The sequence below is a fragment of the Veronia nyctiphanis genome (assembly GCF_004116385.1).
Classification (GTDB): Bacteria; Pseudomonadota; Gammaproteobacteria; order Enterobacterales; family Vibrionaceae; genus Veronia; species Veronia nyctiphanis.
On record NZ_PEIB01000030.1, the window covers coordinates 1 to 57,671 of the forward strand.

The 57,671-nt window shown below is 45.2% G+C and carries 47 protein-coding genes and 9 pseudogenes (1 of these 56 running past the window's edge); 36 read left to right on the forward strand and 20 right to left on the reverse strand.

What is annotated here, in order from left to right; translation table 11 throughout:
- Window positions 1–466: 466 nt before the first annotated feature.
- From CS022_RS18870 to choV, 27 genes and pseudogenes are all read left to right on the forward strand, one after another.
- Window positions 467–916: a GNAT family N-acetyltransferase gene (locus CS022_RS18870; RefSeq protein WP_129123564.1), complete on the forward strand. Its 450-nt coding sequence runs from the start codon at window positions 467–469 to the stop codon at window positions 914–916.
- 117 nt (window positions 917–1,033) lie between these two features.
- Window positions 1,034–1,690, forward strand: a complete 657-nt coding sequence (locus CS022_RS18875; protein WP_129123565.1) for a YdcF family protein — start codon at window positions 1,034–1,036, stop codon at window positions 1,688–1,690.
- Window positions 1,691–2,084: 394 nt separating this feature from the next.
- Entirely contained in the window at window positions 2,085–2,576 is a 492-nt protein-coding gene (locus CS022_RS18880) for a GNAT family N-acetyltransferase (protein WP_129123566.1), read from the forward strand.
- A 135-nt stretch (window positions 2,577–2,711) separates the two neighbouring features.
- Complete coding sequence (locus tag CS022_RS18885) at window positions 2,712–3,239, forward strand: P-loop NTPase family protein (RefSeq protein WP_129123567.1); 528 nt, start codon at window positions 2,712–2,714, stop codon at window positions 3,237–3,239.
- Between the two features lie 350 nt (window positions 3,240–3,589).
- Window positions 3,590–3,682: a hypothetical protein gene (locus CS022_RS28225; RefSeq protein ID WP_408057267.1), complete on the forward strand. Its 93-nt coding sequence runs from the start codon at window positions 3,590–3,592 to the stop codon at window positions 3,680–3,682.
- 643 nt (window positions 3,683–4,325) lie between these two features.
- The gene (locus tag CS022_RS18890) at window positions 4,326–4,952 is read left to right on the forward strand and encodes a class I SAM-dependent DNA methyltransferase (protein ID WP_129123568.1); all 627 of its coding nucleotides are present in this window, start codon (window positions 4,326–4,328) and stop codon (window positions 4,950–4,952) included.
- Between the two features lie 310 nt (window positions 4,953–5,262).
- Window positions 5,263–5,820, forward strand: a complete 558-nt coding sequence (locus CS022_RS18895; protein WP_129123569.1) for a tetratricopeptide repeat protein — start codon at window positions 5,263–5,265, stop codon at window positions 5,818–5,820.
- 283 nt (window positions 5,821–6,103) lie between these two features.
- Window positions 6,104–6,583: an SAM-dependent methyltransferase gene (locus CS022_RS18900; RefSeq protein WP_129123570.1), complete on the forward strand. Its 480-nt coding sequence runs from the start codon at window positions 6,104–6,106 to the stop codon at window positions 6,581–6,583.
- Between the two features lie 126 nt (window positions 6,584–6,709).
- Complete coding sequence (locus tag CS022_RS18905) at window positions 6,710–7,141, forward strand: GFA family protein (RefSeq protein WP_129123571.1); 432 nt, start codon at window positions 6,710–6,712, stop codon at window positions 7,139–7,141.
- An 836-nt stretch (window positions 7,142–7,977) separates the two neighbouring features.
- Window positions 7,978–8,451: a hypothetical protein gene (locus tag CS022_RS18910; RefSeq protein ID WP_129123572.1), complete on the forward strand. Its 474-nt coding sequence runs from the start codon at window positions 7,978–7,980 to the stop codon at window positions 8,449–8,451.
- 657 nt (window positions 8,452–9,108) lie between these two features.
- Window positions 9,109–9,672: a pyridoxamine 5'-phosphate oxidase family protein gene (locus CS022_RS18915; protein WP_129123573.1), complete on the forward strand. Its 564-nt coding sequence runs from the start codon at window positions 9,109–9,111 to the stop codon at window positions 9,670–9,672.
- A gap of 492 nt (window positions 9,673–10,164) precedes the next feature.
- On the forward strand, window positions 10,165–10,305 hold the full coding sequence (locus CS022_RS24940) for a hypothetical protein (protein WP_161569676.1): 141 nt from the start codon (window positions 10,165–10,167) through the stop codon (window positions 10,303–10,305).
- Between the two features lie 243 nt (window positions 10,306–10,548).
- Entirely contained in the window at window positions 10,549–10,824 is a 276-nt protein-coding gene (locus CS022_RS18920; RefSeq protein ID WP_129123574.1) for a hypothetical protein, read from the forward strand.
- A 181-nt stretch (window positions 10,825–11,005) separates the two neighbouring features.
- Window positions 11,006–11,176: a hypothetical protein gene (locus CS022_RS25500; RefSeq protein WP_201746324.1), complete on the forward strand. Its 171-nt coding sequence runs from the start codon at window positions 11,006–11,008 to the stop codon at window positions 11,174–11,176.
- 591 nt (window positions 11,177–11,767) lie between these two features.
- The gene (locus tag CS022_RS18925; RefSeq protein WP_129123575.1) at window positions 11,768–12,133 is read left to right on the forward strand and encodes a cupin domain-containing protein; all 366 of its coding nucleotides are present in this window, start codon (window positions 11,768–11,770) and stop codon (window positions 12,131–12,133) included.
- 72 nt (window positions 12,134–12,205) lie between these two features.
- Window positions 12,206–12,400, forward strand: a complete 195-nt coding sequence (locus tag CS022_RS26670; protein ID WP_235869685.1) for a hypothetical protein — start codon at window positions 12,206–12,208, stop codon at window positions 12,398–12,400.
- Between the two features lie 11 nt (window positions 12,401–12,411).
- Window positions 12,412–12,660, forward strand: coding sequence for a GNAT family N-acetyltransferase (locus tag CS022_RS26675; protein ID WP_235869693.1), 249 nt, complete (start codon window positions 12,412–12,414; stop codon window positions 12,658–12,660).
- Between the two features lie 41 nt (window positions 12,661–12,701).
- On the forward strand, window positions 12,702–13,055 hold the full coding sequence (locus CS022_RS18935; protein WP_129123576.1) for a hypothetical protein: 354 nt from the start codon (window positions 12,702–12,704) through the stop codon (window positions 13,053–13,055).
- 248 nt (window positions 13,056–13,303) lie between these two features.
- Window positions 13,304–13,624 carry a heavy metal-binding domain-containing protein gene (locus CS022_RS18940; protein ID WP_129123577.1) on the forward strand — a complete coding sequence of 107 codons (321 nt, stop codon included), beginning with the start codon at window positions 13,304–13,306 and terminating at the stop codon, window positions 13,622–13,624.
- Between the two features lie 15 nt (window positions 13,625–13,639).
- Window positions 13,640–14,341: a histidine phosphatase family protein gene (locus CS022_RS18945; protein ID WP_129123578.1), complete on the forward strand. Its 702-nt coding sequence runs from the start codon at window positions 13,640–13,642 to the stop codon at window positions 14,339–14,341.
- Window positions 14,342–14,532: 191 nt separating this feature from the next.
- Window positions 14,533–15,549: a tryptophan--tRNA ligase gene (gene trpS, locus CS022_RS18950; protein WP_129123579.1), complete on the forward strand. Its 1,017-nt coding sequence runs from the start codon at window positions 14,533–14,535 to the stop codon at window positions 15,547–15,549.
- Between the two features lie 297 nt (window positions 15,550–15,846).
- On the forward strand, window positions 15,847–16,446 hold the full coding sequence (gene betI, locus CS022_RS18955; protein ID WP_129123580.1) for a transcriptional regulator BetI: 600 nt from the start codon (window positions 15,847–15,849) through the stop codon (window positions 16,444–16,446).
- 14 nt (window positions 16,447–16,460) lie between these two features.
- Window positions 16,461–17,914, forward strand: a pseudogene (gene betB / locus CS022_RS18960) (betaine-aldehyde dehydrogenase).
- A 16-nt stretch (window positions 17,915–17,930) separates the two neighbouring features.
- Window positions 17,931–19,620, forward strand: a pseudogene (betA, locus tag CS022_RS18965) (choline dehydrogenase).
- Between the two features lie 86 nt (window positions 19,621–19,706).
- Window positions 19,707–20,605, forward strand: a pseudogene (locus CS022_RS18970) (choline ABC transporter substrate-binding protein).
- Window positions 20,606–20,653: 48 nt separating this feature from the next.
- A complete protein-coding gene (choW, locus tag CS022_RS18975; protein WP_129123581.1) occupies window positions 20,654–21,499 on the forward strand; it encodes a choline ABC transporter permease subunit in 846 nt (281 codons plus the stop codon).
- Window positions 21,499–22,710: a choline ABC transporter ATP-binding protein gene (choV, locus tag CS022_RS18980; protein WP_129123582.1), complete on the forward strand. Its 1,212-nt coding sequence runs from the start codon at window positions 21,499–21,501 to the stop codon at window positions 22,708–22,710. Before choW ends, choV begins: the two co-directional genes overlap by 1 nt.
- A gap of 63 nt (window positions 22,711–22,773) precedes the next feature.
- On the opposite strand, the gene CS022_RS27425 is transcribed toward choV, so the two are convergent.
- From CS022_RS27425 to CS022_RS27440, 11 genes and pseudogenes are all read right to left on the reverse strand, one after another.
- Entirely contained in the window at window positions 22,774–23,148 is a 375-nt protein-coding gene (locus CS022_RS27425) for a methyl-accepting chemotaxis protein (RefSeq protein ID WP_408057268.1), read from the reverse strand.
- Window positions 23,149–23,200: 52 nt separating this feature from the next.
- Window positions 23,201–25,183: a PAS domain S-box protein gene (locus CS022_RS18985; protein ID WP_328590412.1), complete on the reverse strand. Its 1,983-nt coding sequence runs from the start codon at window positions 25,181–25,183 to the stop codon at window positions 23,201–23,203.
- A gap of 231 nt (window positions 25,184–25,414) precedes the next feature.
- Window positions 25,415–26,305, reverse strand: a complete 891-nt coding sequence (locus CS022_RS18990) for a 2OG-Fe(II) oxygenase family protein (protein ID WP_129123583.1) — start codon at window positions 26,303–26,305, stop codon at window positions 25,415–25,417.
- Window positions 26,306–26,417: 112 nt separating this feature from the next.
- Window positions 26,418–26,828 carry an alpha/beta fold hydrolase gene (locus tag CS022_RS18995; protein WP_129123584.1) on the reverse strand — a complete coding sequence of 137 codons (411 nt, stop codon included), beginning with the start codon at window positions 26,826–26,828 and terminating at the stop codon, window positions 26,418–26,420.
- A gap of 87 nt (window positions 26,829–26,915) precedes the next feature.
- Window positions 26,916–27,140 (reverse strand): annotated as a pseudogene (locus CS022_RS28235) (alpha/beta fold hydrolase); the annotation flags it as partial.
- Between the two features lie 183 nt (window positions 27,141–27,323).
- Window positions 27,324–27,884 carry a GNAT family N-acetyltransferase gene (locus tag CS022_RS19005; RefSeq protein ID WP_129123585.1) on the reverse strand — a complete coding sequence of 187 codons (561 nt, stop codon included), beginning with the start codon at window positions 27,882–27,884 and terminating at the stop codon, window positions 27,324–27,326.
- A gap of 170 nt (window positions 27,885–28,054) precedes the next feature.
- Window positions 28,055–30,516: pseudogene (torA, locus tag CS022_RS19010) on the reverse strand (trimethylamine-N-oxide reductase TorA).
- A 17-nt stretch (window positions 30,517–30,533) separates the two neighbouring features.
- Window positions 30,534–31,714, reverse strand: a pseudogene (torC, locus tag CS022_RS19015) (pentaheme c-type cytochrome TorC).
- A 56-nt stretch (window positions 31,715–31,770) separates the two neighbouring features.
- Window positions 31,771–31,950, reverse strand: coding sequence for a trimethylamine N-oxide reductase system protein TorE (gene torE / locus CS022_RS19020; RefSeq protein ID WP_129123586.1), 180 nt, complete (start codon window positions 31,948–31,950; stop codon window positions 31,771–31,773).
- A 276-nt stretch (window positions 31,951–32,226) separates the two neighbouring features.
- A complete protein-coding gene (locus tag CS022_RS27815; RefSeq protein ID WP_129123587.1) occupies window positions 32,227–33,963 on the reverse strand; it encodes a PAS domain S-box protein in 1,737 nt (578 codons plus the stop codon).
- Window positions 33,964–34,132: 169 nt separating this feature from the next.
- A pseudogene (locus CS022_RS27440) lies at window positions 34,133–35,040 on the reverse strand (DMT family transporter).
- 221 nt (window positions 35,041–35,261) lie between these two features.
- On the opposite strand from CS022_RS27440, the gene CS022_RS19035 reads away from it, so the two are divergent.
- Window positions 35,262–35,990: an AraC family transcriptional regulator gene (locus CS022_RS19035; protein ID WP_129123588.1), complete on the forward strand. Its 729-nt coding sequence runs from the start codon at window positions 35,262–35,264 to the stop codon at window positions 35,988–35,990.
- A gap of 13 nt (window positions 35,991–36,003) precedes the next feature.
- On the opposite strand, the gene CS022_RS19040 is transcribed toward CS022_RS19035, so the two are convergent.
- A complete protein-coding gene (locus CS022_RS19040) occupies window positions 36,004–37,980 on the reverse strand; it encodes a replication initiator protein RctB domain-containing protein (protein WP_129123589.1) in 1,977 nt (658 codons plus the stop codon).
- Window positions 37,981–39,294: 1,314 nt separating this feature from the next.
- On the opposite strand from CS022_RS19040, the gene CS022_RS19045 reads away from it, so the two are divergent.
- The 3 genes from CS022_RS19045 (at window position 39,295) to CS022_RS19055 (ending at window position 43,332) form a co-directional block, all read left to right on the forward strand.
- Window positions 39,295–40,506: a ParA family protein gene (locus tag CS022_RS19045; RefSeq protein ID WP_129123590.1), complete on the forward strand. Its 1,212-nt coding sequence runs from the start codon at window positions 39,295–39,297 to the stop codon at window positions 40,504–40,506.
- Window positions 40,506–41,474 (forward strand): ParB/RepB/Spo0J family partition protein, encoded by a 969-nt coding sequence (locus CS022_RS19050; protein WP_129123591.1) that lies wholly within the window; start codon window positions 40,506–40,508, stop codon window positions 41,472–41,474. Before CS022_RS19045 ends, CS022_RS19050 begins: the two co-directional genes overlap by 1 nt.
- Before the next feature lie 100 nt (window positions 41,475–41,574).
- Entirely contained in the window at window positions 41,575–43,332 is a 1,758-nt protein-coding gene (locus CS022_RS19055) for a GNAT family N-acetyltransferase (RefSeq protein ID WP_145964528.1), read from the forward strand.
- 498 nt (window positions 43,333–43,830) lie between these two features.
- Here the strand turns inward: CS022_RS19055 and CS022_RS26690 are convergent, their stop codons facing one another.
- From CS022_RS26690 to CS022_RS19065, 3 genes are read right to left on the reverse strand one after another with little or no spacing between them, the layout of a single operon-like run.
- Window positions 43,831–45,438, reverse strand: a complete 1,608-nt coding sequence (locus tag CS022_RS26690; RefSeq protein WP_268967911.1) for a bifunctional diguanylate cyclase/phosphodiesterase — start codon at window positions 45,436–45,438, stop codon at window positions 43,831–43,833.
- Window positions 45,423–45,752 carry a LapD/MoxY N-terminal periplasmic domain-containing protein gene (locus CS022_RS27445; RefSeq protein ID WP_268967912.1) on the reverse strand — a complete coding sequence of 110 codons (330 nt, stop codon included), beginning with the start codon at window positions 45,750–45,752 and terminating at the stop codon, window positions 45,423–45,425. Before CS022_RS27445 ends, CS022_RS26690 begins: the two co-directional genes overlap by 16 nt.
- Window positions 45,753–45,758: 6 nt before the next feature.
- Entirely contained in the window at window positions 45,759–46,427 is a 669-nt protein-coding gene (locus CS022_RS19065) for a transglutaminase-like cysteine peptidase (RefSeq protein WP_129123593.1), read from the reverse strand.
- Window positions 46,428–46,875: 448 nt separating this feature from the next.
- Here CS022_RS19065 and pdxH point away from each other — a divergent pair.
- Window positions 46,876–47,513 (forward strand): annotated as a pseudogene (pdxH, locus tag CS022_RS19070) (pyridoxamine 5'-phosphate oxidase).
- 104 nt (window positions 47,514–47,617) lie between these two features.
- Here pdxH and CS022_RS19075 read toward each other — a convergent pair.
- From CS022_RS19075 to CS022_RS19095, 5 genes are all read right to left on the reverse strand, one after another.
- Window positions 47,618–48,166, reverse strand: coding sequence for a TRAP transporter large permease subunit (locus CS022_RS19075; protein ID WP_235869722.1), 549 nt, complete (start codon window positions 48,164–48,166; stop codon window positions 47,618–47,620).
- The gene (locus CS022_RS19080) at window positions 48,139–48,414 is read right to left on the reverse strand and encodes a hypothetical protein (RefSeq protein ID WP_129123595.1); all 276 of its coding nucleotides are present in this window, start codon (window positions 48,412–48,414) and stop codon (window positions 48,139–48,141) included. Before CS022_RS19080 ends, CS022_RS19075 begins: the two co-directional genes overlap by 28 nt.
- 362 nt (window positions 48,415–48,776) lie before the next feature.
- Window positions 48,777–49,088 (reverse strand): type 2 periplasmic-binding domain-containing protein, encoded by a 312-nt coding sequence (locus CS022_RS25505; RefSeq protein WP_201746325.1) that lies wholly within the window; start codon window positions 49,086–49,088, stop codon window positions 48,777–48,779.
- A gap of 178 nt (window positions 49,089–49,266) precedes the next feature.
- Window positions 49,267–49,476, reverse strand: coding sequence for a hypothetical protein (locus CS022_RS19090; RefSeq protein ID WP_129123596.1), 210 nt, complete (start codon window positions 49,474–49,476; stop codon window positions 49,267–49,269).
- A gap of 617 nt (window positions 49,477–50,093) precedes the next feature.
- Entirely contained in the window at window positions 50,094–51,932 is a 1,839-nt protein-coding gene (locus tag CS022_RS19095; protein WP_129123597.1) for an SUMF1/EgtB/PvdO family nonheme iron enzyme, read from the reverse strand.
- A 622-nt stretch (window positions 51,933–52,554) separates the two neighbouring features.
- Between CS022_RS19095 and CS022_RS19100 the strand changes: the two genes are divergently transcribed.
- The 4 genes and pseudogenes from CS022_RS19100 to putP all read left to right on the forward strand — a co-directional run.
- Window positions 52,555–53,331: a helix-turn-helix domain-containing protein gene (locus CS022_RS19100; protein ID WP_129123598.1), complete on the forward strand. Its 777-nt coding sequence runs from the start codon at window positions 52,555–52,557 to the stop codon at window positions 53,329–53,331.
- A 280-nt stretch (window positions 53,332–53,611) separates the two neighbouring features.
- Complete coding sequence (putA, locus tag CS022_RS19105) at window positions 53,612–56,719, forward strand: bifunctional proline dehydrogenase/L-glutamate gamma-semialdehyde dehydrogenase PutA (protein ID WP_129123599.1); 3,108 nt, start codon at window positions 53,612–53,614, stop codon at window positions 56,717–56,719.
- A complete protein-coding gene (locus tag CS022_RS19110) occupies window positions 56,716–57,441 on the forward strand; it encodes an aldehyde dehydrogenase family protein (RefSeq protein ID WP_129123600.1) in 726 nt (241 codons plus the stop codon). The genes putA and CS022_RS19110 overlap by 4 nt, the downstream gene beginning before the upstream one ends.
- 63 nt (window positions 57,442–57,504) lie before the next feature.
- Window positions 57,505–57,671: pseudogene (gene putP / locus CS022_RS19115) on the forward strand (sodium/proline symporter PutP); it runs 1,329 nt beyond the window's last position.

A 57,671-nucleotide genomic window follows, 5' to 3' on the forward strand; every position in this document is an offset into this window, starting at 1 on the left:
CTGCGAAGGCTGAAAATCGGCCTAATTTACTGTCCGGAATGAGTTGACCACTACAAACATCATCCAACCGCTTACCACCATCATAAGGCCGGTCTAATCCGGCCTTCATCAGCTTTCTCCCAGCAGTTCAACATCTATCTCTACATCAGTCAGTAGCCGGAGGTATTTGCCCCGCTCGATATTCGTCGGCCTGATTACCTCCGCACTCCGCAGCAAGGCAACGGTAAACTACTTCGCCTCCCTCGCCTTTTGCCCTTCATATTCGCACTCCCCAAGAATCTCAGTCGCATCCCCCCCGTTCACCCGAATAGAAACACGCTTGCCCAAAGGCTTGATGATTAAAGGCGTATAGAGGGTCGCAAATTTCATCCTTGAATTACATTGGAGAAATCGTAGGAATTATATTGGACACTTTGGTGCTTATTGCTCTGTTAAGCATTCATCGTGTCACCTAAGGAAGTAGCCGTTGGAAATTAACTTACAAGATATTACGAAAGACAATTGGGTCGATATGATTGACCTTGAAATAACAAAGGAACAAGAAAAGTTTGTTGCTCTCCCAGCCGAAGCAATCGCGGCATCTAAGTTTTATGATTATTATGTTAATCGCGGCATTTACCTTGGTGATAAACCAGTCGGCTTTATTCAATACTACCCAAATTATGATAATGAAAAGCCAAATGAAATATTCATAGACCAGTTGTTAGTTGATGTTAGCTTGCAAGGTAAGGGATATGGCTCAGAAGCAGTGAAGCTAGTGCTTGAAGAAATCAAGCAATTGAAAGATTTTAATTCAGTATCTATCTGCTACGTAGAAGGCCACGACATCATGAAAAAGTTCTTTGAACAATTCAGCTTTAAAGTTGTAGAGCAAGATGAATTCGATGAAACAATCATGGAGTTACATTTTTCCTAACAAGTTAATGAATAAGTACAAAAAATAATTTGCTGTTTACGTTCCTCAATATTTTAGTAAATAAGTTTTTGCCAATTATTAGGGCGTCACGCTCTAAGAAATGATCGAGTACCAATAATGATTTTAAGCGAACTGTCTAAAGAAGATATCAATGAAATCACATGCCTTGTGTTTGGAGACGACCAGACACAAAAGGAGCAGGCCGACCTGATTTTTGTTTTCGGGGGAACTAATCCAGGTATATGGGAAGCGGCGTATCAGGCGTACAGCGATGGTATCGCTGAACGTATCTTAATAGCTGGCGGGTTAAGTCCTAATGGAAGAAAACACTTTGCTTGGGATCTTGGTGACATCCCCGAATCCGTCGGCATCAAGCATAAACTCGTTGAACTCGGCGTCCCAGCTGATAATATTTTGTGTGAGGTAAACTCTTCAAACAGTTATGAAAACGTCGTGTTTTCGGAGGCAGCGTATGACCTCAGTAATATGAGAAACATTGCGGTTGTGTGTAGAAGCTATTCTGCTGGAAGACAGTGTAGAACAATAGATAAACAACTGGGTGGCAGTGTTCGTATCACGCCTTTTACTTTTGAAGCCAAGCAGCACCCGGATGAAGCTCCGATTAGCCGACATAATTGGCTTAAGAGTGAACTCAGTTATAAGCTCGTAATTGGCGAGTTTTTGAAAATACTAAAATACGGAAGTTACGGGCACTTGACCGAAGCGAGTATTAATAGTGGAAGGCTCATTGATTACGCTAAGTTGCAGGTGTAAACATTTAACAAAACTATTCAACAGCTGCCCCACATAAGGCCGGGTTAATCCGGCCTCAATCAGTTTTCTGCCGGCCGTTCGCCACTTATCTCGATACTGGCCAGCACCGGAAGTATTTGCCCCGCTCGATATTCACCAGCCTGATCACCTCCGCACCCCGCAAGCAACGCAACCATAAACTGCTTCGCCTTCCTCGCCTTCTGCTTTTCAGACTCACACTTTCCACGAATCTCAGGCTCATCCCCCTTTCAACCGAACAGGGATGTGCCTGGCAACAGCGCAGAAAATTCACCGCGTGTAGAGGGTCGCAAATTTAACCCGTTTAGTATATTGGGCAAGGCGTAGCTTTTATATTGGATACTTTGGCTTTTATTACACTGTTCTGTGAGTAAATATGGTTGACGAATTAATAGAATTGCGTGAAGTGGCGGAATCTGATCTTCCCACATTCTTCGAATTCGAGTCCGATCCTGAAGCCGTTCATATGGCAGCGTTTACATCTGAGAACCCATCTGATCGCGATATGTTTCTGGCACACTGGGAGAAGATTTTGGCAAATCCAAACGTGATCACTCGAAGTATAGTACGAGGCAAAGCTGTACTTGGGAGCGTGCTTAGTTATGAGGAATCAGGCAGACCAGAGGTTACATACTGGATTGGCAGGCAATACTGGGGTCAAGGAGTTGCCACTGATGCTCTGACCTTATTTCTTAAGACTGTCGATACCCACCGCCCGATGCGAGCTCGCACAGCCAAAGATAATCTGGCATCCATTCGAGTTCTTGAGAAATGTGGTTTTGGGATTACCGAGGAGACTCGAGGTTTTGCCAACGCCCGTGGCAAAGAGATCGAGGAACTCGAATTTGAATTCTCCGGCGACAAGTAATTACAAAGCAAAGGCACTCAGCCGACGCCTTGAGATCGAAAGAGGAATATAACCCGATTTCGGGTTCAGGTATCGGCGCTAGGTTCTCTACGGAAGTCTCGCCTTATTCTAAACGTTATTCTCGATAAGGATATTATGAAGATTCATGTAACAGGAAATGCAGGTTCAGGAAAAACAACCTTGGCAGCGGAAATTGGAAGCATGCTTGATTTGCCTGTGTTCGGTTTAGACTCAATTGTTTGGAAAGAAGGTTGGGAAATAACACCTAAAGACGAACGTGCAGCGAAAGAAAAGGAATTAGCCCAAAAGGACGCCTGGGTTATTGAAGGCGTATCTTCCATTATTCGAGAGGAAGCGGATTTTATTGTGTTTCTCGATGTTCCTCGAAGCAAATGCTTAATTCGGTGTTTGAAGCGAAACGCGCCATACTTGTTTAAGTCCAGACCTGGCTTACCTGATAGTTGTCCTGAGATAAAAATATTACCTACGCTGCTTAAAATTATCTGGAACTTTCCCAAGTTGGCAAACCCTGCTATTGAAAAAAGTGTTCAGTCTGGAGATGGTGTTGTTATAAAAAGTAAAAGTGAATTGGAAAGGTTTCTTAGCGAGTTAAAGCATACAAAAGCCATACAAACGACTTCCCCCATTGCACGGCTGGACTAATCCGGCCTTAATCAATATTTCTGCCAGCTGCCGGAAGTATCTATCCCGTTCGATATTTACCAGCCTAATTACCTCCTCTCCCTGCACAAGCGTAACCGTAAGCTGCTTCATCTCACTCGCCTTCTGCTTTTCAGATTCAATCATCCCAAAAACTAAAAAACATCAGCCCGTTTCATCCGAACAGCAGCGAGCTTGCTTGAAGGCCAAAGAACTAGTGGCGTGTAGAGGGTCGCAAATTTAGTCCATTAAGTATATTGGGCAGAACGTAAGTTTTATATTGGATGCTATATGGTTTATTCAGCTGTTATTTTTAAAAGGATTTGAGGATGAGTTTAACTGTTGTTAAATACATGCTGCTAGCAAGCGATATGGAAAGAGCGATCAAATTCTATTCGGACCTCGGGTTTGATGTATTAAATCAAAGCCTTATTGGTCTGAGCTAAGTTTCAATAATTCAACTATTGCCCTACACGGTGGGCATGATGGCTCAAATAACCCAACGGGTTTATCACTTCAATTTACTGATGTTCACGAAGCTTTTAACAAAGCAATTAAAAATGGTGGAAAACCCATACAATCACCAGAACAACGTGAAGGTGAGCCAATTATTCTTTCGCAGTTAGCAGATGCAGAAGGGAATGTAATAATGCTAACTCAATATACAGGTTAGATTTCTACACGACCCATCTCACAGAACTAGGCGTTTCAATATTCCCATATGAGTTAGCGATTGGTAGGCCTCTGGACTTGGGTGTTAGGTCTCAAACATGGATATCAGTAGGCTTTAATACCCCTTTGCTGGAAGGACATAATGTGGTTCCAGCCAACATCAAAAGCGTTTGCAATTCTAATGACCTAGCATTTGTCGTCGACAATGTGCATATAGCACACGAGAAAGCTATGTCTCTTGGATATGACGTCATAGAAAAACCAAAAGACACATCTTATGGCCAAAAAACTATATCTGGTGCTGCACCCGAAGGAACACTTTGTGCCATGCCCTCTCTTAACACCGCCCAACAAGGCGCATAACACGTGCGTCACTGCAGGCTAGGTATGCCCATAAAAATTACACGGAGGTAATGAATGAACGTAGCAGAGATGTATGACGAGGTGTCTGGTAGGTATGAAGAGTTAATTTCAGACTCTAAGTATATCGGCCCCCATTGGATTGAACAGAAATTACAGTCAAATATCCACGCATATAGGGAGTTCTTGGACTTGGGCTGTGCAACAGGCCCTATTGGTGCGGTTATTTCTAACGTTGTCCCCGAGGCAAGAATTGTTGGACTGGATATTTCTTCTGAAATGGTAGAGCTTGCCAGTAAAAGAGGTGTGTATGAACAACTGTATGTTCATAACCTCGATGAGCCTATACAGCCATTAATTACTAATAAATATGATGCTGTCACCGCACTTGGCTTCAGCGAGTTTTTATCAAAACCAGAACAAATGCTGAAAGAAATCAATCTGGTGTTGAAAGAAGGAGGACGTTGTTTTATGTCATTCCAGCTACATGACCCGAGTAATGAAAAGCTACCAAGAAATACGTATAGCGGAAGTGTCGTACATACTGCATATACCGAATCTGAAGTACAAAATATGGTTCAAAATTCAGGACTTAAGCTTGTGTCATTAGAGTCTCTGTGTGGGTACGTATCCGGTAGGGGTTATGAATGTCACTACATAATGATTGAAGCGCGCAAAATCTAATTTAAGCGCTGAAACAGCCATTGAAATAGACATCCGTGAACTATTCGGGGATTACGAGAGCGAATAAGCATGATCAATTTGATGATCCAGAGCGGAAATTTGGGTTATTTAATCATCATCAAAGTTTAACGAGCTTAAAGCATCAAACTCATTTCCAACTTCTGAGTGTGCTGTTCTTGTATCAGCACACTATGCTTTCCATTGACGGTACTTTTCCTTCGAATGTTGTAGGCCTAGATGGCAGCTTATGCAGTTCAAGCCGGATAAAGGCCGATTATTCCAACTCATAACGTAAACCACGGAGTTCAGCGTGTATTCAAAACCTATAATAGTATTTCTGTCCGCTTTCCTTTTCGCATGCGCAGGACCTAACCCCAACACTGGAGAGAGAACGACTGATCTTGGTTGGACTTCTGGAAATTATCAACAAGCATTCGATACCGCAAAGATCTACGCTGAACAAGGCCAACCTTGGGCTCAGCTTCGTTTAGGTATTTTTTATGCAAATGGCTGGGGCGTCGATAAAGACGAAAAAATCGCCTCAAGCTGGTACCAAAAAGCGGCAGCGCAAACAGCGACTGGTGATTGGGCTAATGGTCAGATTGCCGGAGCGACGGGGAAAACAGGGTTTTTTAACCAAAACAGTGACGCTCTCATTGCTAAATTTAACCTCGCACAGCTTTATTTTGAGGGTGCAGGAGTAGAAAAAGATTTAAGTAAATCTCTTGAGTTGGTGAACAAGGTTATTACTGAATCAAATGGTGAGTCGGTATTGTTTTGTTGTGAGTTTTCTTCACCAAGATATTTTACTCAAGAACAATTTATTGGCCTTAAAAGTAAAATAGAAAAAGAGCTCTCTGCTAATTAGAAATGTAACGTCCACTAGAGTAAATTGATAAATAGGCTTAATAGTTTATTTGTCAATTTATTGTTTGCACCTCCTCACTTAAATAGCCACGGGTAGTGCTGAAAATATTCGACATTAAGCTCATATTTCCCGTGAGTCGCTGGCCTACCTTCCTTCGGTCTGGATAAGCACCCGTCGGCTTCTGGCCAGTTCGTGTAGGTACTCGCAAATCCGACCCATTAATCTATTTGTTACTTCGGTGTTCATTACACTGTGACCACCTTACATAAGATGAGGGTTTTAAATGGGAAACATCACCATAGCTCCAATAGGTTATGTGAAATCAACGCGAGTTGAAGCGGTTGACGATGATTGGGATCAGGAAACGAGTTATATCGAGCTGGATAGCCACTATGAAAGCGATGCACTCTCTGGACTCAGTGAATTCTCTCACATAGAGGTTATCTTCTTTTTCAATAAGGTCGATAAATCAAATATAAATGTCGGCTCTCGACACCCGAGAAATAATTCAGAATGGCCAAAGGTCGGGATATTCGCTCAACGCGGAAAAAACAGACCAAATCGTTTAGGCGTCACTATCTGCAGAGTCGTCGGGGTGGATAAAAATAAAATCTATGTTCAAGGTCTCGATGCCATTGATAACACACCCGTTATTGATATCAAGCCTGTGATGGCTGAGTTTCTTCCAAGAGGCACCGTTGCTCAACCCGAGTGGTCGAAAGAGATAATGTCCGGGTATTGGGGTGAAAGTACTGACCAATGAGTTAACGAGTTACGGTTTACCATTGGCATAGTTTTCACAGGAACACTGTGATTAACTTTTTTGAATAAGCTTGGGCTAGTATTACGTCCGCTATTGCAACGTTGAGTTTTAGGAAAATTTGTGACCATGAATGGTAAATGCTTATGCGGAGATGTTGAATTTAGTATTAGTGGTCACCTTCCACACCTCTATCAATGTCATTGCTCGTTATGTAGAAAACTGTCAGGCTCCTCATCAGACACGGCCACCTTTCTCAATAAAGAACAATTTGCATGGATTAAAGGTGAACCAATCATAAATTCGTACAGAACAGATTCAGGATATCGCTCAGACTTCTGCAGCAAATGTGGGAGTAATGTACTTCATCTGATGGACAACAGAAGACAGTATTGGATTCCTGCAGGGTTACTTAATGATTCCAAAGATAACCAGATAGCCGCTCATCTTTTTGTCAACTCTAAAGCCAGTTGGGATATCATTTGTGACGTTGGAACACAGTTTAAAGAAATGCCTGACATTAATGTACTAAACAAAGCACTGCAGAGGACAAGCCGCTGAATGCGGTGATAGATTCCTTCAAAGGTTAAATGGATGAAATAATGACAGCGCCAATTCATGGATAATGCAATTGCGGTAGTGTGACATTTCAAGTAAAAAAAAGTTAATCTATATTTGTATTTGTCAGTGATCAATATGCCGCAAATCAACTGGAAGTGGCGGCATAGCAGTAGCTGTTTTAATAAAACACTGACTTTAAGTGGCTTACAGGCAGTCATTGGTTAAGACTCAGCTCAAATCATGATTGGGAAACAACGTTTTTTACCTAACATGGCTCGCCTTTAACCGGAAAAAACGATTAGGAGTCAACTTATTTAGCGGCTTCTTCATTGAATACGTACGGATATATAGAAACTAAAAGTTGCACATCATTATATGTGAGCTCTAAAACCAGCTAGGAAGTTATTTCATACAGCGGTAAGTTACACGATAATAGATACATTCCTTGATTAGCCGAAAGGTAATTAGGTAGGAGTTAAAATTTTATATATTTACACCTCACGCGATCGTAGCCAACAGTTTTTAACCTAATGAACTAGCGTGCGGTAATTCTGTATGATTGGCCTTCTACCTTCAGTTCGCCATCTATCCCGATATCTGCTTTACCTACTGAATACCAATTATCCCGATTCCCTGTGGCACGATTGAGGGGAAGTAAGAGTAGGTATACTTTCGGCTACATTTGTATCAAAAATTTTAGCTTGATATGAAAAGATGTAAATTAATATCGTGCAGATAATCCCAAACAGAGCCCTTCAATTAGCATGATGACGTAACACGAATTATTTTATTCCAACTATATTATAAAATTCATTTTAGTAATGATAAGGTATAAAATGAAAACAATCCTATCAATATCAGCTATTGCATCACTACTTTTATTAGGTGGTTGCACTTCGATACCTACGGTTCAAAAAGGGACTGATGAGTATAATGAGTTACTTAACTTTAAACCTGTAAGCGACAAGGCTGTCATTTACATATACAGAAGATTAAATTCAGATCATAAAGGTTTAATGACGACTATTGACATTGGTAAAGAGGAACTACCAACTGTAAGTAACTGTGTCGTAAGACATATTGTTGATGGTGGCCAATTTAATATTGAGCCTAACGGCATGGGGCTGTTTGCTATTGAAAAGGAACTTAATGTTTCATTTCCTAGTGGCAGTGTCAATGCGCTTGAACTAAAGCATACTGCTAGAATTGCTGTGCCAAATGTTAGTGAGCTCTTTTTGCGAAGTACAGATGAGCTTAAAAAAGCCATCAATGATGAAAATTTATGCCTTATCGATGGTGAAAATATATAGGATTATTATAAACAAAAACAAGTTACATTGAATTTGTATTTTTGATGTTTTCACATATATTCGATAATAAGAAGGCCACCAAACTGGCCTTTTAAATCTTATTTATAACCAAGCCTATATCTTTCATCCAAGCTTCTTTATTCAATACGCTAACGAAAATTCGTTACTATCACAATACCGCCTTCAATCAGACTGTCTCAGACATCAGAAAATGTAATGTGTACTCAATATTTGTCAACCTGATTTCCTCAGCCCCCCATAAACTTCTGCGCCTCCCTTACCTTCTGCTTTTCAAATTCTTACTTTCTGCAAAGCTAAGGCTCTTCATAAAGAAAGGACTTACGCTTACTTTCCACATAAGGCCAGCGATCAAAATCTAACCCAGACATCTCGGCTTCGTAGATACACAACTTTTAGCTGATCATCTGCGTCTTCGTCTTTCTCATCACATAGGTTGAAGGTATGAATAGGTGTACGAGAAGGAAGGGGTTTTAATGAGTGAAATATAAATAAAATCTTGTTTATTTACATAAGCTTATATAGTGATACAGTAACAACTTCCGGCCTAAGAAAGCTGAGTATTTGAAGTGCCTTCATTCACTACATACGCCGCAGGGCTTATCGAAATGTGTCGGCTTTTATCGGAGGTTAATCGCTATGGGAAAGCAATTTTCAGAATTGTCAGATAAACATGTCGAGTTTATCGAAAAGCAAAAAATATACTTTGTGGCTACAGCTGCTGAAAGTGGCAGTGTGAATTTATCGCCCAAAGGTGGCGACTCTTTGAGGGTCATTAATTCTAAACAAATCGCGTGGTTGAATCTGACGGGCAGTGGCAATGAATCTGCTTCACATGTTCTTCAAAATCCAAGAATGACGATCATGTTCTGCGCATTTGAAGGGGCACCGCTAATCCTTCGAGCGTATGGTAGAGCGACAGTCTTACATCCCAAAGATGACTGCTGGAGTCAATATGCGCCGCTGTTTCCAAAAAGTGTTGCAGCGAGACAAATCTTTATCTTGGATGTTGACTTGGTTCAGTCCTCTTGCGGGATGTCAGTCCCTTACTTTTCATTTGAGGGTGACCGAGATGACTTAGCTCGTTGGTCTGAGAAACAAGGGGCCGAGGGTATTGAAAAGTATTGGCTCAAAAAGAATCAAAAAAGCATCGATGGCTTTGAGACTGAAATCGCGACGAGGTCTGGCTTGCTGGAAGAGTAATTGAAATCATCTCAGCCAGCGAATTCATAAAGTCCACATTACGGTCAGGCATATAGCGGACACCGCAAAGCCACAACAACTATCGTATTGCCTTGTGTCACCCCTTTTTTTCTGAACACAAGGCTACCTCTGCATTATCTTTCGCGTGTTGCCAGGTGATGTCTATTCAGTTAGCCCTTTTTTACTGCCGCCAATCATGCTAATCCACCGAACGTCATATATTCACCCCCGCTACTTCACCTTCGATATAAGGTAAACAGTAATAAAGTAAGTCAGAGATGGATGGGTTAATGAAAAATACAAATACCACGAAGAAAATAAAGAAGTTTGTAGCCAGTTCTGTAATGTCGATAGTAGCCCTCTCAACCTTAGTGTATTTCAATGCGGGAAATCAGATTGGCTATTTCCTTCATGGTCTATTTCACCATTGTTAATGGTCGTAACATTACAACCCAAAAGCAAACATTCAGATAGAAAGATACGGTGGAATGCATGATAGACAAGCTCAAAGAAAAGTGGGAAGCCAGTAAGCATGAAGAAAAGAAAGCGCTATTTATTATTGGCTACATAGTTTTGCTTTGTTTTCTAGTAAAGTTTGGTATCAACATAGGTTCTGCGATTGGTAAGCTATAGTCGTTCATGATCACAAGCAATAGACGGGGTTTCACAGTTTAGATATAAATCATCACCTTTTTGTGCATATCTAAATGTCATCAACAAACATTCAGTTGATAAGGGACGATTGTCTTCTTCTCCGTAGTGCTAAAACCAGAACCTCATTGATAGACTCTCTTTCCGTTGAGATTGAAATGTTCATAATCGCTCGATTTTTAAAAGAGAAACCCCCACTTCACCTTAAACTAGGAGGTGGGTTACGTGGACTTACTCGATCATATTATCCTTCGGCATATTGGGCTGCTTCTGGTATTGATTCCTATCGCTTTTTACATCGTACGAGGGATGTACCGACTGGTTGTATGGGGTAAAAGGATGCCCAAGGGTGCGTTTGTTTTCTTAACGGTATTTCCTGTTCTATCCCTTTTCCCCATACCTCCGCAGGAAATTAGCAAGTTAGAAAGAATAAGACAGGAGCAAGTCAAGGAGGAGGATGAAAGTGGCGATCCTGAAGACAACACAAGGGAGGATGCGTAATCTTTGTGATAGTCAAAGCAAAGATTTACGAGTCACATTAGAGCACCGCTGAAAGTCGCTATCATAAGTGCCCTATATCAACCTTATGCCGCCATTCTGGTCGCGAATGATAGAAGTTTACGTTCACTATAATTGTTGAAAGTACGCGCGATATTTTCACATCACTCAAAAGGAGGCAGAGGTGAAAAGATTCAAAAAATGGCTGATTTTGGCAGCCCTCATAGTGGCGATGGTTTCGTACTTCTATGGTAGCTTTACTGGTCTTACCGGTTTTATTGTTCTGGCAATAGTCTTTGAAATGGCGTTTTGGGTCGGTTTATTCTCAAAAAAAGAGGAGAAGCCAAGCTCTTGACTCTTATCCTCAAACAATATTTTTGACTGGCAGAGATCGCAATACGTTCATCTCCAAAACGACTCAGCCTGGTATTATTTTTTGATTAAAAGGTTGCGCTTTTACTCACAATGGAAATATGGCGTAATATCCATGAGTAAATCTTAATCACGGCCATTTATAAAGACGTAATGATCTTTCAAATTCCCTAATATATTTCAGTCATCCTCCAGAAAATGTAAGGCTTTACTCAAGTAACACCATTAAAGTATTTCTCGACTAATACCTCATGAATACTGCTTAAATCACATCCTATGTTTGATATGGTGAATAAGTAAGAATATTCATTGCCCAATGATATATCTGAACACTCCTGACTATAGGAAAACCCAAAGAATATGGAAGAAAATGCAGCTACTTGGAAAGAGTTTTAAAATTCCTGCTGTCCCTATCAACAAGAGTGAGATTCACACATTTTTTCTGACTTCAAGATGGTGACTTTTCATGAACATGATGAAGCGGGCAAGACCTCTACGGGTACTGGAAAACATTGGCACATCTATTCAATCACCGCGGTTAAGCGCTATTAGCATACGAACGTGAGGAATTAACATGCTCTACACGCCAATCAATTTTAAAGAAAAACTCAGTAAATTCACTGAGCATTGGTCTCCAAAAGTCGTTGCTGAAATGAATGATTACCAGTTCAAACTGGTAAAAGTGGAAGGTGAGTTTGTCTGGCATGATCATCCCGACACCGATGAAGTTTTTATCGTTATTGAAGGCGTTTTAGATATCGAATTTCGAGATGGAAAAGTGACGCTAGAGTCAGGTGAGATGTTTGTCATCCCAAAAGGTATAGAGCACAAACCTGTCGCCGCCAGTGAATGCAAAGTGATGATTGTAGAACCACGAGGCGTTGTAAACACGGGTGACGCCGAAAGTTCCCTGAAAGCCCAGAATGACGTTTGGATATAAGTGCGTTTTAAAAAATGATTAGGTATCGAAGTTTGGCTTTGTTGGCCTATCTAAAAACACAAAGAATAGAAGATGATGAAATTAGAAAAAGTAACCAAACAAACTGTTTATGATGTCATAAACCTAAGCTTACACGACGAACAAAAGACTTTTGTTGCTCCAAATGCAAAATCAATGGCAGAGTCAGCAGTGAATCCAGACTACCAAACACGCGCTGCCATAGTGGAGGGAGAGATTGTTGCTTTGCCATGTACACCGAGTGGGTGAACGCTTTTTGGATGACAGAACAAAAGCCGGATGAATATTACATCCCGAGAGTGATGATTGATAAGTCTCATCAAAGTAAGGGCTACGGACGAAAACTCATGGAATTACTTATTGATGAAATAAAGGCTCAAAACCCCAAAGCCATACATATCGTCTATTGCGATAGGAATAATGTTGCGAGAAGCCTCTACAAGACACTTGGCTTTATTGAATACGGCAAGAATGACGGCGGTGATACCTTGGCTAAAATCGTGCTTTGATTACCGATTGAATTTAACATTAAACGTAGATTGGAGAGTCTGTGTTAGACCTACTAAAGAAAGTTATCATCATCAACGCTATTGCAGCTATTGTTGTTTTTGTGTTGTCGCAGTATGTCCCCTTCTTCGCGACGACAAGATTAAGTGACTTTTTATTTCTCGTTACCATTATTATCTGGATTCTAGCGAAGCTGATGTGGCAAAGCGGCAATGGTGTCAGCAAACCCACCAGCACAAATAAAATATTTACCGAAAAAGCTGACAGCATGGTTGAAGGTCATAACGTTGCAAAAGATCGGCAAGCACATGCCAAAATGAATTTTCAACTAGGCATGGTGTTATTTATTTCAGGTTTCCCCGCCTTTATCACCTGCCTGGCTCTTTACTTCATTTAGCTTCAACATTATCGCCTGCCGGGAAGCTCCCCGGCAGCAATGGTCATTCCTCCAACGAGCAACATTATATCTCCCATTTCTGCTTGTCAGGTTTTCCAGTCAGTATCACAACAATTGAAGGCTCTTTGAGCCAGAGCTTTGGTATTGTTTCAGCAGGATATTTGCGTTGGAAATTGAATATCAAAGTAATGCCATTCTTTCGTCTTCAAACGCCGACGTTCAGCACATGAAGAGATCAAGGAAACTCAATGATAGTAACGACAACACATACAGTCGAAGGTAAAAACATCGTGGAGTATTGCGGTATTGTCGTCGGTGAAACGATTATCGGCGTGAATGTTTTCAAAGACATTCTTGGTTCAATCACTGACATCGTCGGAGGCCGCTCCGAAACCTATGAAAAAGAAATGTCTACAGCCCGATCATTGGCAATGGCAGAGATGGAGGCACATGCCATCAAACGCGGTGGCAATGCGATTGTAGGCGTTGATTTAGACTACCAGACAATAGGCAGTGAAGGTTCAATGCTTGTAGTCAGTGCCAGTGGCACAGCAGTTGTCCTCAAGTAGCGAAGGGAAGATACGGTGATAATCTTAGCAAGACACGGCCAAACCGAGTGGAATAAAGTGAAGCGCTTACAGGGGTCAAAGAATTCGCCGTTAACCGAGCTGGGTATCGCGCAAGCCCATAATGTCTCAACGCTGGTCAGTAAACTGGTCGATAGACAAGAAGCGGTTATGTTTTCAAGCCCACTTGGCCGAGCGCTTGATACTGCAAAGATCATCGAAGCCTCCTTACCGTCTGTGTCGGATATGACCATTGAACCGCTGTTAAAAGAATACTCTTACGGACATTGGGAAGGGCTCACCTTTGACGATGTCAAAGCGCAGTGGCCTCAAGAATGGAGCGATAGAGTCGCTGATAAGTGGAACTATGCCATACCCGGTGGTGAGGGCTATTCAATGATGTCCGAACGAGCCAAAGCTTGGCTTGAGGCACTGTCACCCGAACACGTCACAGTTGCTGTGTCACATCAAATGATAGGACGCGCAATAAGGGCAGCGTATCTGGGGTTGGACAGCGAGCGCACTATGGCACTGTCGCAAAATAACAATGAAGTGATTGTCCTGCGAGACGGCAAAGAGACGACATACACACCTGATACATTCTATTTATCAGGCTGTCATTGGGTATACCTGAGCATCGAACTGCCGTTTAAAAGGCAGATTACCAAGCTAACCTCTGTTATCGCTATTTTCCCACTTATTTCTCATTGCACTCACTGAGACTTACTGTTACTTTCAACAACTATGAATGATTTAATTCAAGTAATTTCAAACACTTCTATTTGGTGGCGTGCCTCTTAATCAGGCGGCGCGGACACTTTCTATTTCATCCGCCGCCAGCAGGCAGCAGATGAACGAACAATACGTATTCTTTCCCTGTCTCTGGCGGCAACACACAACGGAGACAGGCAATGAAAACAACCTCACAAGAAATTATCCTCACTGGCGACAGAGCAACTGGCCCTCTGCACCTCGGTCACTATGTGGGCTCGCTCAAACAGCGCGTTGAATTGCAGCATACCCACCAGCAATCCATTCTGGTTGCAGACATGCAGGGGTTAACCGACAACGGAAACACACCGCAAAGGGTCGCCGACAATGTCCTCGGTGTTGTTGCTGATTATCTGGCCGTCGGCATTGACCCGGATAAAACCACTATTTGCCTGCAATCTGGCTTACCCGCGCTGACAGAGTTGAGCCAGTTTTACGCCAACCTGGTGACAGTGTCTCGCTTAGAACGCAACCCCACCGTAAAATCGGAAATTGCCAGTAAAGCATTTGGCCGCTCTGTGCCTGCTGGCTTCCTGTGTTATCCGATTAGCCAAGCGGCAGATATAACCGCTTTTGATGCGACTCTGGTGCCTGTCGGTGACGACCAGTTACCCATGCTGGAGCAAACTAATGAGATAGTGCGGCGCGTGAATACGATATGCCAGAATGAGGTTCTCATTGAATGTAAGCCTTTACTTACTCAAACTCCCAGACTTCCCGCAACATGTGGGAAAGGTAAGATGTCAAAATCGATGGGGAATGCCATCACGCTAGGCGCCAGCCCTAAAGAAATTCGCAGTGCGGTCAAATCGATGTATACCGATCCAAACCATTTGAAAGTCGACGATCCTGGCACCGTCGAAGGCAATGTTGTTTTCACCTATCTCGATGCATTTCATCCCGACAAGGCCGTGGTGGAACAATTGAAAACACATTATCAACGAGGTGGGTTGGGTGATGGTACGACAAAGCAAATTCTAGAGGAATGCCTGCAAGAACTCCTGACCCCAATCAGGGAAAAGAGAGAAGCGTACCTCTCTGATAAAGCCCAGCTAATGACCATATTGAGAGAGGGTACCTTACAGGCCAGAGAAAACAGCCAAACAGTACTGAGAAGAGTAAAAGCAGGCTTTGGCTTGAGTCACTTTGAGTTTTGAAAGCGGCAGCTGAGTGGGTAATCTTCCGTTATCCACTCTCTTCTATATCGATGTAATCAGTCACTCTTTTGCCTAGAACCTTTTCGTATTAGCCAACTTTTCATACATTCAATATCTTCTTTTTTATTCATTTGGTTTTTACGCCAAATGCAGCTAACTCTGTGAAATCCTTGTTTTATATGTAACACCTGCCTTAACAATCCGTCTCACTTTAGAAACAATTAATTTGAACTCAAAACAAAAATCAGGCAAATTTATTATTAATCGAACGTTCAATTAAAAAAGAAAGTACCTGATATGCCAAAAGTAGGAATGCCAGACATCAGAAAGCCCCAACTTGTCCGAGCAACAATGGCAGTGATTGATCGTGTCGGTTTGCACGGCGCAAGTATCTCTCTGATCAGCAAAGAGGCAGGCGTATCAACAGGCATTATTAATCACTACTTTGGCGGAAAAGACGGCCTGCTCGAAGAGACAATGCGGGAGGTTCTTCGACAGTTATCTAAGAGTGTGAGCGATAGACTGAGAAAATTACCGAAAGACGCACATCGGGAACGCATTAACGCCATTGTCTCGGGTAATTTTGACGGCTACCAAACTGACAACAAGGTCGCAAAAACGTGGCTCGCATTCTGGGCTTTTTCCATGCACAACCCTGAACTTAAACGCCTGCAACATGTGAACGAAAAACGCCTGTTATCTCACCTGAAACGTGAGCTTAAAGCACTGTTGCCTCAGAATAACGCGGAACTTGCGGCACTCGGCGTTGCCGCATTGATTGACGGCATCTGGCTTCGGGGAACTTTAAACCCATCAGGGATAGACCTCGATACAGCCAAACGCATCATTAACGATTACCTGAACATGCAGCTCAGTCTGACCCCTCATACGCATTAAAGAAGACTCAACACATGAATTCACTTTATATACACGGTAAATCGGTCCCAGCAACGTCTGGCGAAACACTCGAAACATACAATCCGGCAACCGGACATGTCCTTGCGAAACTTGAACACGCCGCACGTTCAGATGTCGAGCAGGCGATTGAATCTGCGCAGCAAGGTTTCAAAATCTGGTCGGCCATGACAGCCACTGAGCGCAGCCGTATTTTGCTCAAAGCAGTCGAAATACTTAGAGTTCGAAACAAAGAGCTGGCTGAATTGGAAGTGCAAGATACTGGCAAGCCGATACAAGAAGCGCTGTACGTTGATATCGAGACAGGTGCAGATGTTATCGAATACTTTGCAGGCCTCGCCCCGGGCCTTCAGGGTGAGCAACAGCCACTGAGCGAGAATCAGTTTTTCTATACCCGTCGCGAACCGCTGGGTGTTTGTGCTGGTATCGGCGCATGGAACTACCCCATTCAGATTGCGATGTGGAAATCTGCACCTGCCCTTGCCGCTGGCAACGCATGGTGTTCAAACCTTCAGAAGAAACACCGCTCACCACACTGAAGCTTGCAGAAATATTCACGGAAGCAGGCTTACCTGATGGCGTCTTCAATGTTGTTCAGGGCGACCGTCGAGTCGGCGAGATGCTGACCCGTCACCCTGCTATCGCCAAAGTCTCGTTTACTGGCGAGACAGGAACAGGTAAAGCGGTGATGGCGGCAAGCGCTGAAACCCTCAAACCAGTCACCATGGAGCTGGGCGGAAAATCAGCCATGCTGATTTTTGATGATGCCAAACTTGATGATGCTGTCTCGGCAGCGATGGTTGCCAACTTCTATACCCAAGGCGAAGTGTGTACTCACGGTACGCGCGTCTATGTGCATGACAACATCTATGAAGAGTTCCTCTCTCGTCTGAAAAACCGCACTGAAAAACTGGTCGTGGGTGACCCGATGGATATGGATACCCAGATTGGCGCACTGATCTCGAAAAAGCATCTGGCGAAAGTGCTCGACGCTATTGAAACTGCTAAGCAAAGCGGCGCGAGGCTACTGACGGGTGGCTATCAAGTCACTGAAAACGGACTTGAAGCAGGTAATTTCGTCATTCCAACCGTGTTTGCCGATTGTGATGAGAGCATGGCCCATGTGCAGCACGAGATTTTCGGACCAGTCATGTCTGTCTTGCCTTTCAGCAATGAAGACGAAGTGATTGCTCGAGCAAACAATACCCACTATGGGCTGGCTGCGGGGCTGTTCACCCAGAACCTTCAGCGGGCCCACCGCGTGATCCATCAGTTAGAGGCAGGTATTTGCTGGGTTAACACCTGGGGTGATTCGCCAGCACAGATGCCTGTCGGTGGCTATAAGCAATCCGGCATTGGCCGTGAAAATGGCCCTGAAACGCTACATCACTACACGCAAACCAAGAGTGTATTGATAGAGCTTGGCGATTACGACAGTCCCTACGCCTAAGTCACGGAGACACATGATGGAAAATAGCTACGATTACATCATCGTTGGCGCAGGCTCTGCTGGCTGTGTGCTTGCAGACAGATTGACAGCATCTGGCGAGTATTCGGTGTTGCTTCTCGAGGCAGGCGGTTCAGACAAAAGCATCTTTATCCAGATGCCAACGGCACTCTCATACCCGATGAACACTGAGAAGTATGCCTGGCAGTTTGAAACCGACAGCGAAGAAGGTCTTGATGGACGCCAACTGCATTGCCCTCGCGGAAAGGTGCTGGGCGGCAGCTCATCCATCAACGGTATGGTTTATGTCAGAGGCCATGCTTGCGACTTTGATGAATGGCAAGAGCACGGCGCAGACGGCTGGGACTACCAGCATTGTCTGCCCTATTTCAAACGCGCAGAAAGCTGGATGGGCGGCGAGACAGAATACCGTGGTGGTAACGGCCCGCTTGGCACCTGTGCTGGCAATAATATGGAACTTAACCCGCTCTATCAGGCATTTATTGATGCCGGAGAGGACGCGGGTTACCCGAAAACCGCTGATTACAATGCCTATCAACAGGAAGGCTTTGGCACCATGCACATGACCGTTGACGGCGGTGTCAGGGCATCAACGTCTAATGCTTACCTGAAAAGAGCGAAAAAACGTGACAACCTGACCGTACTCAAACATGTTCAGGCGCATAAAGTATTGCTCGATGGCAAGACGGCTGTTGGCATACAGTTTGAACAAAAAGGTAAGGTTAAAACGGCACATGCCAATCGTGAGGTGATCTCCAGCGCAGGCTCTATCGGCTCGGTGCAACTGCTGCAGCACTCAGGGATCGGTCCTGAGAGCCTACTGAAAAAAGCCGGTGTGGAGGTCAAACACCACTTACCGGGTGTTGGCGAAAACCTTCAGGACCATCTCGAAGTGTATTTTCAGTACCATTGCCACCAGCCCATCACTTTGAATGGCAAATTGGACTTAGTCAGCAAAGGGCTGATTGGTGCAGAGTGGATCCTCACCCGCAAAGGCTGGGTGCCACCAATCACTTTGAGTCGTGTGCCTTTATTCGCTCTCGTAAAGGCCTCAAGTGGCCAAACATTCAGTATCACTTTTTACCCGCCGCGATGCGCTATGACGGACAGGCCGCGTTCGACGGGCACGGTTTTCAGGTGCATGTGGGACCAAATAAACCGCAAAGTCGCGGCAGCGTTGCGATTACGTCCCCCAATCCGAAAGACAACCCAAGCATTCATTTTAACTACATCTCGACCGAACAAGACCGCCAAGACTGGCGTGATTGTATTCGCCTTACACGGGAAATTCTCGCGCAGCCAGCCATGGACAATTATCGCGGAGAAGAGATTCAGCCCGGTCAAAACGTTACCAGCGACGACGCGATTGACGAGTGGGTCAAACAGAATGTGGAAAGTGCCTACCACCCATCTTGTACCTGCAAAATGGGGGCTGACGACGACGAGATGGCTGTCGTCGACAATCAGTGCCGAGTCCGTGGTATCGATAAACTGCGTGTGGTTGATTCCTCGATCTTTCCAACCATTCCCAACGGCAACTTAAATGCGCCCACCATCATGGTGGCGGAAAGGGCGGCAGACATGATTTGGGCAATCCCCTATTAGCAGCGGCTGATGCCCCGGTATGGATAGCGGAAGACTGGCAAGCCACTCAACGAACAGGGGTCGCCAAACGTCCTAAAACCTGACACTCACTTATGAAGACAAGAACGTCTACAAACGACAAGGAATGATGATGAAAACTTTCTCAAAAACGCTGATCGCAGCAAGCTTAATGGCCTCAGGCAGCGTTTATGCTGGTCAGTGTGACACCGTACGTTTCGCCGATGTTGGCTGGACAGATATCACTGCCACCACAGCCGTCACATCAGAAATTCTGAAAGGGCTGGGATACAAAACAAAAACAGAATTACTTTCTGTACCCGTCACATACTCCTCAATGGCTAATGGTGACATTGATGTATTCCTCGGCAACTGGATGCCAACCATGGAAGGCGACATCGCCAAATACCGCGAAGCGGGTACGGTAGAAACCGTCGGCGCGAACCTCGAAGGTGCTAAGTACACGCTGGCCGTACCTCAGTACGTATACGATGCAGGCGTGAAAAGCTTTGCCGACATCGCCAAACACGCTGACAAATTCAAAGGCCGTATTTACGGTATTGAGCCGGGCAATGACGGTAACCGCCTGATCCAATCGATGATCGAGCTAACGCATTTGGCCTTGAAGATTTCAACGTCGTTGAATCAAGTGAAGCTGGCATGCTGTCACAAGTGACCCGCGCCGTTCGCCGCAACCAATGGATTGTCTACCTTGGCTGGGCACCGCACCCAATGAACAGCAATGTCGATATGGCATACCTGGCGGGAGGAGACTACTACTTTGGTCCTAACTATGGCGGCGCTAACGTCTACACCAATGTGCGCAGTAACTACCTGTCAGAATGTAAAAATGTTGGCGGCCTGCTGAAGAACCTGACATTTACGCTGGAAATGGAAAATGCCCTGATGGAGCAGATCCTGAACCAGAATGTGAAACCGGAGAAAGCGGCACAACAATGGCTGAAAGCCAACCCTGAGTCTGTTTCAAAATGGCTCAACAACGTCACTTCAAAAGATGGCAAACCAGGTAGTGAGGTTGTGGCCTCTTACCTTAAACAGGTGAAAGCCTAATCAATATCAAGGTGGGCGATGCCCACCTTTTAACACTAAGGCGGTAGTGTGAATTTCATTACGGACAATAAAATCCCTCTGGGTGAATGGATGGAGTCAGGCGTCGACTGGCTGACCATCAATGCTGCGGGCTTTTTTGACACCATTTCTCTGGTGCTTGAAACCCTTGTTCTTTCTCTTATCGACGGCTTTCAGTGGCTTCACCCTGCAGTCCCTATTCTTCTGACTGCCTCACTGGCGTGGTTTCTGCACCGCAGTATCCCGCTGGTTGCCTTCATTGTGCTGGCGCTACTGACCATATTGAACCTCGGTTACTGGCAAGAAATGCTGGAGACCTTCGTACTGGTTCTTGCTGCAACCTTTATCTCCGTGCTCATCGGTGTCCCACTTGGGATCATGGCCGCACACCGACCATGGTTATACACCGCCATGAGACCGATTTTGGATTTGATGCAGACGGTACCGACCTTCGTGTATTTGATCCCAACGCTGGTACTGTTTGGGCTGGGCATTGTACCGGGCCTGATTTCCACCATCATTTTTGCGATTGCCGCACCAATCCGGCTGACGCACCTTGGGATCACCAAAGTCCCTGAAGAACTGCTGGAAGCAGGAAAAGCCTTCGGTGCCAGTCGCCGTCAACTGTTGTTCAAAGTAGAGCTGCCTGCTGCGCTGCCGAGCATCATGGCAGGCGTAACGCAATGCATCATGCTGTCACTCTCGATGGTCGTCATCGCTGCGTTGGTTGGGGCTGACGGTCTGGGCAAACCCGTTGTACGTGCTCTGAATACAGTGAACATTTCTCAAGGCTTTGAAGCAGGCCTTGCCATTGTATTGGTGGCTATTATTTTTGACCGCCTGTTTACGGCACCACGCCGTCGTGGAGTTGAGTGATGAAGGCTATTTCAATCAAAAACCTCGACGTCGTGTTTGGCGACAAACCAGAGAAAGCGCTGGCCTTGCTGGATCAGGGAAAGACCCGACAGCAGATTATTGATGAAACGCAGCAGGTTGTGGGGGTCGATAATGTCTCACTGGATGTAGCTCAAGGTGAGATATGCGTTCTGATGGGGCTGTCAGGCTCAGGCAAGTCCAGTTTACTGCGTGCAATAAACGGCCTGAATACTGTTAGTCGCGGCGAACTGCTCATCAAGGACGGTGACCGTTCTGTTGACGTTGCAAGCTGCAGTGACAATACATTGAGAGACCTTCGGACTCACCGCACCTCCATGGTCTTCCAGAAATTTGCTCTGATGCCTTGGCTAACCGTCATCGACAATGTCGCGTTTGGTCTCGACATAAAAGGAATGAGTAAAAAAGCGCGCCGGACCAAAGCCTGTGAGCAGCTGGAAATGGTTGGCCTTGCTGAATGGCAAAACAAGTATCCACACGAGCTGTCTGGCGGCATGCAGCAGCGGGTTGGTCTTGCCCGTGCGTTCGCCATGGATACCGACATATTGCTGATGGATGAGCCATTTTCGGCGCTCGATCCGCTGATCAGGGCCCAGCTACAAGACGAGCTGCTGACGCTGCAAAAGACACTCAATAAAACCATTGTCTTTGTCAGCCACGATCTCGATGAAGCCCTGAAGATCGGCAATAACATTGCGATCATGGAGTCTGGCAAACTGATCCAACACGGCAAACCAGAAGATATCGTGCTAAATCCTAATTCACAGTATGTGAAAGACTTCGTAGCACACACTAACCCGCTGAATGTACTTCGAGGCAAGAGCTTAATGAAGCCGAGAGCGTCACTGACCACCAGCCTTGATAGTTGGCAGGTCTGTGAAGGCGTCTGGCTGGAGCATACGAAAACAGGCTTTGAAGTCGCAAAGCCCAACGCTATTGCGACCAAAACGCTGAGTATGGAAGAGCTTGATACGCAATTTGCGGATAACAGCACCCTAATTGTTGTTCCGGGAGATATCAGCATGCGAGATGCGATAAGGCTGAAAAAGCAAAGCCAATATCCGTTAGTGTTGCAAGAACAAGGGACACTCATTGGCGTGCTTGGCGACGAGCAACTCTACGATGCTTTGCTCGGTAATCTTCCCGAGCAACCAGCTATTAAAACGGCGAAAGTGACCAAAGAGGTCGCTTAGATAACTGAGAAACGAAAAAGCGCGGGTATCTGAACCCGCGCTTTTTTTATGTGAGACAGAGAATCAGCCCGCTTTCGCTTTGGTAGTGAAGAACTCAACAAGCTCCAACAGATTTTCTGATTCTGACGCCAAGTTCTCGCTCGATGCAGTAGTTTCTTCCGCTAAGCCTGAGTTTTGCTGCGTCATGTCGTCCATCTCTGAGATGGCTTTATTGATTTCCGCAATCCCCTGCGTCTGCTCTTTGGTTGCACCATTGATGGTAGAAATCAGTGTTGACACCTCTTTAATCGCTTCGACGATTTCAAGCAGGTTATCGCCGGATTCACGCACCAGATGTGTACCGTCTTTAATTTTGCTAACACTCTTATTGATAAGCTCTTTAATTTCTACCGATGCCTTGGCACTTCGTTGAGCAAGATTACGCACCTCACCTGCCACTACAGCAAAGCCCCTACCTGCTCGCCGGCTCTTGCAGCCTCAACCGCCGCGTTCAACGCAAGTAGTTGGTCTGGAAGGCGATTTCGTTAATCACGCCTATGATATCTGAAATCTCCTTACTCGATGCTTCTATCTCAGACATTGCTGAGACAGCGCCGGTGACAACTTTTCCGCCTCGCTCTGCTTTTTCTGTCGCCGAATCGGAGAGCTCGTTGGCCTGCTGGGCATTCTCTGCACTTTGGGTGACCGTCGCAGTTAACTCCTGCATACTGGCCGAGGTTTCTTCAAGACTTGCGGATTGCGCTTCTGTACGCTCGCTAAGATCAATTGTTCCTGTCTTGATTTCCTTCGATGCCGAGCTGACCGACGAAGCCACTTCACTGATGTCCGTCACCAGTTCATTAAGTCGGGAAATGGTGGAGTTCAGCGCTTGCCTGACTGGCTCAAATTCTTTGTCGAGCGGCTGTTCAATAGACTGTGTCAGGTCACCTTTAGAAAGGGTGAACAACAAGTCGCTGATCATTGACACCGCAAACTTCTTGGCCGTAATGTCACTGGCGTATTTCACCACTTTAAATGGACGCCCATTGACATCTGGGATGGGGTTGTAAGAGGCTTGGATCCATATTTCCCTGCCCCCTTTGCCGAACCGCTGGAACTCACCACTTTCAAACTCCCCACGATTCAGTTTTCCCCAAAAGCCTTTGTACTCTGCGGAATTAGCATGGTTCGGATCAACAAACATTGAATGGTGACGCCCCACAATTTCATTGAGGCTATACCCTACTGTCGCGAGGAAATTTTCATTGGCATGGCGAATGGTGCCGTCCATATCAAACTCAATCACAGCCTGAGATTTTCCTATTGCCTCAATCTGTCCTGAGTAGTCCGCATTTTTAACAGTTTGGGCTGTAATATCCGTCGCGTACTTAACGACCTTAAACGGTTTACCTGATGCATCCATAATCGGGTTATAGGACGCTTGGATCCATATTTCCTGCCCGGATTTATTCACCCGTTTGTATTCTCCAGCCTGAAATTCGCCTTCGCCAAGACGTTTCCAGAAATCTTTATACTCCGCCGTTTCTCGGTAGCTGGCATCAACAAATATTCTGTGATGCTTGCCTTTGATTTCACCTAACTCATAGCCGACAGCATGCAGGAAGTTTTCATTAGCGGAGATAATGGTGCCGTCCAGCTCAAACTCAATCACTGCCTGAGATTTTCCTATTGCCTCAATCTGGCCGGAGTAATCAGCACTTTGTAATTTCTGGGTAGTAATGTCGCTGGCAAATTTCACCACTTTAAATGGCTTGCCGGACATATCAAAAATCGGATTATAAGAAGCTTGAATCCATATTTCTCTACCATTTTTGCCAACGCGATGAAATTCGCCGGACATAAATTCGCCTTTCGCCAAGTCTTTCCAGAAACGTTGATATTCTGTCGACTGGCTGTATTTTGTTTCGACAAACATTGAGTGGTGTTTGCCCTGTATTTCTTCGAGACTATAGCCAACCGTGCTCAGGAAATTGGGATTGGCCGTAATAATGGTGCCATCGAGTTCAAATTCAATGACCGCTTGGCTCTTGTGGATAGCCTCAATCTGACCGCTAAAGTCAGCATTTCTTAACTTCTGCTCAGTAATATCTGTGGCGAACTTTACCACGCGAGCAAGCTTGCCGTTACGGTCACGAATGGGGTTATATGTCGCCTGTATCCATATTGGGCGGTTGCCTTTAGCGAGCCTCGGAAACTCTGATGCCTGAAACTGTCCGCGTCCCAGAGAGGCCCAAAAATCTTTGTACTCGCTGGACTTTGCATATGCAGGGTCAACAAACATCGAGTGATGCTTGCCTTTGATTTCAGATAAGGAGTAACCCATGGCCTTCAGGAAATTCTCATTGGCATCAATGATCGTTCCATCCATTTTAAACTCAATAATTGCTTGAGATTTACTTAACGCTTCTACTTTTTCTTGAGCAAAGTAATGCTTATCGTCATGGCCCAATAAACCACCCCAAATGCCTGACATATGTCCCCCGACTAATAGACAATGGTACAAAATAAATATTAGTTAAAATTACACACCTTTGTATAAATAATAACCAAACAAAATTTTATAGCTCGCTATTTAACGAAATCAAATAATTAGCGTTAATAACGTATAACGTTCTGAAGTGTATATTTGGGAGAAAAAAGAGAAGATCAGACAACATATTTATACAGGGATAAATACGGTTAAAGACGCAATAAAGTATTTAGTTTAATAAGAATTAAAAAAGCCAACCTTAAAGGTTGGCTTTTTTACAACACGTTTATTTAACGCCAAGTCTCGTAGACGCTCATTTAGATAGCTGTCTGCAGTGTGACGTTCTGACAAAACCACTTCTGGTTTCGGGTGCAAAAACAGCGGCAATGAGATGCGCGCTTTCGTCATATCCGCACCTTCAGGATTAATCACACGGTGAGTGGTCGATGGGAAGTATCCGCCAGAGGCTTCTTGCAACATATCACCGATGTTGATGATCAGGTTTCCGAAGTCGCAAGGTACGTCCAACCATTGATCAGCGGTACCTTTTACCTGCAAGCCAGGCTCGTTTGCCGCAGGCAAAACGGTGAGCAAGTTGATATCTTCATGGGCTGCGGCACGGATTGCACCCGGCTCTTCATCCCCTTTCATTGGCGGATAATGCAGCACACGCAGTAAGGTTTGCTCACTGCCTTCGATCATGGTCGACAGTGGCTGTGAAAAACCAGACGCGATATTTTCAGGAGAATGCTCCTGAACCCATGACAGCAAAAGCTGAGCGAGTTTATTGGCTTGCACATAGTAGTCGCTAAGCTCCTCACGCAAACTTTCAGGACATTGGCCCCATGGGTAATAGTGGAAGTACTCTTTGATGTCTTTCTTCGTGTGTCCCTTAGCCACTTCCGATACCGTTGACGGGAAAAAGCCATCTTGGGTTGCAACATTGAACTGGAAGTTATTTTTTTCGTCTGTGTTGAAGAACGCGTTCCAGTTTTTATAAATCGAAGAAACATGATCCATGCTAAGCGGATGGTTTTTAAGAACACCAAAGCCTGTATAACGGAGAGATTCAACAAACTTCTCAGCAGCATCAGGTGCGTTAAAGTCAACAGCTTCCAATTTCATCAGAGTACTCACTTTTGTCTATGTGCTTTTCGCCGCGATTCTAACATCGCCGTTCATTCATACAAACCTAGAATTAGATCATTGATCACAATTTTATGATGCATCTTGTTAGCTATTCCGATTTTTGCGCGTTAAAACTGACCAAACAATTAGAAGTTGACTGATTGAGTAGATCTGGCTTTTTAAGCGACACCAAGTGACCACAATTTGGCAGCATCTCAGCACTTCCCAGCTTTAGAACGTAAGCGAGCACTTTCTTAGCCTCATACGATGTGTAGTCATGTTGCGAGGAAACCAAATGAACTTTGCACTGTACTTTCGCTAAATCAGTAAGGATATGCCAGTTAATGGCCTGTTCAAACATCAACCTGTAATACGGCAAAGGCATTTTTCGCCATCGCGCCTGTGCTTCTTCTCTGATACCTTGTAATGCGTCACCAGGCAGCAATTTCTTACCCATGAACTTGGCAACGTTGTTGATATTCCCATATGTCAGTAACAGCTTTCTCACCCATACCATCATATGTTCGCCGAGACGGCGGGGACGGGACTCTGCCAGATTATTGATGGCGATGAGTCCATATATTCTTTCTGGGTAGTGGCATGCTAATTAAAACCCAGCCATGCCGCCCATCGAGATACCGATGACATAACACTTCTTGATATTCAGTTCATCGAGCAATGCAATTGCAACATCGGCACAGTGTCTGACAGAGAATTGAGTTGGGTCGCCCCCGCTTTTTCCATGAAACGGAAAATCGAGAGATAGAGTGTGGTAATCGTCTGAAAAAATGGGGATTTGAAATTGCCAATCTTCGGTGCTGGAACCTAATCCGTGAAGAAATAGTCATGTCTGTGCACCCAAACCAGAGTTGCTAGTGTATTGATAAAAATACGTCTGTCCTCCATGGTCAAAATACACCAACCTCTCTCCTTTTTTAACACCCTTGAACTGGCCGAATCTTGTTTAGGGGAAATCAAACGGGGTTTACAGTGTAAATGCGCATACTGTGCGGTATTAGCTGACTTCGGCGAGTACTCGCTTTGATACTTGGCTGAACCATTCTTCACGCAGAACACCATAACGCAGTGAGTCAAAGTACTTACCTTGATAGAAACGTACTTTACGTAATCGACCTTCTAGCGTTAATCCCATCGCTTCCGCGCACCGCATCATCCTTGGATTACCAGACCAAGTGGTAAGGCCGATTCTTGCCAATTCATATTTTTTGAACAGATGAGAGATCCAAAGCTTCAACGCCCGGCGTCCGAGTTGTTTTCCCCAGTTCTGGGATTCGAAAAGCGTGATACCGACTTCCAGCCAGCGGGTCGACTGGTCTTCCCAGTAACACGAGAGATAACCCACCAGCTGTCCTTGGTACTCAATGACTAACGCCGTTTCGCCGTCACGAAGGCGCTTAAACAGGTTCATTCTGAAGTAGAGGCGAGATTGATATTCTAATGGTGTGTAAGGCGCATCCAACGCCTTCCATTCATTATCTAAGAAAATCTGGCGCCACAAAAGATTCCTTTCTTTTGGCAGTGCGCAACGAAGTAAAAGGTCTTCATCTTTCAACATATCAACACACAATCCTTTTTCTACAACCTTTCCCCACCCTAATGTAAGGCGATAATAAGTGCCACTCATTAGCCATTATTTTTGACATGCCACACTGACAAACACCCAACATTCTGATCTTGCGATATGTTAGGCGCTTCTCACGCTGGCGTTATGAATGAGGGCGTGTTCTAACTCACCATAATCGGCCCACCAAATGACGTGACAGGAGGCACCTCTCCGGTAAATTTTTCCATATTGACAATACAGGTATTCGCACTAGTGGCATTTGCCAGCTCCGAGGTCGGAATATCAAGCGTCACTGTGTTTGGATCACCATAGGTACATATTGCACCGATTTTTTCATTAAGAGGCCCGTACCATGCGCCCTCTTCAATGCGAATTACACCCGCAGGGAAATCCTCTGATATCACGGCACCCGCCAATAGCTGCCCTCTGTCATTGAAAACCCGCACCAAATCACCATCTTTTATTCCTCTGGATTTAGCATCTTCAGGGCTCATGTAGCAGGGTTCGCGCTCATTAACGGTATATGTTTCACGGAAGTCAGACTCACACATTTGTGAGTGCAGCCGTTTATCCGGGTGACAAGACTGAAGCCAAAGCGGAAATTTTTCAGAGCCCGGACCACCGTGCGAACGCTCTTCTTTCTCAAACCACATTGGGTGTCCCTGACAATGCTGATACCCGTAATGGTCAATTTTCCTACTGAATATTTCAATGAAGCCTGATGGCGTTCCGAGCGGATTGATTTCGGGGTCTTCTCTGAAAGAGGCATGTCGCACAAAGGGCTTTCCTACACCAAAATCCAGCACACCTTTTTCCCAGAACATCTCAAAATCGGGCATATTAAATTTGTCTTTGTTAGCCGTTTTACAGTTGTCATACAGCATCTTGACCCACTGCATATCGTCCATGCCGCGTGTATATTCTTTTTCTTTACCGAAGCGCTTACAAAGCTCCCGACAAATATCAAAGTCGGTTTTTGAGTGATAGAGAGGATCTACCAACTTGTGCATGGCAATCAGTCCGCGGCCACTGTATGAGCCATAGACGTCGAGATCATTACGCTCATACTGTGTGCAAGCTGGCAACACGATGTCAGAGAAACGGCAAGCAGCTGTCCATGCGAAATCAATGTTCACCACCGTCTGAAGTTTACGGAACGCCAACTTCATCCGGTTGCGATCCTGATGGTGATTCCAAGGATTACAACCACTGATAACCAACATCTTTATGTCTGGCAGCGTTACCTCTGTGCCGTTAGCCTGTATTTTTTTGCCTGGCTCCATGATCGCATCAATCCAGCGGGCAACTGGGATTGTTCGGCTGTAACCATTAAAATCATTATTGTTAAATTTAGGCTCCTGACCTTGATCAAGTTCCGGGGGAAACCGCCAGGTGCGAGAATCCAGTAGAAGGCACGCCAATCGAGCAATAATGGTGAGCATAAGAAATACCGCCACCGGGCAAGCCTATTTGGCCCAACATGGCGGCTAAAACGCTCCCATCCAGTAGGCTGTTCGCCATGTTGTTGTCGTTGTACCGCCCAACCCAGAATAAGTTGCGTTCTGCCCGACGCTAATGTACGGGCAAATGAACGAATGGTATCGGGGTCGATACCACAAATTTCCGATGCCCACTCCGGTGTCTTCTCGACTTTATCTTTTGTCTCTCCAAGCAGGTAAGGCACGAAATCGTCAAAACCTAGGCAATAGGTCTCGAGAAACTTTTTGTCATAGAGGTTTTCTTTGTAAAGCGTGTTCGCGATACCCAACATGAAAGGCACGTCGGTCTGGGGATTGATATATTGCTGTTCACAACCAAGCATTTTCTGTGTTTTCGTGCGCACCGGATCAACAGAAATTACCCGAATGTCGCCAGCAGCAATTTTATCCTTCAGCTTGTCAAGGTAGCCGTAAGCCTCATGGGTTTCGCAGTTCCAACCCACCTGAAGGTTTTTGGCCAAGTCTGTCGCCCAGAGCACCACGGTTTTGGTGTTATCTAGAATTTCAGTCCACGAGGTGCCGGGGGCATAGACTTCGGTTGACCCCAAGATATAGGGCAGGATGACCTGTCCGGCCCCCGTAGAATAATCACCGACTTTGGTGATGAAGTTGCCGTGCATCCCCACGGCTCTCTGCATATGGCTGGTACAACTTTGGAATTGTCCGGTCTGACGCCAGCCGGTCTGACCGGCATACAGTGCCCACGGGCCATAATCTTTCTGAACCCGTTCGAGTTCTCGGTAAAAGAGATCTAAGGCTTCGTCCCATGTCACTCTGACAAAGCGGTTATCTCCACGGGTATCGCCGCTGTACTTATTCTTTTTCAACCAGTCGAGTCTCACCATTGGATAGCGCACTCGCGAAGGGTTATAAATGATCCCCTTGATGCCTTGAATCATCTCCGATGGGTGCTTATCCATTTCGAGCGGCTTGATCTCCTGTACTTTCCCCCCCCATATCCGCGCTCTGAACGCTCCCCAGTGGGATCCAGAAACTTTCCAGATACCGTCAGTTTCCGCAGCTTGCTCTGCCATTGCTTTGCCAGCGGTCAGTAGCCCCGGCCCGATGGCAGAAGCCGCACTGGTTGACAGTAAGCCTTTCAGAAAACGTCTGCGATGCATCATACCTGTCTCTCCTGTGCTTAGTGGCCGTCAACAAAGTCTGACGAGTGTTTTTGCAGATATTTGAGCACAAGGGCTTTCGAATCTGCGTCAAAGTTAACAAAGCCCATCATGCCGTCGAACATACCGGGCCAGGTGTTGGCGTCGAAATGTGCTTCCGCTGGCTGGGTGTGGCAGACACTGCAATTAGTCTGATATGTCGGTTTGGCTTCAGCCATATGCTCTGAACATCGGGGACCAATCCTGCTTTTTTCATCCACAAATCAACGCTGACTCTCTGCCATTTGAGTCCAGTTTGATCATCCTCTTTGCTTTCGAAACCTTTCACAAACTTGTCGCTTTGGGAGACATCTTTAGTGAGTGCTGCACTGGAGATATTAAGGCCGAAGTCTTCGTTTAGTACACGTCCAAAGCCTTTCAGCTTTTTCCAGCCTTCCAAACTGATTTTTATTGCATCACTCTTGTCGTCAATAACGGTGACCTTAGTCGCTGGACTGAGGAGCCCGGCTTCGGTTTTAAGGGCGTCATCTTCATAAAGGGGTAAGTAGCGGATGCTGTAGAGAACACTGCCTTTTTTATAGCTGGTACTGGCGGCGAGGCTTTCAAGTTTTCCAATCAGACCACCACTGGAATCCATGTTGTCTGGTAAGTGGTGGGCGATGCCTTTGTGGCAATCAATGCAGCTTTGATCTTTTTCTGCTGCCTGCTTCATTTGTATTCGAGCGGCTGGTGACATGATCTCCCACTTCATGCTGGCATAGCTATGGCAATTTTTGCACTCAAGGGAACCATTCGCTGAAAAGCGCGCCCATTCGTGTTGGGCAAGCTCTAACCTTTTCTCCAGAAACTTTTCACGAGTATCAACAAAACCGGCAAGATGGCTGAATACCTCTTTACTGGCCTGCATCTTGCGCGCAATTTTATCAGTCCAATTGTGTGGAACATGGCAATCCGGGCAGGTCGCTCTGACCCCGGAGTGGTTTGTCCAGTGAACTGTTCCTTTTAACTCTTGGTACACGTTGTCACGCATAGTGTGGCAGCTGATACAAAACTTCTCAGTATTCGTCAATTCAAGGGCTGTATTGAACGCCCCCCAGAACATTACTCCTCCGATAAAACCACCTAGGGTCAAGACGCCTAAACTAATTTTGGTCGCTGGACGACACAGGGTCACCCATAGCTTTTTGATGAAGGATTTCATAAACGTTGCTCACAGGAAAATCAGACATAAATCGTCAGTATGTTGCGGCGGTGCGTTCAACCGTGTCCGGGAGGACCGAAGAAAAACACTTGGCTCATCCAAATAATGAAGCCATAACCACCCACAATCATCAGGCTGAGAACGGGGAAGAGGAAGACGGTAATGAAGAAAAATGCCCGCCATTCAAAACTTCGTTTTTCAGTATCTTGTACTTCATCAGATTCAGTATTTTGCATAGATGCCTCCTGACTGATTCCGGTCCACAGATTGGGCTGGGGGGGAAGGAAATGTATAATTTTGAATACATGCACTGCATATCATAGCGAAGCGGAAATCGCGGAATGTCTCTTTTATGAATCACTACCAGAAGTAGGGGTATTAACGAGGAATAGTTGGGTGGGGTTTCTTAGATGATGTCTAAAATTTAAAACAAAACAAAAGGGAGCAATGATTGTCGCCTTTGAGACAACAGCATTGCTCCCTTGCATCAAGAGGACATTTAGGTTGCGTTATCATGTCCCTGTTTTGAGTTTTAATACATCCGCCAGCTCGTTAAGCAGCTTTCTGGTGTTGTCAGACAGACGGTTAATTTCGTTTGTCGATTCGGATGATCGAGATGCTAGCTGTCTAACTTCGTCAGCAACAACGGCAAAGCCTCGACCATGGTCCCCTGCCCTCGCAGCCTCTATTGCAGCGTTGAGTGCGAGCAGGTTGGTTTGGTCTGAAATACCATCAATGACTTTCGCAATGTCGGAAATTTCATTACTGGATTTAGCGACTCTGTCCATAATATCGCCCATTCCATCACGTTGCTCGACGTCTGACGTGACGTCTTTGACAAATGCGGTGTAGATAGTTTCGTTTTCAAGTTCAACTTTGGACAGAGAGAGCAAACCCCAATACAACGTACCGTCTTTACGATGCACTGGCACTTCGCGACTGGAGCCCACAATCTTGTCAACGCCGGAGGTACGGTTGCTGTTGACGAAGTTGTCGTGGTTAGGCTGAATTTCAGCGGGTACCAACATTTTCACGTTCTGACCCACAACCTCGCTGGCCTCATAACCCCACAATACCTCTGCTGCAGGATTAAAGAAGGTAACAATGTTTTGTTGGTTAATTGTCACGACTGCATCAAGCGCCTGTGAAAGCGTCTGGTTGATGGCTTCCTGTGCGGCGCGTTGATCAGAAATATCTCGAACAAACGCAGTATAATGGAGCTGATTATTTATCGTGACTCGTGATAACGCCAAACTCACCCAGGCTTCTGTTCCGTCTTTTTTGATTAACTCAATCTCGCGGTTAGAGCCAACAATCTTGTCGATACCAGTTCTTCTGTTGGTGTTGACGTAATTGTCGTGATTAGGCTGGTGGATTTTCGGCACGAGCATTTTGACGTTTTTGCCCATCACTTCATCTTGGGTATAGCCCCAGAGTGCTTCCGCTGCTGGGTTGAAAAATGTGACATTGTTGTCGCCATCGATACTGATAACAGCATCAATTGCCTGATAAAGGATTTGCTCCATCCCTTCCTGAGCAGCCTTTTCTTGGCTAATATCGCGAGCAAAAGCGGTATAACCTACTTTCCCACCCATCTCGGTGCGCGACAAAGACAGGTTGACCCAGATTTTGTCGCCGTTATGTCTCACGAGTTGAAGATCACGGCTTGTACCAACGAGATTATCAACACGAGTCTGACGGTTGGTATTCACATAGGTATCGTGAAATTGCTGAATTTCTCTCGGCACCAGCATTTTTACATTGCGGCCAAGCACATCCTCTTTTTTGATGTCCCAAAGTTTTTCGGCCGCTTCGTTCATGTAGGTGACACAGTTGGCGTCGTCTATGGACACAATTGCATTGATAGACTGAGCGAGTATCTGGCCAGTTTGCTGAACTTGCTCCTCGTCTGAGGTGATGTCTTTGATAAACAAAGCCATTCCTGCACTTTTACCGCTACCGCTTGCGTTGACATCAATTTTCAGACAACGCGAGCTACCGCCGCTATCAGCTATTGTGTGTTTATACCCAGAGTTCATATTTTCGACAGGGTCGCCAATGGGGAGATCTCTGAGCATTTTGCCCTTTAAATCAGACTGATTTAAAAATTTATGTGCTGATTTGTTTGCGAAAGTAATTTTGCCATGGTTATCAGCAAGGATGATACCGTCTGCCGCATTCATCATTGCCTGAACACTTGCATTACCATCACCGGAGTTAACACCAAATAGGCTCGATAGCATACTCATATTATCCAGTCCACGCTTTCTTGGTTATTATTCGGAATTCGAGTGTTGCATTTGTGATCAGTGTAGTAATCAGGGTATTTTTGTTCCAGATTAGAAACAGTCAAAGAAGAGATAAATGCATAAAACCCTTTATTTGATTAAGGTTTTATGCACTGTAAATAATTGATAATTAAGAAGCTCTGCAGCCATTTAATATTTCTGGATTTTTTTCGATTTTTTTACCGAACTTCGTCCGAGATAACGCAACGCCAATTAACACCATCAGGCCACCAATGTAGTGGTAATGAGCAAGGTTCTCTCCCAATGTATACACGGCAATGAGTGCGGTTATCACAGGCATTAGGTTCATAAACATCGCCGCCCTGCCCGCTCCGATTTCACCAATCGCTTTTAACCAGCAAATAGGCACAAAAACTGATGCAAAAACGCCCGCGTAAGCAATCATAGGTATTGAATCTGTCGTTAACTCAATCCGCTCACTCGTAAAGAGCATAGGTAAAAGCATCAACACAGCAAAGAGGCCTTGTACATAGACAGACTGCAGTGTTTTAATCTTCATTGGCCACTTTTTGACCAAAATGCAATAAAAGGCATAAATGACGGCAGCAAATAGCGCGATACCGTCACCCCGATTGATACCTTGATGAAAAAGCGTTTCAGGCTGGCCTTTCGTCAACATCTCAAGCAATCCTGCAAAAGCAATCAACGCACCTGAAATACCAAGAACATTCAGGCGAGTGCCTAAGAGAGCTGAGCTGATGAAAATACTGATAAGCGGTACCAACGCCATGATCAACGCCATATTCGTTGCTGACGTGGATTCTGCGGCAAAATAACCCAGTGATTAATTCAATACCACACCGAGTAACGATAATGCCGCGAGCTTCGGCAAATAGGGCTTTACCGATTTCCAATGTTTAATGAATGATGCAGACAAAACGGTGCCAAAACCAATGTCGCGACGGCCCAACGGTAAAATGACATTGCGCCAGGCGAGAGCACTTCAACGGAAAGTTCGTTAACAACTGCATTCCCGGCCCAAATCATGACAGGGATCAGTGGAAGTAATATATTCATAGATAAGTGATCCAAACCGAGAAAATTAAGGGTTTGAAAGTTTGGCACGTCTTTTTAAATACATATATCTCCCATCAGACACCTTTAATCGGCTATCGGACAAATCAGTCAATGAAACACATTCACACTCACACAGATGAATGGGAAACGGCACCAGCAGGAATTTTCTTCAATCATGGAAAGTTCTTATCCGGTACTTTTACGCGTGATCGTGTTCACTCATGGGGCTAATTACTGTGGTAAAAGGCGGAATTGTCGAGGTCAGGGTCGGCAATGCACGTTACTTGTCGCCCTCACAGTTTGCTATCTGGATTCCACAAGGTATCGGCCATACCAGCTACATGCGGCGCTCGGTGAGTTACTGCTCGGTGACTATTTCAAGAGAAAGGGCTGAGCTTTTTCCAGAAAGGCCGTGTTTAATTGAAGTGTCCGACCTCACCAGTGCAATTGCAGAAACCATTAAGCACAATGGAATTACGATCCCTGAGACAGAGCAAGACATCCGGTTAGCTGAAGTGATGTTTGATCAACTTCTGACTGCAAAACAGTACTCGAGATTTATTCCCTCAACCACCGATACTTTGATCCAACCGATTATTGATGCTTTTGAGAAAGATCCCGCCGATGCCATGACGTTGACTGAATGGGCCAATAAACTGCATACAACAGAAAGAACGGTCGCCAGACAATGCCTTTCCGAACTAGGAATGAGTTTTACAGAATGGCGGTCACGGGTTCGCTTTGTACAAGCACTTACGCTTCTTAAACAAGGGAAACAAGTCAAGGAGGTAGCTCTGCCTCTCGGTTCAACCAGAGTTCACCGTTTATCACCATGTTTAAAAAGCATGCAAACTGTACCCCAGAGCAATATCTCCAACAAAGCGCATTGTCGAGATAATGACGTAGGAACTTACAAAAAAAGACAGCAAAATGCTGTCTTTAACGCGTGAATATTATCTATCTTTAACCGCCGCTAGCGACTTCATCAAGCACGGCCAAGACCGTACCATCCAGCTGACCATGAAAAACTTGCTTGCAGACTTTTCGGCGCACAGCAAGACCTGAAATTAAGCGTTCAATTGATAAATGCCTGTCTTGCTGACTCTGGTTATAAAATTCGATGGTTTTTCGTAGCGTTTCATAGGGCATGACATCACCGTCAACTTTCAACCAGTCAAGCTTGTCCATGTATCCGTTACACTCTTCAGTAATCGTGGCTGCAGGGTGTCCTGTCATTGCCGACAACGCTGCAATACTGCGTTGAAGTGCTTCTTCAGAGGTGTACTTAGACAGAATAATCGTCAACTCGTCGGCGTTTATTTCAACCAAATGCTTACGCTGCTTCACACGACGACCAAGTTTGCCTGTGCGTTTGCCATTGCGTTGGATTGGTTCAAATTCACCGTCAATGATCTCAGAGAGCTTATCGAGATCTTTCTTACCGAGTATCTCGTTGCGAAGTGGATTCGGCATCGTAGGTGCAAGTTGTCGCTTGCCTTCATTGTGCATCTTGGCCCGCGAGAAACGGATGACTTCTTCGGCGTTACATTTAATGTCTATACGATGATCCGGGTATTTCTTATCATCGTCCATTCGATAAATGGTCAAGTGGTAACCGTAGAGATTCACGGCGAACACATCGTCCGTCATTGTCTCGTCTTTTGATAATTTTTTGAGCTCACGTATCAGATCGGCTGAAAAACGCCGCCATTCGATGTTTCTCGACATTTTCTGGTTCAAGTCACTCAGTGTCATTGAATCTTCAAGACGACGTGACATACGGCTTCTGAAGAGCGTATAGAGCTGGAAAACCAGTGTATGTTGACGCAGGATTTCTGGTGGGAAGAGAAAAAAGTAGTCTCGTGTCATTAACTCTTCGAAGAAGGACGGTTCCCAGACAAGGATATAGAGGTTGGGTTTTATCCGAATTTCTCCATCCTCGCCTTCCCTTGGTGCTTCTTCTGATGCCGTAATGGTACGCGCTAAAAAACGAAACCTGTCGCTTTTAAAGCCTTCAGGCATGTTCTGGCTCATCCACTGGCCAGTTAACTCATGCAACTGGAAATCAGTGAACTCGATCCTATCGATACTTTCTCGGATAGAATCCCTTGCTGGCCCACTGTCTTTCTTACCACGCAAAGAGAGGATATCAGTGATGTAGATGGGCGTTTTATTGCCTATGGTCTGAGTGTGTAATTCATAAGTCGGCACGTGGTGATCATGGTATTGAACAGTAAGCGTGAAGAGTGCGAACAATGTCATAAGATCGTCGACCGTCATGATCGACTTTGATGAACGAGTCTCAATGATCGCCTTAGACCCACTAAAAGATACCATGGTCTTTTGATAACTTTTTTTTGTTCTTGGCGGTGCTAGTGCCTGATCAATAATACCTGCCCAGCTAGTCGGCGAAACAAGGATCTGATCTTTTTCGTCAGGCATTGCTGGTGGAGTTTCTAAGCCATGCTCAGTAAGAAGTTGTTTATTCACTTGGTTCTGGGCAAGGGCTTTGGAGCGCTTCTGCTTTTCTCTCACTCTATGTTGCTCTGAGTTCAAGCCCTCAGTACCCAGCACCGTCACTAATTTGCTGGGATTAACAAACTCATGAAGCATGGTTTTACCGGCGAGGCCTTCCTCAAACCTGACAGGGTGTTGAGTAAACAAGCCCAGTTGAACAGCCGCACGAAGGCGCTGTTGAATAGCTGCGCGGGTTAGCTGGCCTTCTGTGGCATCAATTAACTCTGTAGTTGAAACTAGGCCGTCCTGACTAGAAAATGCTCGTAAAGAAATCAAATTCAGCAATTCAAGAATACTCTTCGTGGCACCTTTAAAGGCATGGTACTGCGTCATCCAGTCAACCAAGCTTTCATGAACTTTAAATAAGTGGCCATCTTTGTGCGTTCTTGGGGCGTGAATGAGGATCTTTTCGTTTGTAGCCATTCAGGCCAGCTCCTGTTTTTCAGATCAAGGAATGTAGAAATTCAGATTAACGTAAATTTGCCATCTTTCCAGAAAGATTAATAAAAAAAATAAGAGAAATAAAGATCTTTTTTGCCGATTCTTTTAACTGATCTTTTTGATTTATATGATGTATCTGATTTAGTGATCTTATGATCTGAAAACAAAATTACCTTTAACTTATTGATATTTAAACACTTGATAAAAGAGGGTATTGAAAGCATGATCATGAGTGACTCGGAACATTGATCATACATTGCCTGCAACGATGATCATTAACAGATCGAAACTATGATCACCAAGCCCCTGAAACACTGATCAATGGGCATTTGAAAGCATGATCAAGTGCTTTTAACAAGTTATCCACAATTTTTGTTAATAATTTGTCATTGTCAGTTGTTAGTGTTGTCGCCGTTCAGCATATTTTCCAAAATACGGGGATGGAAACATGATCATGATGCGTAATATCGTTGGTTTTATGTGCGTTTTCGTCTTCAACACGAACATTTCAAGGATTGGTTGAACTTGAGATACAAAATTGAAATCACATACGCCGTATTTACGAGGCAGTTTAGTATGTGTCCGTGGGCGAAACAATGATCAAGCGTTTCGATGTTAATTTGAATTCAAGGTATCAATATGCTGTCCGAACTTCGCTTTTGGCCTGTTTTTTATGATCAGATGAACAGATCGCTCTATTGGTGCAGCATTCACCGTAATCTAGCGAAGATTATCCATTCTTCCGTAGCTTCTCTCTACATGTTCAGACCGATAAAACACTCTTGATCATTGTTCCTATTGCCATAGATCTTGCTGACGGTTAATTGCACAAATAGTAGACAGTATTTCGCCTTGATCATTTTTTCGTAACAGTGATAATCGTTTGGACTGATGATCAAGGGATTAAATTTGATTGTCGACATTTACAGTATTTGGATATTATTCACCATGATCATCTTTCCAGATAGATGATCATGGTGACTGATGACAACAACTTTACTCTTTTCAAGTTGATTAAGCGTAAGCCGTAATTTTGCGATAGATATATATGCTTCCGACTATTTTTCTCAAAATATTCACAAGACTTTCTTTACATTGTAAATAAGTGACGCTGTGACATTTAAAATGTGGATGATTTACTCGCCCATAGTTAGCCGAAAATTTGAGTGTTATATTTCGGTAACTTAGGATTAGTGACTGCTATCTTAATTTTTTAGCTACACGTTCAGCTTTTCATTGAACATTCCGTAAAGTGCTGTACACTCATCTATATACTCTCCAACGGCGAAAATAAAAATGAATAGGGAAAAGACAATAGCCAATCTGCAGCATATTGCAGAACAGACTCGTCAGGTCCAAGCCGACCGTATTGAAATAGTAATGGAGGAGCGACAAGATCAGCTTTTCCCTCCGATGTCTAAAGCCATGATGGAAACACGATCGGGGCTGACGCGTCGCAAACTCGATGATGCGATTTCTCGAATGGAATCAGAGGGTCATCAATTCACAAAAAATAATGCCAACCATTATTCAATTACGCTCGATGAAGCGCACCAGATTATGAAATCTGCGGGTATTCCTTCGTTCTCTGAAAAGAAGGGGCCAGACCACAAGCCTTGGGTTATTAATGTCCAGAATCAAAAAGGTGGCACAGGTAAGTCGATGTCGGCTGTCCACATGTGCGCCTGTTTGGCACTTAACCTCGAGAAGCGTTACCGAATTTGTTTGATTGACCTCGATCCACAAGGTTCACTTCGTCTTTTCCTCAACCCGCAAATCAGTGTGAATGAGCAAGAGGGTATTTATTCAGCCGTTGATGTGATGCTGGATAACACGCCTGAAGAAGCGGGTAGAGACTTCCTGATGAAGAATGTCTTGTTGCCGACGCAGTATCCTAACCTGAAAACGATTGCGGCGTTTCCTGAAGATTCGATGTTCAATGCAGAAGCTTGGCAAAGTTTGACGACTAACCAGTCGCTGGATATTGTTAAACTTCTCCAAGAAAAAGTGATCGATCCGATTGGTGATGAGTTCGATATCATTATGATTGATACTGGCCCACACATTGACCCATTAGTGTGGAATGCAATGTACGCGTCTAACGCGCTTATTATTCCCTGTGCAGCTAAACGCCTTGACTGGGCATCAACGGTGAATTTCTTCCAACATTTGCCGACTGTTTATGAGATGTTCCCGGAAAATTGGCCTGGATTAGAGTTCGTTCGTCTGATGCCGACTATGTTTGAAGATGACAATAAAAAGCAGGTCTCGGTATTAACAGAGATGAACTATCTTCTCGGTGATCAGGTGATGATGGCCACGATACCAAGAAGTCGCGCATTTGAAACCTGTGCAGATACTTACAGCACGGTCTTTGATCTTACTCCTCAAGATTTTGAGGGGGGTAAGAAAACGTTATCTACGGCTCAAGAAGCCGTTCACCGGGCGGGCCTCGAACTTGAGCGCGTCCTTCACAGCCATTGGTCACAGCTAAATCAGGAGTGTTAATGGCCATTAAAACCTCAGATTTGAATGCCCGCCTGTTTGGTAAAGCAGACAAAAGAAAAGCCACGACAGTTCAAGAGGCCCAAAAAGCGGCCAGTGAGAAAGCGGCTGTGATTGAACTGTCGGTGGCAGGTGAAGAAACAGTATCTTTTGAGCTTGTTCGAGTAACGGCTAAAGATGTCGAAATGCGTACCAGCGTATTTGCAGAGAATGCGCGTGAGCAGTCGTTTCTCAATGAATTGGCGCTGTCGGATATTCTAGTGACACTGAAAGACCGCGGTCAGCAATATCCAGCTGTTGGTCGCTGGCTTGATGGCGGCAAGATAGAAGTATTGGACGGCAGTCGCCGCCGTATGTCTTGTATTCTCGCTCAGCAGGATTTCCTGGTTTATGTTGCTTCCGGTATCAGCAGTAAACACGCGAAGTTTCTATCTGACGTTGCTAATGCGCACAAACCGCTTTCATTGTTTGAACGTGGTAAAGAAATGCAGGCGATGCTCAGTCGTGGGGAAGTGACTGATCAGAAGGAGCTGGCAAAAGTCTGTCAATGCAGTGAGGCGCTTGTCAGTGGCGCGCTCAAGGCTGCAACTTTGCCGCTTGAGCTTTTGCAGGCCTACCCGAGTGTCGGCGAGCTTGGTCGTCCAACAATAGTAAAACTCCACAGACTGTACTCATCGCTGAATGATGAGGAGCGTACTAACCTGATGGCTAAGTTACGTGAACAGCCTTTGTGGAAAGATGTTGATGCTCAGGGTATCAGCCGTATCACCAGAGAAGTGACGCTGTTGATTGAGCAGTGGCGAGATGAGCTTAAACCTGTCAGCAAGCCTGATAAGTCAGAAACTAAAGAATTAGTGGCTGGCAGAGCATCATATCGGGTTCAAGGGGATGCGGTATCGATAAACCTCAAAAGTGTCAGTCAGTCAGATAGCGACGCGATTCTGACGTTTATTAAAAACCACCTTTCTTAATTTTCCCAAATGAGCGCCCGCAAGGGCGCTTTTCTTTACTGTTACCTGTCTTCGAATCCGCTATTATTGCGTTAAGTAAATTCGCTTAGAGACTAACAGCTTGTCCTTTCAACAACTCCTACAATCGGCAACTCGCCATTTTATCCGCTATCCGGTTTTGCTAAGAGGCGACCAGAATTGGTGCCTCTCTCATCTTAATCAGTTAGAGAACCTCACGTTGGTGAGCGACAATATTGATGGCGGTATGTCTTGGAAGCAAACAAAGGCCTTGTTGGGGCAAGATTGTTTTCATGTTGCTTTGGATATCTCCGAGGGGCTTGATGCAGAAAGACTCTGTGCTATAGCAGGATGTATTCGCGGTGGCAGCCTTCTGATTTTGTTCGGGCTTTCCGAATCACCTACAGACAATTTTTTCCTTCGTCTTTGTAATATGTTTAACCAAAAGACTGTGGCGGTATTCTGCCAGCAAGAAGGTGTTCGTCTGCCTGCTCTCGCAGACCTCTGTGTAGGTGAATCAGTAAAGGAGCGTCAGGATGGCCAACCGACGAATGATCAAGAGATCGCTATTCAATCAGTCAAGAAGGTGCTCGGTGGTCACAGACGTCGCCCTTGTTTGCTAACCGCTGATCGTGGAAGAGGAAAATCATCTGCGATGGGCATGGCAGCAGCAAGCATTCTTTGCGAAAAAAAGACATCGATTGTAGTAACGTCGCCGCGTAAAGCGAATGTGGAAACACTGTTCTCTCATGCCAGAAATCTTCTTGAGTTGAGTCTAGATAAACCTTACGAGCTGGTTACCTCTTCTGGGGGGAGGCTTCGTTACGTTGCACCGGATCAACTCATTCGTGATGTTTCTGATGCCGATTTTGTGCTTGTCGATGAGGCTGCTGCCATCCCTCTTCCGATGTTGGAAAGGTTACTGTCTAAGTTCAGTCGTATTTGTTTTTCAACGACAGAACACGGCTACGAAGGGACAGGAAAAGGATTCACGACACGCTTTCGTGCACTTCTAGATGCTCGCTGCAAAGGCTGGAAAGAAGTTACACTTCACCAGCCAATTCGATGGGCAGAATCTGACCCCCTTGAGCTTTGGCTGTCTGATACATTTCTCTTCGACTGCGAACCTGCTTTGGTAGCGTTTGATGAGGCCTCACCAATTGATTATCGTATCGTTGAACCTCGTCAATTATTAGGTGACGAAGCTCAGTTAAGGTCTTTATTCGGTCTGCTTATTTCTGCTCATTACCAGACCTCGCCGAATGATTTGAAACACATCTTAAATGACGCGTCGTGCACCATATTGACGGCAAACCAAAACGATGTAGTTGTAGGTGCCTTGCTTGCTCAGAAGGAAGGTGAAATCTCTGATGTCATAGCCGATAAAATCGTAGCGGGTGAGCGAAGAGTCAGGGGGCATTTGTTGGCGCAGGGTCTTGGTTTCTACACCGGTGATTCAACGTTCCTGTCGTTACCTTGCCTTCGAGTGAGTCGCGTTGCAGTGCTTCCTTCATTTCGCCGCCATGGCGTTGCTAGTCAGTTAGTTAAGCTTTGCGAACAAACTGGCGCTAAAAAAAATGTGCCTCTCATTGGAACAAGTTTTGGTGCGACTTCAGAGTTATTCTCTTTTTGGCGTGGTCTGGGTTTCCTCCCTATCAAAATGGGTACTCAACGAGATAGCGCAAGCGGGCACTACTCGTTGCTCATGACACGCGGTCTGGACGACAGCGTCAACCATCTTCCTCTTTATCACGACTTGTTTGAGATAAACTTTTCTAAGCAACTGGCGGAGCAATTTTTTGACTTAGAGCCTCGTTCATTGCTGTTATCCTCTCTGCGTCTTCTGCACGTCTTTCACTGAGTGATGCTGTCAAAAGTCAGGTCATCCGCTTTTCTAAAGGGCAGCTTGGTTATGATTTTGTATCAGGTTCACTGGAGCTATGGCTTCAGAGTTTTCTGCTTGAATGGAACAGCTCCGACGACTCAGACTTAACCTTGATGGCGGTTGAGAAAATTCTTCAGAAGAAGTCGTGGTCTGTTATTTCTTCAACGTATGGTTTTACAGGAAGGAAACAAGTTGAGGCTGCATTGCAGCAATTTGTCTTTGATGCTTTGGTCCATCAGTCCGGTATATAACCGATATGATTTCCGCGATTTACACTGTAAACGAGCCTTGCGTTTTACAGCAACTACATACTGGAAAATAAACGTGTCAATGTGTGTATCCGACTCAAGGTGTCTTTACAGTGTAAATCAGGAAATATAAGCCTCTTCCTAACCAGTAAACTTCTATGTTGGGGGACAGAAGATTGGAATAAGGAGAAGAAAAAAGGCCCGAGAAAGGCCTTTTTGTTTGGGGTTATGCGACTGGCGTATCTTCAATGATGTAGCCTTGGAAGCCATCAATGAAGAGTTCGGAAAGCTTATCAAGCTGCATTTTTGTTTCTACCCGTGTCGCAATCGTCGTGATTTCTAAATTGTATGCCGTACGGCAAATCGAAGACAGAACATGACGCTTGGTTTCGTCGTCAATATCATTGGTATAGGCGAAATCGATTTTGACATAGTCTGGCTTGAAGGTATTTAAGTAGTCGACAGACTTAAAGTTACGACCGAAGTTATCTACACCAAAGCCAAAATTGTTTCTTCTGATCTGTTCAACCAACAGTTGACAGTGATCAGGGTAACGGACGAAAACCGACTCAGGAATTTCGAAATACAGCCTGTCAGACAGTGCACTGTTCTTTTGCATCTGTCTTGTCAGCCACAGAATGAAATTAGCGTTAGTAATACTGAATGATGTCAGGTTAACGGCCAATGGACCACTTGATGAGTTACTGTCCAATTCTGCGATAACGCGTTCAACGACATACTTATCGAAAGCATCACCCATCTTAAGTTGCTCAACCATCCCTAAGAAGTGTCCAGCGCCATAATACTGCTCACCGACTTGAATCGCCGAAAATACCTCGTGATGGAGAACATTGTTCGCTTTAGTCGAAGCAGGTTGGAAGTTCAGAACAAAGTGGTCATTCAACATGGAGTCCGTGAGCAGCTGTTTCCATTGCTGTTTACCCATAATTGATTGCTCAGCATCGTTATCAACAATCGTGATTGATTTGGTTGCTTGTTGCTGTGCTTGGGACAGAGCATTATCGGCTTGAGCGAGCAGCACACTTGAATCCCTGTTATTCACGTCATTGATTGCCAAACCCACGGCAAGGTCGAGTGGAAACTGGCCGAACCCTGTCTGAGTATTGGTAAGATTGTGGTGAATATTTTCAGCAATCATCTTCAATGTATCGGCACCGAAGTTTGGTGCGATAATGCCAAATTCATCTTGTGAAATACGTGCGGCTGTGAATTCTGAGTCGCCAATTGTTTGGGTCAACATTGTCGAGAAACGCTGGACTAACTTGTCGCCACTTTCATAACCTTCTTTTTCGTAGACGGTACGAATGAGACCAATGCGAACAAGAATAAGACCGCCTTGTGGATTTTCAGCAAGCCATGAACCCAGTTGCCCGGTAAAGAAACTACGGTTACCAAACCCAGATACAGAATCCATAAAAGCCTGCTCGCGAAGCTTATTAGCTTCCTGAGCTTGTTGTTTAAAGAAGGCCTGAAGTTGTTCAGCCATCTTATTAATCGCACGAACGACAGTTTTTAATTCTGTTGTGTTAGGTTCCTCAATGGCTGGCGGGAACTGGTTTTTTGCTAGCTGTTCAACATGACGAGTAATTTTACGCAACGGATTCAATGAGCGATTTATTTGAAGAGATATTGTTGCAAGCGCAACAAGGAAAAGTAACGACACCCAAATACCCAGCTGAACAGATGCTTCCCACAGTTGTCGGTATGCATAGCCGGGGTGGGGGATAATAGTCAGCTCACCATATTGCTTCCAACCGCCTGAGAGGATTCGATCGTGGGAAACTTCAGGGAAAAAATCTAACTGATAAACCAATCAGGCACCCCTTCAATGTTAACAGGGTAAGTCTGCTTGATAACCGTTGAATCGTTAAACAACTCTATTTTTACTTCTTTGTAAAAGCCGCCATCAAAATAGGCTTTTAAAAGAGTTTCGATAGAGACGTTATCACCATCTTTTAAATAAGTATCAAGTGACAGCGCCATAGAATTTAGGGCGTTATCGGCACCGGTTGTTTGCTGGGCAATAAGAAAATTGCGCGTGGTATTTAATTGCACTGCAGTCAACGCAAAAAGCAGAACAATAAATACGACTAACAGCCAAGTGAATATTTGTCTGAAGAGAGTCATTTGTTTTCAACCATTGTAGTTCACTATCGCTTTTTTCATTTTTGATGAACGAATTCGTGATTTGACGTCATTCCATAAACTTAAGCGTGATGATTTCCCTGCGAGTATTTCGCGACCACGTTCTTTAAGTAACCAAAGCCTACTACCATTGAAGCTGTAGACGGGGAATAAATCCTGTCTTTTTGACGCATCTTTGATTTCTGGGTCCAAATTATCAAGCAGTAACGGGTCATCCCCCGGCCTCGGATAATAGGCCAAAACCATGTGAAATTGATTAAGGTTTAGTGCTTTTACATATATCAATCTCAACTTGTCATCATCTATTCCTAGTTCTCTGAGTGTGAAGTATTTAGCGATGGTAAAATCTTCACAATCGCCGGCATTACTGCCAATCATTTCTATTGGTGTTGCCCAATAATCTTCCTGTCCCCATAGTACGAGATCGTCAACGAAATGTAGTTGATTGAAGAAGGCGTTTACCAGATGGAGTTTTTCTTCATCAGGAAGATGCTGATTGTCAGTCACGAGTGTTTGCCACGCCTTCGTGCGCAGGACAGCTTGATCGCCATAGGTCTGCTGAACTTTATTGATAAGTTCTTTATCAAAAATTTCTGATGCTGTTGTACCTACCACCAGCGATGCAACAGTCAGGCAAAGAAGTACAAGAGTTCGCATACTAAACCTTAACAACCCATGTCGACATTTTGCCGATAAATCATGTAGTCTGGTGGGCTGGCATATGTATCAGTACGCCGGGAGTGTTCGAAAAGAGAGGTAAAGCTTTGCATGTCCGCGCCTCTAATTATTAGTTATTGAGCGGTCGTTGATTACTTAACTTATGAGATGAGTTTAGAATCATGTGGCGTCGACGTCAGTATTTGAGTAAATGTTGACGGTAAATGTGTCCTTCAACAATTTTGCCCGATTACTTTAACAGTAAGTACAAACAAAGCAGAAAAAACATATTGAGATACTGAGCCAATAGATAACAGAAAGCCACCCTTAAATTGCGAGTGATTATACGAATGCCTGTGTGAACAATGAATGAACGCGACATACTGATCTACTTGTGTTGCTCACGCATAAAATACAAAATGTGGCAAAACAAAAGCTGGAGTTAAGCATGGAATTGTCTGATATTCGTCGTGAATATATTCAGGGTGGCTTGAGAAGGAAAGATCTGAATCCTGACCCTATCGCATTTTTTGAGCATTGGTTGAAACAGGCAATCGACGCAGAGCTACCCGATCCAACTGCAATGACGGTGGCAACCGTTGATGAAAACGGCCAACCATTTCAGCGCATTGTGCTGCTGAAAGATGTCGGTCATGACAGTATGGTTTTTATACCAACCTTGGTAGCCGAAAAGCTGAACACCTTAAACACAATCAACGTATCAGCCTCCATTTTCCGTGGCATCATCTTGAACGCCAAGTACATGTCACAGGGACTGCAGAGCAACTGAGTAAGACAGAAGTGATGAAATACTTCACCTCGCGCCCGAAGGAAAGCCAATTGGCGGCATGGGCCAGTAAACAAAGCCAACGCCTTTCAGCCCGCAGTGCGCTTGAGGGAAAGTACATGGAGCTGAAGCAAAAGTTTGCGAAAAGCGAAGTACCTGTCCCGACATTCTGGGGAGGCTTCCGGGTGAAAATTGATAGCATGGAATTCTGGCAGGGTGGGGAGCATCGGCTTCATGACCGATTTATTTACCAAAGCCAGCAAGACGGTCAATGGAATATTGAGCGCTTGTCACCGTAATTGGCCTTTCTCGTTGACCCGTCAGAGAAAGCATGACGATATAAGCGAAAAGCCTTGCTCCTAAACAGAACAAGGCTCTTTGTTTTAGCGCCACTTTAAACGTTTTACATCGCGGCGGGTAGCCAAGTGACAATACTTGGGAACAAAGCGATTAAGATAACCAGTGACAAGATACCGATGAAAAATGGTAAAACACCCACCATCACATCGGTAATACTTCCCGGGTTCCTCACACCTTGAACGATATATAGGTTCATTCCGACTGGCGGGGTGAGAAGCGCAAGCTCACTCATAATCACCACAAAAACGCCAAACCAAATAGGGTCTATACCTACAGCGGTTACAACAGGAAAGAGAACAGGTATCGTGGTTATCATCATCGCCAATGCATCAAGAAAACAGCCAAGAATAAGATAAAGAACCACCAGATATAAGATCAACTCAACGGGTGTAACATCAAGTGAAGTGATGAAAGATGCGACTACATTGGGTATACCGAGTATGCCCATACTGAAATTCAAGAAAAAAGCACCAATAAGCACCAGCACAATCATGGCGGTGATTCTTACTGTCCCGAGCAAGCTATCATTGAGCATTTCAATATCGAGTTTCTTGTAGTAGGCCGCTAGCCCAAGTGATGATACAACACCCACTGCCGCTGCTTCCGTGGGGGTTGCCCATCCGCCGTAAATATAAAGAAGATAAATGCAGGACTAAACCCGACACTTGCGGCAAACGCTAATGCATATCTACCCAGCTCATCAATACCTTGAAATGAATGGTTAAAGACTTTCCGGGCGACGATTTCAGCCCCTGTAACAAAGGCCTGAACCAGCAGAACATACCCAGCACTGAGTGTGATAACGTGCATCAGCTGGTTTATGCGATCTTCGAGTTTCATAACCTAGGCCCTACATTAGTTGCTTTGCGGTGATTTGCCGCGAGCAGCACCTACTGTGTCATACCAGACTTTTTCACAAGCTTTATATGTTGCTTAACACCTTGAGAACCAGTCAGGTAGCACGACGTTTACTGCTGCCTTTTTAACGCGCAGGTTATCAGCTTCGGAGATAGGAACGAGTTTCATCGAGAATTTTTACCGACGGTGCAACCTGACTGATTGGTATTACCGGCAACAGCATCCTCATTGATGCTTTGAGCAAGTTCCCATTGTGATGCTTCGAGTGTTGAATAGGCTTTGGTTATCTTGCCCCATTCTTCATCCGAGAGACTTTGCCACCATTCAAAGTTTGCGAAAATGCCTTACACAGATCCAGAAACAGAGAGCGGTAATTGATGTGTTGTTACTTCTGGCCATTTGCCTGAGTTATCTGACGTAGGAGAAGTAACACCACAATCTGCTTCGCCGCGTTGTAACGCAGGATATACTTCGCCGAAACTCAGTGTTACCGGGCTTGCACCAAAGGTTTCAAGAAGAGCGAACATTGAAGGTGTGAAGCTACGGATTTTTAGACCGGCTAGGTCATCTACTTTTTCTATGTCGGCATTACAATAGAAGACTTGTGGGCCAAAAGGCCATAGAGCTAAAACTGTGGCACCAAATCGGCTTCGCAGTCGGTCATCTTATGAGGTTTGATATGCGTCAACAGCGGCTCGAAGGCTCGTCATGTCTGTTGAAATACCAATTAAATCTGAACCTTCAAAGAAGCATCATCTCTGGCTGCTGTACCAATCTGCACAGAGACTATATTGAAAGCATTGTCGGCAACAAGGCGAAGGCCGTCTGCTGTACTTAAACCTGAGCTCCGTAGTTATTGTAAAGAACATTGAATCCATCACTTTTCAGTGATTTTATCGCTACTTCTTCGTTTGGAAACTGTTTTGCTGTTTCGATGAGTTGAGTCAGAACCCTGACTGGTTGTGCTGATGCGGAGAAAGGTGGAGAGAGGAGAAGTCCACCTATGAGTCCGGCACTTATCCATAAACGACGGTTAATTTCCATGGTGATAGTTCTTTTACTTTGGTAGTGAGAGGCGAAACGTATGACTTACACTCCAGATTTTTGCCTCGTGGATAATGACCACAAAAGCTAGGATGCTGATTCAGGTTGTCCAGAGTCTAACGAGTTCTTAGACAAGAAGACTAACGCTAAATAGCGCTGTGTTATCTAGTCGCAATGTTTGAACAAGCGATGCTTTTGTCATTTTGCACTCAGCCAACTTGAAGTTGGTTTCTATAGGCAATAAAGCGAATAGACAAATGTTATTTTGTATACAATATTAGATATTTTTTTAATCGATTAGTTGCGTATTACACTTCAATTTTTTTGTGTAATATGGTTTAAAACTTGAGAATTTAACAGATTATATATTTATGTAATTGATTTTTATAGTTTAAATTGACGTTCTGTTTTGACATCAATGTTGATAATAAAGCGTTTTCTGAATGGGGATATCTATGAGTTGAGTGTTTTTAGACTGGTTTTTATATGTACGTATTTTTACTATTGTTAACATAATTAGTGTCCTCTAACTATGTGAGTTGTTATGTCTTGTGGTTTAACTGGCGGCATAAAAAAGGCAGCAAGGCTGCCTTTAAAGTCGAAACTGAAAACGTTTTCTAGATATTTCGGACGACACGAAAACCCAGATAGTTCGCCGTAATATTTGAGTTCAATTCAAGTCTCTCGGAGACTCTTGCGCTGCCCGGTGAAAAACTCCACGCACCACCTCGCGCTACAGGAATATCACTAGAGGCCCACTCCCATACGTTTCCAGCCGTATCGTAAACGCCATATGCATTTGCCGGAAAGCTGGCAACAGGGGAGGTGCTTTTGTTCGACCATGCGCTTCCGCTCCAGCCGGTGTTGGCTCGACCGACACCGATGTCATCACCCCACCAATAGTCTGACTGGCTTCCGCCGCGTGCTGCGATTTCCCATTGAGTTTCCGATGGCAAGCTATAGTTATGCCCTGTATGGCGGCTGAGCCATTTTGAATAGGCGAGTGCATCATTTTTACTGATGCACACCACAGGCGAACGATCAGATTGTTTAAAGCCGGGATTACGCCAGTTGTGATTGATCAGTTGTTTTGTTTTGCCGTAAATCAGCGCCGAACAGCCAAGCCCTTTCTCGGCTTCCGTGACGTAACTTGTCTCTGCTACAAACTCACGAAATTGTTTCACGGTAACCGGCGTTGCGGCGATAGAGAAGGGCTTCTGGACTTTGATTGGTCTCTCTGCGTGCTGCCCAATTTGGTACTGACCCGCTTTTATCACAATCATGTCAGGTGCTTTGCGATTATTTGAAAGCGAGTCGCTGAACTTTTTTCCTGGTTTGGAGGCGTTAGTGACCTCCTCAAGGTTGGCCCAAATGATGGAATCTTTAGTCATGATCATTTGTCTGCTGTATGGGCGGTAACCGGGCTTTTCGACCATCAGCTGATGCTGACCAGCGGGCAGCATGATCTCAACCGGTGTGCTGCCATAAGAAACACCGTTGATGGTGACTTTATCATCGAAGCGATTGGAGCGAATTTTAACGTTTATCCAGCGCTTGTTGTCATTGATTTCATCAAGCAGCGCGACATCTTGTGATTGATTCAAACAATAACGATCGGCGAAGTTAAGAAGCTTACAAGCGACTTTATCATCAGGTTGGCTTCGCATTTCGACATTAATCCGAGTGACATAGCCGTTGTCGCCTTTGAAACCACTACTCACAATATTGCTGTTGAGTACCTGAATATTGAAAGAGACAGCGCTGGCATTCATCTTGGCGAGTGACGTTTCGGTCACGTCATCGATTAACTTTGTCTGAAAAGTATCTACTGCTTTTTGCATCGTCAGCGATTTACCCTGTTTCGAACAAGCCGCCAGGGTGACATTGGCATCACAGGTGATGGTATGAACAAGCTCGATAGAATCCGTTGAGCTAAGCTCCTGCATCATCCGTTTGACGCGGGCAAGCTTCATATCTTCCTGAATACTGTCCATGGCATTGCTGAGTAATTGTTTTTGCTGTTTGAGATCTTCAACCAACTGTTGCTGGTCGTTAACCAGTACATCCATGTTGGTGATTTTCTCTTTATTTTCACTCAAAGATTGCCATGAAGAGAGGTAGTCCTGCTGGAACTGACCAAGGCTGGTTATATCGGGCCGCTCTAACAAACGCCGGTACTGCTCGTCCAGTCTGTCACGAGTTTGATTTCGGTTTACTTCAAGCTGACTTCGCTCTTTATTGAGTGAAGACCGCTTGGTGATCAATGTTGCCAGCGTGTCATGCTGTACCTGAAGGTTCTGCGAGTGGGTATTGATCTCCTCGCGTTTTTCTTCAAGCTGTCGTTCGAGCGTAAAAACAGGATCCTCGTTGAGTGACCTTGTCTCTTCCGCAAAAACGTTCCCTGTAAGAAGCATTAACCAAATTGCTGACAGAAGTATGGACAGTCGATTACGCATTGTTTCTACCCTGATCATTCAAATTTGACGCGATTAGTTGGGACTTCACTATGACGACACCATTTTGCATCGCATGAAAATGGTCATAGATCTTGGAATATAAAATTATGTATTGAAATTAAAATTTAGTATCAGATATGAGATTTCGCGTAGAAGTGGGAGAGTTTTGAGAGATTTATCAATTCATAAAGCAACAATTATGTAATCCATTGTTTAGTGGGTCCTATTCAGCAACAAGACGTTTCCCGTTGTTTCTCCTCTGATGAGCGCTCACATGCAGGTGCGATCTTAGATCCAAGTTTACGGAACGATGATCAGGGGAAGATCGTTGTCATTTTTATCCGGAAAGATGATCAAGATGTATGTCATTCATTGCTTCTTTATTTAGTTTAATTAAAACAATAATTTATGGTTTTATCTACATGTGTTTCGAAAGGGGATAACTCGAATAACACACGAATTTGCGATTGGAATGATGGGATCCTGTTCGCTTATACAGTCCAAATGACATATCCCGTAGTTTTGACAACACTTGATCATCTTTCCGGTAATGATGATCGCGTTTTTCATCGATAAATGAGACAATCGCGCGACGTAAAATATCACCTAACTTACTGTATCCATGAGCTCGACACGTAAACAATCTCAAATCATTGCCTTACCCAATCAGACGTCTCACCACGCCCATGATTACGGTCAGGTGGTGATTGGTCTTCAGGGCCAGTCAGAGTTTGAAGTTGGTGGTCGAGGCGGCTTGGTGGGGCCGGGGCAGGGTTGCTTGGTGTCATGTCTTGAAGAGCATGCTTTTTCTGGCGTGGGCCAGAACGAGATTCTGGTTATCAATGTGCCTGTTGATGATTTTTACAACCAACCGCATGTTGAGGATAAAGTGGCTCAACTGTTCAGTGGAGAGGCGTACTTTCAGCTTGATAATCAGGCGCAATTACTTATCAAAGCCTTAAGTACCGAAATGGCAGCCAACCCTGGCGATTTTCTTTTGAGTGCTGCCTGTGCGGACACCTTAGTATGCGTGCTGCAAAACCATTTCAAAGAGCGGGTTACGCCGCGCCGTCATGGACATCGACTCAATATGGATGTGATTGATCGATATATTCATGCCCATATAAGTCGGAAAATAGGGGTGGCTCAGTTGGCTGGTACCGTATTTCTTGCTGAAAGCCAGTTCCACCAGCTCTTTAAAGAGCAGGTTGGCATGACACCTCATCAATACGTACTGGAAAAGCGCTTTACTCTCGCGCGACAACTTATTCACGAAAGTCAGCTTTCTATGGCGCAAATAGCTGACAGTTGTGGCTTTGCAAGTCAGAGTGGATTTACCAGTGCTTTTTCTCGTTATTTTGGTGTCTCTCCCTCCCGATATCGCACACAGCAGCCATGAGGCGTTGCTTCCAGTTTATTGATTGTTTTTCCTTACAATAAAACACTGCCATTTGTTAATTTTTCATCGCGTATTAACTGTGATCTTTCTCTCTTACTTTCTTTATCTGTTGTCTAATTTTAAATATCTGAGATTTTCTTTGTTAATGATCGGAGTATTTTGTAATAATGCCGCAGATTTTTGAAAGACCAGATACGGACATCGGCTAGAATCGGTTAACTAATAACATGGATGCAACATTTTCCGCTTTGATGGAGAATACGGAGAGAGAATCCTGCTTATGTTTAAAGCGATCGATGTCCTTGCCCCCGCGTTTATTGAGCAACCGCTTGAAACGCTCTGGCAGAATATTTCCCCACTTTATTGTGTAGACGAGAGCCAGTGGCTGAAAGAGCTACTGCCTTTGGCTACCCCTTCCGACGCTGAACGCAAATTGACTGATGAACAATCAACAAGATTGATTGAGTCTGTGCGTGCAGATAATAAAGCCGTTCAGATGATTGATGCTCTGTTGCTGGAGTACAGCCTAGATACCCGTGAAGGTATTTTGCTGATGTGTCTGGCAGAGGCGTTGATGCGTGTGCCAGACAGTAAAACTGCTGATGCACTGATTCGTGACAAGCTAGGTGTTGCTGATTGGAAATCACACCTTAAGAGCTCTGAATCTGTCTTTGTTAACGCATCAACATGGGGCTTGATGCTGACCGGTAAAGTTGTGAACTTGGATGAGCAAAAATCTAGCCCTGTCTCAACGCTTAACCGTCTCGTCAACAAATTCTCCGAACCTGTGATCCGTCAGGCCATGCATCAGGCCATGAAGATCATGGGTCACCAGTTCGTTCTGGGCCGTAATATCAATGAAGCGCTAAAGAATGGCGAGAAGCCTCGTGATAAAGGTTTCACCTACTCATTTGATATGCTGGGTGAGGCAGCACTGACCCGTCAAGATGCGCAGAAGTACTTCAATGATTACATGGAAGCTATCGAAGCCGTCGGCAGAAACCTGCGTCGTGGCGATGCGCCCGAACCTTCAGTCTCTATCAAGCTCTCTGCATTACATCCTCGTTATGAAGTGGCTAACACAGAACGTGTGATGACAGAAATGTACGACACCGTGCTGGCGCTGCTTGACCGCGCTATTGAACTTGGCGTCGCGATTACGGTTGATGCTGAAGAAGCGGATCGTCTTGAATTGTCATTGAAGCTTTTTGAAAAACTGTATACGCACCCGACCGTTGCCGGCTGGGGCAAGTTTGGTCTTGTTGTTCAGGCATATTCGAAGCGTGCACTTCCCGTGATCACTTGGTTGGCAGGTCTCGCCCGTGCTCATGGCACCGTTATCCCAATGCGACTGGTTAAAGGTGCATACTGGGATACAGAGATTAAGCTGGCGCAACAACACGGCCACCATGGCTATCCTGTCTATACCCGTAAAGAAGCGACAGATGTGGCTTATCTTGCTTGTGCGCGTTTCTTGCTGTCAGACCAAGTCCGTGGCCTGATTTATCCGCAGTTCGCAAGTCACAATGCCCATACCGTTGCTGCTATTTCTGCGATGGCACCGCATGGTGATTTTGAATTCCAGCGTCTGCACGGTATGGGTGAAGCACTTTACAACCACGCAATGAGCCAGTTTGGCAACGGTGTACGTATTTACGCGCCAGTTGGCAGTCACAAAGACTTGCTGCCATACCTCGTTCGTCGCTTGCTTGAGAATGGTGCTAACAGTTCATTCGTTCACCGCTTGGTTGATGCGCGCTGCCCAATCAGCGATCTGATTCAGCATCCGGTTGATGCTCTGCTGTCTCGCGAAACGCTGCACAATAATCGCATCCCAATGCCAGTTGAAGTATTTGGTGAAAACCGTAAGAACTCGATGGGTGTGGCGACAGATATTGAGTCTGAATGGACGCCATTCGCTGATAAGGTTGCGCAGTATATGACGGACAGTCAGTGGCATGCTGCGCCGCTGGTGAATGGCGAAACATTGAACGGTGATGCGCAGCCTGTGCTTTCTCCGTACAACCGAAGCCTTCAGGTCGGCACACTGGCATTTGCTTCTGAACAGCACGCCAGTCAGGCGCTGGACATTGCCGCTGAGAGTTTTGCTTCATGGGCAGCACTTAAGGCAGAAGCGCGTGGCGAGTACCTACTGAAGCTTGCTGACAAGCTTGAAGAAAATCTGCCTGAATTGGTTGCTCTTTGCCATCGTGAAGCGGGTAAAACCATTCATGACAGCATTGATGAAGTGCGTGAAGCGGTCGACTTCCTCCGCTACTATCCGGTTGAAGCAACAACCATGATGGACTCGCCAGAGTCATTCACACACTTTACTGGTGAATCCCGCACTGCGGTATATTCCGGACGCGGCGTGTTTACCTGTATCAGCCCGTGGAACTTCCCGTTAGCTATCTTTATCGGACAGGTCGCTGCGGCGCTGGTTGCGGGTAATACCGTGGTCGCCAAACCGGCTGAGCAAACATCGCTGATTGCCTACCGTGCGATTCAGTTATTGCTTGAAACAGGCATTCCGGCTGGGGTTGTTCATCTTCTTCCGGGTAAGGGTGCCGTTGTGGGTAACGCGTTGACGCGTGATGAGCGTATCGCTGGTGTTGCCTTTACAGGCTCGACGCCTACCGCACAGCGAATCAACCAAAGCCTTGCCCAGCGTGATGCTGAACCAGTGCCTTTGATTGCAGAAACGGGTGGCCAGAATGCAATGATTGTAGACAGTACAGCACTGCCTGAGCAGGTTGTTCGCGATGTGCTGCGGTCTGCTTTCGCATCAGCAGGACAACGTTGTTCAGCGCTTCGCGTTCTCTATGTACAGGAAGATATTGCCGAGCGTGTCATCACGCTGATCAGAGGCGCGATGTCTGAACTTTCTGTCGGTGAGCCATCGTTGCTGAGCACAGATGTTGGCCCTGTCATTGATGAAATGGCGCAGCGTAAATTGAAGGCTCACATTGCTGAAATGGACCGTCACGCTGAGAAAGTAGCGTCAGTCAAACTGGATGCAAGCTGCGACAACGGTACGTTTGTTGCGCCAACAGCGTTCGAGATTGACTCTATTTCCCGTCTGGATCAGGAGCACTTCGGCCCGATCCTGCATATTTTGCGTTATAAAGCGGATGAGCTTGACCAGATCATCGATCAGATCAACCAGACAGGTTTTGGTCTGACACTGGGTGTCCACAGTCGAAACGAAGGGACTTATCGTCACATTGACAAACGTGCCCGCGTTGGTAACTGCTACATCAACCGTGATCAGGTTGGCGCAATGGTGGGTGTTCAACCATTCGGTGGTCAGGGACTGTCTGGTACGGGACCGAAAGCGGGTGGTCCTCACTATCTCCACCGCTTTGCGAAAGTGGAGGTGCAGGCATGAATTCTCAAGCACAAGGAGTAACCGCGGTGGCAGCAATCGATCAAAGTCTTGCACTATGGGAAGACTGGAACCATCAAGGTGTTGAACAACGCATCGCTCTGTTGAACGCATGGGCGGACAGTGTCAGTCATCGAGGTGGTCAGGTGTTCTCCGATACTGCAGCAATGATCCGTTTCCAGTGCCAGAGTGCAACACGGTACTTGAGCCCAGTTCATGAAATGCCCGGGCCAACAGGTGAAAGTAATGAGCTATATGCATCGGGTCGCGGCGTTTTTGCAGTCACGGGTGATAGTTCCCTGACGGTCATTGCACTGGCGGGGCAGCTTGCCGCAACATTGCTGGCGGGTAACTGTGCAGTGGTTGTTGTTCCTGATGCTGTGGCCGAGCAGGCTGATGCGCTCTTGGCTGATTTGGTAAAAGCTGGCTGTCCTGCTCGTGTTGCCAGCCGTATTGCTGACACTGAGTTAGCGGCCATCACCACTGATCCAAGATTAGCGGGTGTTGCCGTTACCGCACACCAAAACGTTATTCGTGAAATTAATCAGCGACTGGCGGGCCGCTCAGGCTTGCTTGCTCAGCTGGTGGCTGAAACTGATGCGTCACAACTGATGACGATTGGTTCCCCTTCCTACATATTGCGCTTTATCACAGAGCGCACCCGCACAATCAATGTCACTGCCGTGGGTGGCAATGCCACACTTCTGGAACTCGGCAGCGGTTAATACTAAGAACGTCCAGAATACGGCCCCGTTCATCGGGGCCGAATCATTTTTAAGGAATATCCAATGATAGAAAACAGCTTCGCTATCAGTGCGACGTTTGTAGCGTACCTTGCCTTAATGCTTGCAATCGGTATTTACGCCTACAAAAAAACGTCAAACTCTGAAGATTACTTTCTCGGTGGCCGCTCTCTAGGGCCATGGCCAGCCGCCCTCTCAGCAGGTGCTTCCGA

Bases quoted from the DNA above. Each gene is read 5' to 3' on its own strand.
- putA (WP_129123599.1), top strand. From the start codon at position 53,612: ATGTTTAAAGCGATCGATGTCCTTGCCCCCGCGTTTATTGAGCAACCG.
- CS022_RS19040 (WP_129123589.1), bottom strand. From the start codon at position 37,980: ATGGCTACAAACGAAAAGATCCTCATTCACGCCCCAAGAACGCACAAA.
- CS022_RS18900 (WP_129123570.1), top strand. From the start codon at position 6,104: ATGGGAAACATCACCATAGCTCCAATAGGTTATGTGAAATCAACGCGA.
- CS022_RS19100 (WP_129123598.1), top strand. From the start codon at position 52,555: ATGAGCTCGACACGTAAACAATCTCAAATCATTGCCTTACCCAATCAG.
- CS022_RS18925 (WP_129123575.1), top strand. From the start codon at position 11,768: ATGCTCTACACGCCAATCAATTTTAAAGAAAAACTCAGTAAATTCACT.
- CS022_RS26670 (WP_235869685.1), top strand. From the start codon at position 12,206: ATGATGAAATTAGAAAAAGTAACCAAACAAACTGTTTATGATGTCATA.
- CS022_RS19095 (WP_129123597.1), bottom strand. From the start codon at position 51,932: ATGCGTAATCGACTGTCCATACTTCTGTCAGCAATTTGGTTAATGCTT.
- CS022_RS24940 (WP_161569676.1), top strand. From the start codon at position 10,165: ATGATAGACAAGCTCAAAGAAAAGTGGGAAGCCAGTAAGCATGAAGAA.
- betI (WP_129123580.1), top strand. From the start codon at position 15,847: ATGCCAAAAGTAGGAATGCCAGACATCAGAAAGCCCCAACTTGTCCGA.
- CS022_RS18905 (WP_129123571.1), top strand. From the start codon at position 6,710: ATGAATGGTAAATGCTTATGCGGAGATGTTGAATTTAGTATTAGTGGT.
- CS022_RS28225 (WP_408057267.1), top strand. From the start codon at position 3,590: ATGCTGCTAGCAAGCGATATGGAAAGAGCGATCAAATTCTATTCGGAC.
- CS022_RS18940 (WP_129123577.1), top strand. From the start codon at position 13,304: ATGATAGTAACGACAACACATACAGTCGAAGGTAAAAACATCGTGGAG.
- CS022_RS19005 (WP_129123585.1), bottom strand. From the start codon at position 27,884: ATGTTGAAAGATGAAGACCTTTTACTTCGTTGCGCACTGCCAAAAGAA.
- CS022_RS27815 (WP_129123587.1), bottom strand. From the start codon at position 33,963: ATGAGTATGCTATCGAGCCTATTTGGTGTTAACTCCGGTGATGGTAAT.
- CS022_RS18995 (WP_129123584.1), bottom strand. From the start codon at position 26,828: ATGATGGTATGGGTGAGAAAGCTGTTACTGACATATGGGAATATCAAC.
- CS022_RS18880 (WP_129123566.1), top strand. From the start codon at position 2,085: ATGGTTGACGAATTAATAGAATTGCGTGAAGTGGCGGAATCTGATCTT.
- CS022_RS18990 (WP_129123583.1), bottom strand. From the start codon at position 26,305: ATGAAATTGGAAGCTGTTGACTTTAACGCACCTGATGCTGCTGAGAAG.
- choV (WP_129123582.1), top strand. From the start codon at position 21,499: ATGAAGGCTATTTCAATCAAAAACCTCGACGTCGTGTTTGGCGACAAA.
- CS022_RS18915 (WP_129123573.1), top strand. From the start codon at position 9,109: ATGGGAAAGCAATTTTCAGAATTGTCAGATAAACATGTCGAGTTTATC.
- CS022_RS19065 (WP_129123593.1), bottom strand. From the start codon at position 46,427: ATGCGAACTCTTGTACTTCTTTGCCTGACTGTTGCATCGCTGGTGGTA.
- CS022_RS19045 (WP_129123590.1), top strand. From the start codon at position 39,295: ATGAATAGGGAAAAGACAATAGCCAATCTGCAGCATATTGCAGAACAG.
- CS022_RS26675 (WP_235869693.1), top strand. From the start codon at position 12,412: ATGACAGAACAAAAGCCGGATGAATATTACATCCCGAGAGTGATGATT.
- CS022_RS19080 (WP_129123595.1), bottom strand. From the start codon at position 48,414: ATGAAACTCGAAGATCGCATAAACCAGCTGATGCACGTTATCACACTC.
- CS022_RS19035 (WP_129123588.1), top strand. From the start codon at position 35,262: ATGGGGCTAATTACTGTGGTAAAAGGCGGAATTGTCGAGGTCAGGGTC.
- CS022_RS18875 (WP_129123565.1), top strand. From the start codon at position 1,034: ATGATTTTAAGCGAACTGTCTAAAGAAGATATCAATGAAATCACATGC.
- CS022_RS19110 (WP_129123600.1), top strand. From the start codon at position 56,716: ATGAATTCTCAAGCACAAGGAGTAACCGCGGTGGCAGCAATCGATCAA.
- CS022_RS18890 (WP_129123568.1), top strand. From the start codon at position 4,326: ATGAACGTAGCAGAGATGTATGACGAGGTGTCTGGTAGGTATGAAGAG.
- CS022_RS19090 (WP_129123596.1), bottom strand. From the start codon at position 49,476: ATGGAAATTAACCGTCGTTTATGGATAAGTGCCGGACTCATAGGTGGA.
- CS022_RS18985 (WP_328590412.1), bottom strand. From the start codon at position 25,183: ATGTCAGGCATTTGGGGTGGTTTATTGGGCCATGACGATAAGCATTAC.
- CS022_RS19050 (WP_129123591.1), top strand. From the start codon at position 40,506: ATGGCCATTAAAACCTCAGATTTGAATGCCCGCCTGTTTGGTAAAGCA.
- torE (WP_129123586.1), bottom strand. From the start codon at position 31,950: ATGCAAAATACTGAATCTGATGAAGTACAAGATACTGAAAAACGAAGT.
- CS022_RS18910 (WP_129123572.1), top strand. From the start codon at position 7,978: ATGAAAACAATCCTATCAATATCAGCTATTGCATCACTACTTTTATTA.
- trpS (WP_129123579.1), top strand. From the start codon at position 14,533: ATGAAAACAACCTCACAAGAAATTATCCTCACTGGCGACAGAGCAACT.
- CS022_RS18885 (WP_129123567.1), top strand. From the start codon at position 2,712: ATGAAGATTCATGTAACAGGAAATGCAGGTTCAGGAAAAACAACCTTG.
- CS022_RS27445 (WP_268967912.1), bottom strand. From the start codon at position 45,752: ATGACTCTCTTCAGACAAATATTCACTTGGCTGTTAGTCGTATTTATT.